The 57,671-nt window shown below is 42.0% G+C and carries 47 protein-coding genes and 1 riboswitch; of the genes, 11 read left to right on the top strand and 36 right to left on the bottom strand.

All coding sequences use genetic code 11. The annotated features are described in order from the left end of the window. Positions 1-123: 123 nt before the first annotated feature. From DXC10_RS13770 to DXC10_RS13715, 11 genes are all read right to left on the bottom strand, one after another. Positions 124-1,296 (bottom strand): glycosyltransferase, encoded by a 1,173-nt coding sequence (locus tag DXC10_RS13770; protein WP_117738097.1) that lies wholly within the window; start codon positions 1,294-1,296, stop codon positions 124-126. A gap of 84 nt (positions 1,297-1,380) precedes the next feature. Next, the gene (bioD, locus tag DXC10_RS13765; protein ID WP_117738096.1) at positions 1,381-2,028 is read right to left on the bottom strand and encodes a dethiobiotin synthase; all 648 of its coding nucleotides are present in this window, start codon (positions 2,026-2,028) and stop codon (positions 1,381-1,383) included. Between the two features lie 24 nt (positions 2,029-2,052). Then, a complete protein-coding gene (locus tag DXC10_RS13760; RefSeq protein WP_117738095.1) occupies positions 2,053-2,817 on the bottom strand; it encodes an HNH endonuclease in 765 nt (254 codons plus the stop codon). A 3-nt stretch (positions 2,818-2,820) separates the two neighbouring features. Further along, a complete protein-coding gene (locus tag DXC10_RS16430) occupies positions 2,821-4,767 on the bottom strand; it encodes a DNA adenine methylase (protein WP_199601600.1) in 1,947 nt (648 codons plus the stop codon). Continuing rightward, positions 4,754-5,578 (bottom strand): TdeIII family type II restriction endonuclease, encoded by an 825-nt coding sequence (locus DXC10_RS13745; protein ID WP_117738094.1) that lies wholly within the window; start codon positions 5,576-5,578, stop codon positions 4,754-4,756. Before DXC10_RS13745 ends, DXC10_RS16430 begins: the two co-directional genes overlap by 14 nt. A gap of 98 nt (positions 5,579-5,676) precedes the next feature. Next, positions 5,677-6,492 carry a malonyl-ACP O-methyltransferase BioC gene (bioC, locus tag DXC10_RS13740; RefSeq protein WP_117738178.1) on the bottom strand — a complete coding sequence of 272 codons (816 nt, stop codon included), beginning with the start codon at positions 6,490-6,492 and terminating at the stop codon, positions 5,677-5,679. A 13-nt stretch (positions 6,493-6,505) separates the two neighbouring features. Next, complete coding sequence (locus DXC10_RS13735; RefSeq protein ID WP_101545685.1) at positions 6,506-7,276, bottom strand: pimeloyl-ACP methyl esterase BioG family protein; 771 nt, start codon at positions 7,274-7,276, stop codon at positions 6,506-6,508. Positions 7,277-7,315: 39 nt separating this feature from the next. Then, the gene (locus DXC10_RS13730) at positions 7,316-8,479 is read right to left on the bottom strand and encodes an 8-amino-7-oxononanoate synthase (protein WP_117738093.1); all 1,164 of its coding nucleotides are present in this window, start codon (positions 8,477-8,479) and stop codon (positions 7,316-7,318) included. A 2-nt stretch (positions 8,480-8,481) separates the two neighbouring features. Further along, entirely contained in the window at positions 8,482-10,935 is a 2,454-nt protein-coding gene (gene bioA, locus DXC10_RS13725; protein ID WP_117738092.1) for an adenosylmethionine--8-amino-7-oxononanoate transaminase, read from the bottom strand. Between the two features lie 126 nt (positions 10,936-11,061). Then, positions 11,062-11,562 carry an anaerobic ribonucleoside-triphosphate reductase activating protein gene (nrdG, locus tag DXC10_RS13720; protein ID WP_101545675.1) on the bottom strand — a complete coding sequence of 167 codons (501 nt, stop codon included), beginning with the start codon at positions 11,560-11,562 and terminating at the stop codon, positions 11,062-11,064. 11 nt (positions 11,563-11,573) lie between these two features. Next, on the bottom strand, positions 11,574-13,781 hold the full coding sequence (locus DXC10_RS13715; protein WP_101545671.1) for an anaerobic ribonucleoside triphosphate reductase: 2,208 nt from the start codon (positions 13,779-13,781) through the stop codon (positions 11,574-11,576). Between the two features lie 278 nt (positions 13,782-14,059). Beyond that, positions 14,060-14,280, top strand: a riboswitch (cobalamin riboswitch). A 54-nt stretch (positions 14,281-14,334) separates the two neighbouring features. Here DXC10_RS13715 and DXC10_RS13710 point away from each other — a divergent pair. After that, positions 14,335-15,303, top strand: coding sequence for a cobalamin biosynthesis protein (locus tag DXC10_RS13710; RefSeq protein WP_117738091.1), 969 nt, complete (start codon positions 14,335-14,337; stop codon positions 15,301-15,303). Between the two features lie 161 nt (positions 15,304-15,464). Here DXC10_RS13710 and DXC10_RS13705 read toward each other — a convergent pair whose 3' ends face one another. From DXC10_RS13705 to DXC10_RS13685, 5 genes are all read right to left on the bottom strand, one after another. Next, the gene (locus DXC10_RS13705) at positions 15,465-16,565 is read right to left on the bottom strand and encodes a TlpA disulfide reductase family protein (protein ID WP_101545665.1); all 1,101 of its coding nucleotides are present in this window, start codon (positions 16,563-16,565) and stop codon (positions 15,465-15,467) included. Between the two features lie 123 nt (positions 16,566-16,688). Further along, positions 16,689-17,228 carry a 30S ribosomal protein S16 gene (locus DXC10_RS13700; protein ID WP_117738090.1) on the bottom strand — a complete coding sequence of 180 codons (540 nt, stop codon included), beginning with the start codon at positions 17,226-17,228 and terminating at the stop codon, positions 16,689-16,691. 157 nt (positions 17,229-17,385) lie between these two features. Beyond that, the gene (locus DXC10_RS13695; RefSeq protein ID WP_117738089.1) at positions 17,386-18,693 is read right to left on the bottom strand and encodes a Na+/H+ antiporter NhaC family protein; all 1,308 of its coding nucleotides are present in this window, start codon (positions 18,691-18,693) and stop codon (positions 17,386-17,388) included. A 117-nt stretch (positions 18,694-18,810) separates the two neighbouring features. Further along, positions 18,811-20,301: a UxaA family hydrolase gene (locus tag DXC10_RS13690; RefSeq protein ID WP_101545653.1), complete on the bottom strand. Its 1,491-nt coding sequence runs from the start codon at positions 20,299-20,301 to the stop codon at positions 18,811-18,813. 26 nt (positions 20,302-20,327) lie between these two features. Then, positions 20,328-21,410, bottom strand: coding sequence for a LacI family DNA-binding transcriptional regulator (locus DXC10_RS13685; RefSeq protein WP_101545650.1), 1,083 nt, complete (start codon positions 21,408-21,410; stop codon positions 20,328-20,330). A gap of 348 nt (positions 21,411-21,758) precedes the next feature. On the opposite strand from DXC10_RS13685, the gene DXC10_RS13680 reads away from it, so the two are divergent. The 6 genes from DXC10_RS13680 to DXC10_RS13655 all read left to right on the top strand — a co-directional run bounded on the left by DXC10_RS13680 (position 21,759) and on the right by DXC10_RS13655 (position 28,344). Continuing rightward, positions 21,759-22,784, top strand: a complete 1,026-nt coding sequence (locus tag DXC10_RS13680) for a sugar kinase (protein ID WP_101545647.1) — start codon at positions 21,759-21,761, stop codon at positions 22,782-22,784. An 86-nt stretch (positions 22,785-22,870) separates the two neighbouring features. Continuing rightward, the gene (locus DXC10_RS13675; RefSeq protein WP_101545643.1) at positions 22,871-23,539 is read left to right on the top strand and encodes a bifunctional 4-hydroxy-2-oxoglutarate aldolase/2-dehydro-3-deoxy-phosphogluconate aldolase; all 669 of its coding nucleotides are present in this window, start codon (positions 22,871-22,873) and stop codon (positions 23,537-23,539) included. 605 nt (positions 23,540-24,144) lie between these two features. Next, positions 24,145-25,326, top strand: coding sequence for a glycosyltransferase family 2 protein (locus DXC10_RS13670; RefSeq protein ID WP_101545639.1), 1,182 nt, complete (start codon positions 24,145-24,147; stop codon positions 25,324-25,326). Positions 25,327-25,483: 157 nt separating this feature from the next. Then, positions 25,484-26,422: a glycosyltransferase family 8 protein gene (locus tag DXC10_RS13665; protein ID WP_101545636.1), complete on the top strand. Its 939-nt coding sequence runs from the start codon at positions 25,484-25,486 to the stop codon at positions 26,420-26,422. Continuing rightward, the gene (locus tag DXC10_RS13660) at positions 26,419-27,459 is read left to right on the top strand and encodes a glycosyltransferase family 2 protein (protein WP_158557866.1); all 1,041 of its coding nucleotides are present in this window, start codon (positions 26,419-26,421) and stop codon (positions 27,457-27,459) included. Before DXC10_RS13665 ends, DXC10_RS13660 begins: the two co-directional genes overlap by 4 nt. 12 nt (positions 27,460-27,471) lie before the next feature. Then, positions 27,472-28,344: an alpha-1,2-fucosyltransferase gene (locus DXC10_RS13655; RefSeq protein ID WP_101545630.1), complete on the top strand. Its 873-nt coding sequence runs from the start codon at positions 27,472-27,474 to the stop codon at positions 28,342-28,344. Positions 28,345-28,348: 4 nt separating this feature from the next. Here the strand turns inward: DXC10_RS13655 and DXC10_RS13650 are convergent, their stop codons facing one another. Further along, the gene (locus DXC10_RS13650; RefSeq protein WP_101545628.1) at positions 28,349-29,881 is read right to left on the bottom strand and encodes a lipopolysaccharide biosynthesis protein; all 1,533 of its coding nucleotides are present in this window, start codon (positions 29,879-29,881) and stop codon (positions 28,349-28,351) included. Positions 29,882-29,951: 70 nt separating this feature from the next. Between DXC10_RS13650 and DXC10_RS13645 the strand changes: the two genes are divergently transcribed. Genes DXC10_RS13645 through DXC10_RS13635 form a run of 3 tightly spaced genes read left to right on the top strand, consistent with a single transcriptional unit; the run spans position 29,952 to position 32,949 of the window. Continuing rightward, complete coding sequence (locus DXC10_RS13645) at positions 29,952-31,040, top strand: glycosyltransferase family 2 protein (RefSeq protein WP_101545625.1); 1,089 nt, start codon at positions 29,952-29,954, stop codon at positions 31,038-31,040. Beyond that, complete coding sequence (locus DXC10_RS13640; protein WP_101545622.1) at positions 31,019-31,891, top strand: glycosyltransferase family 2 protein; 873 nt, start codon at positions 31,019-31,021, stop codon at positions 31,889-31,891. Before DXC10_RS13645 ends, DXC10_RS13640 begins: the two co-directional genes overlap by 22 nt. 5 nt (positions 31,892-31,896) lie before the next feature. Beyond that, positions 31,897-32,949, top strand: a complete 1,053-nt coding sequence (locus tag DXC10_RS13635) for a glycosyltransferase family 2 protein (RefSeq protein ID WP_101545619.1) — start codon at positions 31,897-31,899, stop codon at positions 32,947-32,949. A 96-nt stretch (positions 32,950-33,045) separates the two neighbouring features. Here the strand turns inward: DXC10_RS13635 and DXC10_RS16375 are convergent, their stop codons facing one another. From DXC10_RS16375 to trpB, 19 genes are all read right to left on the bottom strand, one after another. Then, the gene (locus DXC10_RS16375; protein WP_158557872.1) at positions 33,046-33,117 is read right to left on the bottom strand and encodes a smalltalk protein; all 72 of its coding nucleotides are present in this window, start codon (positions 33,115-33,117) and stop codon (positions 33,046-33,048) included. A 146-nt stretch (positions 33,118-33,263) separates the two neighbouring features. Then, a complete protein-coding gene (locus DXC10_RS13630) occupies positions 33,264-34,490 on the bottom strand; it encodes a glycosyltransferase (RefSeq protein ID WP_101545616.1) in 1,227 nt (408 codons plus the stop codon). Positions 34,491-34,499: 9 nt separating this feature from the next. Further along, positions 34,500-35,627: a glycosyltransferase family 1 protein gene (locus tag DXC10_RS13625; protein ID WP_101545613.1), complete on the bottom strand. Its 1,128-nt coding sequence runs from the start codon at positions 35,625-35,627 to the stop codon at positions 34,500-34,502. After that, a complete protein-coding gene (locus tag DXC10_RS13620; RefSeq protein ID WP_101545609.1) occupies positions 35,624-36,817 on the bottom strand; it encodes a glycosyltransferase family 2 protein in 1,194 nt (397 codons plus the stop codon). The genes DXC10_RS13625 and DXC10_RS13620 overlap by 4 nt, the downstream gene beginning before the upstream one ends. Before the next feature lie 4 nt (positions 36,818-36,821). Then, positions 36,822-38,279 carry an O-antigen ligase gene (locus tag DXC10_RS13615; RefSeq protein ID WP_101545606.1) on the bottom strand — a complete coding sequence of 486 codons (1,458 nt, stop codon included), beginning with the start codon at positions 38,277-38,279 and terminating at the stop codon, positions 36,822-36,824. Between the two features lie 27 nt (positions 38,280-38,306). Continuing rightward, positions 38,307-40,472: a hypothetical protein gene (locus DXC10_RS13610; RefSeq protein ID WP_101545603.1), complete on the bottom strand. Its 2,166-nt coding sequence runs from the start codon at positions 40,470-40,472 to the stop codon at positions 38,307-38,309. Positions 40,473-40,484: 12 nt separating this feature from the next. Continuing rightward, on the bottom strand, positions 40,485-41,321 hold the full coding sequence (locus DXC10_RS13605; protein WP_101545599.1) for a TolC family protein: 837 nt from the start codon (positions 41,319-41,321) through the stop codon (positions 40,485-40,487). A 99-nt stretch (positions 41,322-41,420) separates the two neighbouring features. After that, positions 41,421-42,587, bottom strand: coding sequence for a sugar transferase (locus DXC10_RS13600; RefSeq protein WP_101545597.1), 1,167 nt, complete (start codon positions 42,585-42,587; stop codon positions 41,421-41,423). Positions 42,588-42,608: 21 nt separating this feature from the next. Further along, complete coding sequence (locus DXC10_RS13595) at positions 42,609-42,971, bottom strand: PleD family two-component system response regulator (RefSeq protein WP_101545595.1); 363 nt, start codon at positions 42,969-42,971, stop codon at positions 42,609-42,611. A 44-nt stretch (positions 42,972-43,015) separates the two neighbouring features. Continuing rightward, positions 43,016-45,499: an LruC domain-containing protein gene (locus tag DXC10_RS13590; RefSeq protein WP_101545592.1), complete on the bottom strand. Its 2,484-nt coding sequence runs from the start codon at positions 45,497-45,499 to the stop codon at positions 43,016-43,018. 258 nt (positions 45,500-45,757) lie between these two features. Continuing rightward, positions 45,758-47,989, bottom strand: a complete 2,232-nt coding sequence (locus DXC10_RS13585) for a DUF4842 domain-containing protein (RefSeq protein ID WP_101545588.1) — start codon at positions 47,987-47,989, stop codon at positions 45,758-45,760. 252 nt (positions 47,990-48,241) lie between these two features. Next, on the bottom strand, positions 48,242-49,282 hold the full coding sequence (locus DXC10_RS13580) for an asparaginase (RefSeq protein WP_101545584.1): 1,041 nt from the start codon (positions 49,280-49,282) through the stop codon (positions 48,242-48,244). Positions 49,283-49,424: 142 nt separating this feature from the next. Further along, positions 49,425-50,213: a tryptophan synthase subunit alpha gene (trpA, locus tag DXC10_RS13575; protein WP_101545915.1), complete on the bottom strand. Its 789-nt coding sequence runs from the start codon at positions 50,211-50,213 to the stop codon at positions 49,425-49,427. Between the two features lie 52 nt (positions 50,214-50,265). Next, positions 50,266-50,922 carry a phosphoribosylanthranilate isomerase gene (locus DXC10_RS13570; RefSeq protein WP_101545913.1) on the bottom strand — a complete coding sequence of 219 codons (657 nt, stop codon included), beginning with the start codon at positions 50,920-50,922 and terminating at the stop codon, positions 50,266-50,268. Between the two features lie 36 nt (positions 50,923-50,958). Beyond that, on the bottom strand, positions 50,959-51,813 hold the full coding sequence (gene trpC / locus DXC10_RS13565; protein ID WP_101545580.1) for an indole-3-glycerol phosphate synthase TrpC: 855 nt from the start codon (positions 51,811-51,813) through the stop codon (positions 50,959-50,961). Between the two features lie 31 nt (positions 51,814-51,844). Then, positions 51,845-52,840 carry an anthranilate phosphoribosyltransferase gene (trpD, locus tag DXC10_RS13560; RefSeq protein ID WP_101545576.1) on the bottom strand — a complete coding sequence of 332 codons (996 nt, stop codon included), beginning with the start codon at positions 52,838-52,840 and terminating at the stop codon, positions 51,845-51,847. A gap of 132 nt (positions 52,841-52,972) precedes the next feature. Then, positions 52,973-53,593: an aminodeoxychorismate/anthranilate synthase component II gene (locus DXC10_RS13555; protein WP_101545572.1), complete on the bottom strand. Its 621-nt coding sequence runs from the start codon at positions 53,591-53,593 to the stop codon at positions 52,973-52,975. 87 nt (positions 53,594-53,680) lie between these two features. Further along, complete coding sequence (locus DXC10_RS13550; protein ID WP_101545568.1) at positions 53,681-55,081, bottom strand: anthranilate synthase component I family protein; 1,401 nt, start codon at positions 55,079-55,081, stop codon at positions 53,681-53,683. Beyond that, positions 55,078-56,262 (bottom strand): tryptophan synthase subunit beta, encoded by a 1,185-nt coding sequence (gene trpB, locus DXC10_RS13545; RefSeq protein WP_101545911.1) that lies wholly within the window; start codon positions 56,260-56,262, stop codon positions 55,078-55,080. The genes DXC10_RS13550 and trpB overlap by 4 nt, the downstream gene beginning before the upstream one ends. 640 nt (positions 56,263-56,902) lie before the next feature. On the opposite strand from trpB, the gene DXC10_RS13535 reads away from it, so the two are divergent. Beyond that, positions 56,903-57,487, top strand: coding sequence for an HdeD family acid-resistance protein (locus DXC10_RS13535; protein ID WP_117738088.1), 585 nt, complete (start codon positions 56,903-56,905; stop codon positions 57,485-57,487). The last annotated feature ends 184 nt before the right edge of the window (positions 57,488-57,671 follow it).

Raw genomic sequence — 57,671 nt, 5'->3', positions numbered from 1 at the left:
CTACAGTTTCCTCTCGTGGAAACGAGCGTTCCCCTTAATGGGAACTACAGTTTCTCTTTGAGGGAACGAGCGTTTCTCTTTATGGGAACAAGCGTTCCCTATTGATGGAAACGGAATTTACTCTTATTTTCTCAGGAAATCACTCTTCTTTCTGAACAGGCAATACAGTTTCCAGCGAAGGGACTGCATAGGTTGAAGGAGATCGAATACAGGAAGTGTGAAGTAATAGCGGCGTTTATCATCCAGTTCTTTAGCCGTTTTATTGATAATGATGGCTTGGGTAGTGAAACGAAGTAACCACAGAAGAAAGGCAACACCCGCTACAAACCAATGAAAGTGCAGTATTCCGATGACGAGTGCGGCTACCCAGCAACCATAGAATATCAGGCGACTGAAAGTTTCAAAACCTGCCAACCAGCGTTGTGCACCATGATACAACCGTGCGGTGGAGGTATAACTGATCTTTTCCTCCCTCCAGTCTTTGGCACGGAGTACGGGCTGCGTACGCATAATGGCGTTCACATCAGTTTCAACCCGTGTGTTTTCGGGGGTAGCGATGTGGTTGATAAACAAATCATCGTCGCCCCTTTGCAGGTTGAGGTGGGCAGAAAAACCTTTCTGTTGATAAAACAGTTCTTTACGATAGGCAAGGTTACGTCCTATACCCATATAAGGATTACCGGCAAGGGCAAAACCGAGGTAACGCATGGAAGTGAACAGATTATCGAACGCTACCCGTTTGTGTAGCCATCCCTTGCTGCGGTCGTAACCGCTATATCCCAAAACGACCTGTGTACGTGAGGTGAAATTGCGTGCCATCAACCGTAACCATTGATTGCTTTGGGGCATACAATTGGCTTCAGTGAACACCAACCAGTCATATTTACTGGCTTTGACACCCAGTGTGATAGCGAGTTTTTTACGGCTGATATACCGGGAGGAATCAGGAACAAAACTGTGATACAAGTGTGGATATTTCTCTTCCAATATTGTGAGGTAGTCTTCGCTTTCGTCTGTATCGCCATCATTAATGACAATGACCTCGAATTGTGGATAATCCTGCTCCAATACGGCAATCAGGTTACGACGCAGGTTTTCGGACTCCTCACGTGCGCAAATAATGACTGAAACGGGGGGGAGTTCTTGTGAGAAATGCACATTGTTCCGTTTCACGGCACGGTTGTGCAGATAAATACGGTTATAAAGACAAAAATAATAGAGGAGCTGAACAAAAAAAAGGATACCCGTTAGTGCGAGCAATACCTTTTCTGTTGTATCGAATATAAATGCTTCCATGAATCACTTGACGTTTTTGTGGTGCAAATTTAAAGAATTTTTCACCAGTGCAGGCATTATAGGGGGAGAGTTTTTTGTTAAATACTAAATCCCCATTTCTGGTACCACCTCAAATTTTGTTTCAGGGAAATGTCTCGTTAGATAGTTCTTGATATATTGCATCGTATCTTCCTGGATTGTTTTATCTTCCACGGTTGGATAAAGATTATAGAGAACGGTATCCAGCGTGATGCCCCGGTTCTTGATTGCTTCGAAACTCAACAGCGTATGATTGATGCTGCCCAACTTGCCGGAAGTTACGAATATCAACGGGCATTTCTTTTCGGCAATATAATCGATGGTCAGATATTCTTCCGTTAAAGGGACCATCAGCCCTCCTGCGCCTTCAACAAGCACAATGTCATAGCGGCGTGCAAGTTCTTGCGTGGCACGTTCTATCTTGCCGAAATCAATGGGACGCCGGTCGATGCGTGAGGCAAGATGAGGTGAACAGGGATATGAGAAGATTTCCGGCATAGTCAGTCCTTCTTCGTCTTCAGGCAGATAACCTGTTCCTGTGATGCGCCGATGCAAGTCTATGTCTTCGGAATGGCCGGTATTACCTGTTTGGATAAATTTCTGAGTAATGACACGCTTACCGTTTTGTGCCAGTTCACGGGCCAACCAAGCGGTACAATAACTTTTTCCGGCATCAGTATCGATGCCACTGACGAAATAAATGTTTGATCTCATCTGTTATCTTGTCTGATATATGTTTTAATCTTTAATTGGGGAAATAAAAGATTGTTGTATACTTTTTTTTAATCCTTCTATCATATTTGCTGTGATTTTGTTTTTATGAATTACGCGATGGCAATTAGGGCAGACAGGAAGAAGATTGTGTAGAGCCTTGTCAATTGTCGAATTGATACCCTCTCCACTATATTGGAAAATAGGTGTGAGATGATGTATTTCTATACAACTTTTCTCTCCATAATAACCATAAAAACTCTTAAACTCGAACCTGCAACAATCACACATAATAGTACCATTATGTGTAAAATGTTCGATGGCAGCAGCTCTTAGTATTGAAGAACGCTCCCGTACTTTTGTTTTACGCTCTTTGATTCTACCTTCTGATATGTTCTCAAGTAATAATAGGTTTTTGTTGTTTCTGACTGTTTCCAGAGCATTTATGACATCTGTAACTTCAAAATTATTCTCTACTAAATATGTAAGATATGGAAGATTGTCCTTTAGATATAATTTGCCTTTTTCTGTTATTTGAAAATATCCTCGTCCTGCATCTATAGCCAATTGTTCATGGAGAATATTACCCTTATTCTTGGAGTGAGATTTGAAATTTCTAACAATCTGGTCAAAACTAAAATCATTTCTATCTTTTAATTGTTTCTCTTGATCATTTGAAATTTTTAAAAGGCTACGAAGTTTTGTCCTTAATAGTTCAGTACTAACTTTTCCTTCATTATGTATAGACATTACGTATAATGCGGGTAAAACTAATGAATATTCTCTGCTCATAATTTAATAATTAGTGATTAATAAATGAGTCACCTTTTTATCATTCCTATTCATAAAACTGACAAGATATTTTTTGTCGAAAAAACGTATGTTTATGCCTTCGTGATTGTATAGTGAATAGATAAAATCAGTGTTTTTGATAACTAACATCCATTTGGATCGACATTCTTTCAACATATAGTCTGCTAAACGCTGTTGGTCTTTACGTGTAAACTCATTCTGAGCATATGTGCTGAATTCACTGTCGTAAGGAGGGTCTAGAAAAATGAAATCGTTTTCTTGAGGGTTACTCATTCTAAGAAACTGTTCAAAATCATAGTTGGATATTGTGGTATTATTGAAACGTTCAAGTAAGCTGTCCGAACGGTAATATTGAAGTTTCTTACCCATGTTCTTTGTATTGTAACCGATTCCTCCGTAGGGAACATTAAATTCTCCATGATCATTATAACGGAACATGCCGCTATAACAATAGTTTCTGATGAAAAGGAATAAAGCACAATACAATTCATTATTCCCAGTTTCTATTTGCTTGGTGTTATAGAGATGGCGAAAGTACATATATAAAGCACTTTTGATAGACGTCTCTATGTTATTATACAGATCTTTAAGAGGTAACAAATGTTTTTCTTGTTCTAGGATTTTCATTCTAGACATTTTGCGAAACAGATTATTTTGTATTTCCAAGGTTAAAACCTCACAGTGTTGTTTTATAGTATTATCTATGATTGAAGAAATATCATTTGCTTGGGAATGACAAAATTCTATTATTGCGTGTTTTAATTCATCTTTTGTTATAGTATCTTTTTGATAATCAGAGTATATGCTTGTTAGAAAGAGAATGTGCTTTTCAAAAAATGCATGTGCATTGTCCCACGAATGATTTATACTTTCTACATACTTAAAGAACGTTTCGTTCTGTTCTGCAATATATCTATACAACGAAATTAATTCAGAAGAATAATCATTGATGAAAAAATGATTAGCATTTACAGCTGTAAATACAGAGCCTCCTCCTACAAATGGTTCGTAATAATTGTTGAACTTTTTGGGCAAATTAGGTATGATATATTTTAGTTCTTTTTCTTTTCCACCAGCCCACTTTAAAAGCGGTTGAAGTCTAGGCTGACTTTTTTTAGCTGGTTTGTCTAAATCCCATATTGTTTGTTGATGATTTATGACGGTAGTTTTACAAACAATTTCTTTGGAATTTTCTGTAATTGGATATTCTTGTTTATTCATTTCATTTACAATTCTTTTCTTTGCAGCATCGAAATATATAGGATTTATTTCAATACCGATGAATTTTCTTTTTTTATTCATAGCGGCGACTCCTATTGAGCCTACTCCCATAAAAGGATCGAAAATAATATCATCTTCGTTACTGGCTATTTCTATGATTTTTTTAAGAATAGAAACAGGCTTCTGAGCTGGATGTTTAGGGTTGTTTAATCTTTCTGGACGCATGCATATCGGACTCTCTAAAAAGTTATGCATTTCTTTTTGTGATATAAAATTCCATGTATGTTTTTTATTCCAACAAGTGAATATCATTTCACAACTGTTAAGAAAACCTGCTTTGAATATTTTGGGTGCAGGATTAGTCTTGTGCCAAATCATAAAATTTGATGTGTCAAATTTATGATCAAGACAGTTATACCATCGTCCTAACTGATTATAAGAAGTAAATATGAATAGATTTCCATTTGGTTTTAGAATTCTAATAAATTCATTAGCCCATTCTTCTGGAAAAAAATCTACCCAATCCCAATCGGCTACATCATTATTCATGGGCGCTCTTCCTAATAATGGTATATTCCCCGTAGAATGTTTACCGATATTATATGGCGGATCGGTAAGAATAAGATCAATAGATTTATCTGGAATTTGTTTGATGACATTCCTGCTGTCATCACAAATTAAACATTTTCTCCAATTACTGTCTTTCATTTACGATGTTTGGAAGATAAATATTTTTGATATTATTCAATGCATCATTAATAAAATGTGCACTTTTTTTGTATTCATCAATTACAATGTCATAGCCATTTTCTGATTTGCAGACTAAATTCCAAAAATTTCTACTGATACAAAGTTCATCCGGAGCAAAAAACTGGCGTACTCGACTTTGGGTCCAAGGGGCTCCTTCGCCATATCTGTTATATGCTGTTGCAAAGAGAATTTTTACTTTATTTTCATCATTGAGTTCATTGGTCAGGATACAGTATTGCTCTAATAGTGCCTCTTTCTCTGATCGTGCTTTCTTATTATCTAAATCACCACCTATTTTCAGTTCAATAAGGTAATGCATATTAGTTTCTTCATCAAGGAGGTAATAATCACTTTCATGACGTTTTCTGATAATATTACCGGTTTTATTCGTTATTCCAGTATAATCATCAATACTAGGAGCTATTTCACGACGTTTATATTGTTCTAAGAGTTCGGCAATGAAATCTGTTTGTTCTTTATATAACTTTCCTTCTACATGTTGGCTCACTTTGTAGTGTAATGTAGCTATTTTTATTGCCATTTTTTCTAACATGTTTCCCAATGAACTATCCAAAGAGCGGGCTAATGCTGAATAATATTGTATTTCTGGACCTAATGCGGCAATAAATACATTATGTATTTTCATATTGATGGTTCCGTCTTCATCATCCTTTTCAGAGATGTGCCTATCAGAAAATCCCGATGCATAGGACTCTACAAATGCACTTACAATGGCACGAATTACCTTTTCATTGTCTACTTGATTCATTTTTTTAATGACTTTGTTTATCTGTTGCAAAATTAGTGTTTTTTTCCTGAAAGCAATAGGTATTTGTATTTACTGTATCTTCTTGGATGGCATTGGTCTCATCTTTTCTTTGCAATAATATAAATGGGATGATAAGTTAGTACAACATCATGATTAACGTTACTGAATAACCTTACGTAATCATTACAAAAGGTTTGTAGGCGACCTCGGGTCCATATTTTCTTTTCCGTACCTGTTACTCCGGTCTGTTTTAGGTGTTGTAATACCAGGAGTGGGGTGGCAAAAGGTAGAGTGACGATTTCTTCTTCAGCATGAAGGATGTCGTAACGGGAAGATAATAATGTTTTCAACTCTCCGAGCGACAGATAATCAAGGCCATTTCCTGTGAGGTTACGTATCTCTTGCATATTCTCTTTTCCAAAAGTACTGAAAGCAAGTATTCCACTGTCGGTAAGGAAATGATGGCATCGGACGAAGAAGTCTTCCGGATTGGAGAACCATTGCAAGGTCGAACAGGATGTTATTAAGTCCGTTTCTTGTGGAAAGCTCATCAACTCTGCATCGCCGGCACAAAAATGTACGGCAGGTGAGGTACATAGTTCTTTGACACATTCTTCCATCTCGCTGCATAAGTCGTTGAGCAACAATGTGTCCGGCTGTAGGGAATGCAGCAGCAAGCGAGAGTAATAACCTGTGCCGCATCCGAATTCAACGATATGTTGAAAAGGGGATGCGTTACAGGAGATGTTTCGCACTGCGGCGGGTGTACAGGTATGCTCCATCAATAGGTGTAGCATTTTTTCCGCTACCAATTGCTGTACACGCGCCTTGCTGCCATACGTGTTACGTGCTTTGGCAAACCGTTCGGCGATGAGTGCTTTATCGATGGTTTGGATGGTAGTGTTACAAATCATCATTTTCAACGTTTCATTGGATACACATTCTCTTCAGGTGCCACAGGAAGTCATCAATGGGCATTTCCCATGCGTCTTGTAGCAAAAAACGGAACATGGGTTCGTCATAGTGTGCACAATCCGTTATGATAAGGTTGGCTGCTTCCTCATGATTGATTTCCTGATTTTCGGGGGGGATAATCCGGTCGTTTTTACCTATGAGGGCATAGTCGTAGTTGTATTCATACTTGTCTATATATTTTTCAATCATGTCATCTATAACTTTATCGTCAATGCTTTTATCGGAATAGTCTCCACACATTTCAAAATATTGTTCCTTGATGCGCTTCAGCTCATCTTTGATTTCTTCGAAGTTCCGTCGGGGAGTTATTTCCATCAATGCCTTGTAGGCGTTACTGTCTTGACACATGCGGTGCATGAATTTCTGGAGTGAGGCGGGAGTAAGCCCATCGAGGGTAGCTTGATAGGTTGCCAGGGGAATGCCTTCCTGATCGTCTATGGGATGAGTACTTCCATTGAAGGATATGCTAGTTATCTTGTCTCCGGGTATTTGGCTGAGTATGAGCGAACCTGCCCATACTCCCATGGACCATGCCACTACGTTTACTTGCCGGTAGCGGTCGAAGATAGACAGGTCGAAATCGAGTGTGCGGTAGTCGTAGCAAACCATATAGTCCATACCTTTAGGCCGATATTGCTTGAAAGGGGTTTCATCGGCTGCCCATCCGGCAAAGAACAGGAGCAACTTGGGTTGGTTCTCGTTTATAACGTAAATTTGTTTCATTTTCTTTCTGAATTAATTAAGTTATTATTTGATATATGTTTAAAAACTCTCATTTAAGCAGTTTCTCAGTTGCTCCATTTCTTCTTCTTTTATCTCTGCTGTCAGCGAAAAACGGATACGTGATGTACCTTCCGGTACCGTAGGCGGACGGACGGGCAGGGCATAGAACCCGTGGCGTTGCAGGTATTCTGCACGCAGGATGGTGTCTTTGCTCGATCCTACAATCATTGGTACGATGTGGCTTACGCTGGGACATTCGTATCCTTGTGCGATCAAGGCGTCCCGCAAAATTTGGCTGATGTGGGCTAAATGTTCTCTCCGTTTCTGCATGCTTGCCATTTTTCGTATCATAAATAATGTCCAGGCAATGTTCAACGGAGGAAGGGCGGTGGTAAAGATAAGGGTACGCATCCGGTTGATGAGATATTCGCGTATCACTTGACGGCATACGATATACGCTCCTGACGATGCGGCTGCCTTTCCGAAAGTACCGACCAGGAAATCAATATCGCCAATGCATCCGGTTTCTTCGGCACACCCCAATCCGAGCTTGCCCCGTACTCCGAAAGCATGCGCTTCGTCTATATAGAGCAACACGTTGTCATAAGTCTGTTTCAATCGTACCAGAGCGTTTAAATCGGTCTGGTCGCCATCCATGCTGAATATACTTTCGGTGACGATAATAATCCGGATATAGGATGTGTGATGTTCTTTCAGTAACCGGGCAAGTTGCTCCAAGTCGTTATGACGGTAACGGATACATTTTGCCGCAGAAAGCCGTATACCGTCAATCAGGCTGGCATGTACCAGCTTATCTGCAAGTATCAGGGTCTGTGCATTGCTTACTGCCGGCAGAATACCGGTATTGGCATGATAACCGCTATTGAATATCAGGGCTGTTTCCGTTCCAAACAGCCGGGCAAGTTCTGTTTCCAGTTCTTCGTAGATGGAGAAATTACCGGTCAACAACCGGGAAGAAGAGGAAGTCGGCATAAATGTATCAGGAGTCAGTGTGTTCAGGAATTCCTCTCTCAATACACGGTCGGCAGCCAAACCTAAATAGTCGTTGGACGATAAATTAAGCATCCGTTTTCCGTCTACGATTACGTTTCGTCCGTCGTGTATCATTTCTGGCAGACGGCGCAGATTGCTATGCTCTTTTAACTGTTGCAGTTCTTGCTGCATAAAGTCTGTTGTGTGCATGGTTACATCTCCTTTACGATCTTAATCAGTCCTTTCGTCAACTTGCTCAGTTGTTCCGGCTCAATAATGAACGGTGGCATCAGATACACCAATTTCCCGAATGGACGTACCCAGATTCCTTCTTCCACGAACCGGCGTTGCATCCATGCCATATTCACCGGTTCTTTGGTTTCAATAACCCCGATAGCTCCTAATATCCGTACGTCCGCTACTTGTGGCAGGTGACGGGCAGGTTCCAGCTCTTCTTTCAGTTGTGCTTCGATACGTGATACTTTTTCTTTCCAGTTATATTCACCGGATGTCAGTAATTTCACTGAAGCACATGCCACGGCACATGCCAATGGATTTCCCATGAAAGTAGGGCCGTGCATAAATGCTCCCGGAGCATGGTTAGAAATGGCATCGGCCACTTCATTTGTTGCCAGTACCGCAGACAGTGTCATATATCCTCCCGTCAGTGCTTTACCAATACACATGATGTCCGGTTCTGTCCCCGCATGTTCCCAGGCAAACAGTTTCCCTGTACGTCCGAATCCGGTTGCTATTTCGTCAAAGATGAGCAATAAACCATGTTTGCGGCACAACTCTGCCGCTTCACGCAAGTATTGAGGATGATAGAACCACATACCTCCTGCTCCTTGTACAATGGGTTCCAGTATAAGTGCCGCCAACTCTCCGGAGTGTTGTTCTATCGTTTCTTTCAATGGAACGATATCTCGCGGATCCCATTCCCCGTCATATCGCGAACGAGGTTGCGGTACGAAATACCGGACGGGTAATGCCGAACCAAACAGGGAGTGCATACCTGTCACTGGATCACATACGGACATGGCATTCCAAGTATCTCCGTGGTAACCACTGCGTATGGTCACAAAATTGGTCTTCTGCTTCAACTCGCTTTGCGATGGGGTGGCTTGGCTTTTCGCAACCCAATACTGTACCGCCATTTTCAGAGCTACTTCCACCGCTACCGATCCCGAATCCGCATAGAATATTTTTTGCATGGAAGGAGGAACCAAAGGCAACAGTAATTTACCGAGTTCTATCGCCGGATCGTGGGTTAGTCCGCCAAACATTACGTGCGACATTTTTCCGAGTTGTTCCTCTGCCGCTTTGTTTAATGCCGGATTGTTGTATCCATGTACGGCACACCACCATGACGACATACCTTCGATAAGTGTTTGCTTGCCGTTCGGGGCTTGCGGCGTTTCAATGGTAATTGTTGCCCCTTCGGCATGCTTCACCTTATATACGGGCAGTGGATTGGTGGTCGATGTGTAAGGATGCCACAAATGTTCCCGGTCGAATTGCGAACCGTTGAACTGATATCCCGCTTCTTCAACCAGCTTTTTGTCTTCCGAAACCTTTGAGCCGAGAGTGGTCAACAAATCGCCTACGATGGCAGAATTAATTCCGATATAAAGAGATTTCTTTACCGCTTCTTTACTGAGTTGGGAACGTCCTCCCGCAAAACGAAGATAGGCTGTAGGATTGATAAAGCGGAAAAGGGCGATGGTAGTCAGTACTTCTTCTTCTGTTAGCGGTTGCTGATTTTCGAGCGGTGTGCCGGGGATAGGACTGAGTAAATTGATAGGAATGGATTGCACTCCCAATTTTTTCAAGGTGAAGGCAAATTCGATACGTTGTTCCATCGTCTCTCCCATACCGATGATGCCACCGCTACAAATATCCATACCTGCATTGCGGGCAGCCTGGAGCGTGTGTAGTTTTTCTTCCTGTGTGTGGGTACTGCATAAAGTAGGGAAATAAGAAGGTGCTGTCTCCAGGTTACAATGATATCGTGTAATGCCGGCTTCGTGCAGAACCCTTAACTCGTCCTCATCCAACAGGCCCAGTGAAGCACACAGCTGGATAGACGAGTGGCGGCGCATGTGGCGCACCGTATCGCAAAGTTGTTCAATTTGTTGGGATGAAGGTTTGCGTCCGCTGGTTACGAGGGAGAAACGGTTGACATCTTGTTGTTCATTGTATTGTGCCTGTTTCAGGCATTCTTCAGCGGGCAGCAGGTTGTAGATTTCGGCTTTCGTGTGGTAGTGGGCAGATTGTGCGCACCATTTACAATTTTCGGGGCATCGTCCTGATTTTGCATTGATGATGGAACACATGTCGAATTCGCGCGGCGCGCATGCGACGGTAATTTCGTGTGCGGCGGCGTACAGCGCTTCACGATCGGCCATATTGGCCAGCCAGACTGCTTGGTCGGGCGATATGTCTATGCCTGACAATATCTGGGCTTTTAATTCATTTGTAGTCATAATTTGGATATAATAGGGGAGAGTCTGAACCGAATTTTGCTTACGCAGCGAACTGTCTGCTACATTTTTCCGCAGGTAGCCAATCGTGACTTGGCGGCCTATGCTGGCAAATGCGGCATAAGTTTTCCGGCTCCAGCGGCGGAAGCGTATCGTCTTCTTATTGGCTTGTTTTTTATGCATGGTGTTCAGAATCCTTCGTTATAAATTCTTTTCGTGGCACAAATGTAGGAAAAATATTCTGATGGGATGCCGTCTATAGAAGTTAATTCAAAATTCACAAGAAAGACTTGCCGGGAAACTAAGCCGTTAAATTCCCGGATTGTAGTTGTAGTTCACGGTTTTGTTTGCTTTCAGTGACGCTTGTACGTCAATCAACCGTTGGTTACTGCTGCCACGGAAGTAAAGGCTCTCATCGCGTAGCTCTTTTCTGAATTTGCCGTCTACCAGCACATCGATATATTCCAGTAACTTTGCTTGCCGAGGGTTACGTAACAGATTTTCAAAGGTATATCCCGTATAACACCATATGTTTTTCCGGCTTTTGATTTTGATGGCCGATGCCAACTCTGTAAAACCTTCCGGCTGGAACATCGGATCACCGCCGCTGAAGGTCACATCCGCAAAATTGTCGGCAAGTACTTTTTTCAGGATCTCGTCCGTACTCATCCAGTATCCGCGATGGATGTCCCATGATTCGGGGTTGTGGCAGCCGGGACATCCGTTAGGACATCCGGCTGCATAAATAGCGGTACGGAAACCGGGACCGTCTACAGTAGTATCTTCTAATATGTCGAGAATAGAAATCATTTTTTCAACGATTAATGATGAGTGATACGGTCGTTTAACTCCGCAAGCTTGGCTTGGTTCCAACGATCGGTAGTACCTACCAGATAGCCAGTGATACGTTGTAACTTGTCGATATGTCTGCTTCCGCATTTCGGACATTCTTCCAGATTGGCAGTAGAATTTTCGTATCCGCAGTCCAGGCAACGGTTACGGTTGTGATTGACAGAGCCATAACCGATATTATAACGATCCATCATATCTACCACACGCATAATGACTTCCGGGTTGTGCGTGGCATCTCCATCCATCTCTACATAAAATATATGCCCGCCGCGCGTCAGTTCATGGTAGGGAGCTTCCACTTCAGCTTTATGACGGGCACTGCATTTGTAATATACAGGTACATGGTTGGAGTTGGTGTAATAATCACGGTCTGTGATACCCGGAAGGATACCGAACTTTTTACGGTCTATCCGGGTAAATTTGCCCGATAACCCTTCGGCCGGAGTGGCCAATATGCTATAATTATGCTGGTATTGGTCGGAGAACTGATTGCTGCGGTCGCGCATGTAGGTCACGATTTTGACTCCCAGCTCCTGAGCCTCTGTCGATTCGCCATGGTGTTTTCCAAGTAGTGCAACCAGACACTCGGCCAAACCGATAAAACCGATACCCAATGTACCTTGATTGATAACCGGGGCAATGCTATCGTTCGGTTTCAGCTTTTCGCTACCTATCCATAGGGCAGACATCAGCAAGGGGAACTGTTTGGCGAATGCAGTCTTCTGGAATTCCATACGTTCGTGCAACTGGCGTGCCGTAATCTCGAGCATGGAGTCCAACTTGGAGAAGAAGCGGGCGATGCGTTGTTCTTTATTCTCTATATCCATACATTCGATGGCAAGGCGGACGATATTAATTGTGGAGAATGAAATATTTCCACGTCCGATGGAGGTTTTCGGTCCGAAACGGTTTTCAAAAACACGTGTACGGCATCCCATTGTGGCTACTTCGTGTTCGTAGCGTTTGGGATCATCAGCTTTCCACTCCTCACTTTGGTTGAAAGTAGCATCAAGGTTCAGAAAGTTGGGGAAGAAACGGCGGGCGGTTACTTTGCAGGCAAGCTGATAGAGATCGTAATTACGGTCTTCGGGCAGATAACTTACTCCTCGTTTTTTCTTCCAGATTTGGATGGGGAAGATGGCTGTTTCTCCGTTTCCCACTCCTTGATAAGTACTTTTCAGCAATTCGCGGATGATACAGCGTCCTTCGGCAGAGGTGTCTGTACCATAGTTGATGGAGCTGAATACCACTTGGTTACCTCCACGGGAATGTATCGTGTTCATGTTATGGATAAATGCTTCCATAGACTGATGTACACGGGCTACAGTCTTGTTGACGGCATGTTGGACGATACGTTTCTCATCAGACAGTCCGTCCAAGGGTTGTGGCAGATAGTCCGTCAACTCCTTCTGATAAAGGTGGGAGTAATCCTTGCCATACAATTCCTCCAGGTTTTTGATTTCTTCAATATAACTTTTACGGACGTACGGAGCCAGATAGAAGTCAAAAGCGGGAATAGCCTGTCCGCCATGCATTTCGTTCTGAGCCGTTTCCAATGAGATGCAACCTAAGATACTGGCGGTTTCGATGCGTTTGGCAGGACGCGACTCTCCATGTCCGGCAGAGAAACCGTAGTTAAGGATACGATCTAACGGATGCTGTACACAGGTCAAGCTCTTCGTGGGATAATAATCTTTGTCGTGGATGTGCAGGTAGTTTTGGCTGACGGCATCCAGAACATCATCACTCAACAGGTAATCGTCTACAAACGGTTTGGTGGTTTCACTGGCAAATTTCATCATCATCCCCGCAGGAGTATCTGCGTTCATGTTGGCATTTTCACGAGTGATATCATTGGACTTGATATTGATGATTTCCAGAAAGATATCACGTGTCTTAGCCTTGCGGGCGATGCTGCGTTGATTGCGGTAAGCGATGTATTTCTGTGCGACATCCTTGCGGCTGCTTTTCATCAGTTCTACTTCTACCATATCCTGAATAGCTTCTACCGTCATCTGCGGCTCTCCTCTGAAAGAGATGTGATCGGTGATCTGATGAATTAACTGCAAATCTTCTCCTTTGTCCGTATGGAGCATGGCTTTACGAATGGCAGTCACTATTTTTTCTTCATTGAAACCGACAATACGTCCGTCACGCTTGATTACCGTTTGTATCATTACCGTTGCTTTTTTAGATTTTATTGTTTTACTTAATTGAGTGGACAAAGATATAATAGTTCTCTATATGATTTTCTTTTTGGAAAACTTTTGTGTGATTAAAAATGGTTAATATGTTGATAACCAAGTGTATTTGTTTGTTGAATGGAAAACTTTATTTTAAATGAGATGATTATAAGTAAACTTTAATGAAAATCGTATCATTCGATGATGTAAAATTGTTTTGAATTTATAAATGAAAAAAGAAAAGTCTACTTATGTGTTTTCAAATACTTTAGTTATATTTGTAGCGAATTGGTTTGCTTATGGCTTTCGCTATTTGCAATTAAAAGGGAAACGGGTGTAAGTCCCGTACAGTCCCGCTGCTGTAAGGTTTCATATTAAACATTTCAGTAATTACCTCCTGCCACTAATGGTTTTTCGATATTGGAGAATGATTGGGAAGGCTGCTCGAAATGGAAATCAAGTCAGAAGACCTGCCATTCTTTAGTGTTCTTTTGCTACTCGTGGGATAGAGCAGAAGGTGAATTTTTAATTTCAAAAAAGAACGATTATGGAAAAATTGTCTCCCCCGTTCAAAGTTGATATTGCAGGGACATTGTGGGCACCAGCTACATTGAAAGATGCATGGGCGCAGTATCAGAAAGGACAGATTAGTTTAAATACCTTGCAGGCCATCGAAAATGCTGAAATACGCAACCTTGTCGAACGTCTTAAATCCGAAGGAATGAAAGTCGTTACAGATGGAGGCTTTCGTAACCGTGATTTCCTTGAAGGCTGGGAAGGACTTGGCTATAAATCGCATACCGGTGATTTTGCATCCAAAGTTCTGGAATTGACCGGAAGGGTTAGCCTGTCGCATCATCCCATTCTTGATGATTATACTTTTCTGACAGGGATTGTTGTCGGGGATGTATTGGCGAAGCAGCATATACCATCTCCGGGAAAATTACTCACCAAAATTCTTCGTGAAATTGACGCTTTGCAGTTGGAACGGATTTATCCGGATATAAATGTATTGTCGGATGACTTGGCGGTAGCCTACAAGAATTTATTATCAGCACTCTATAATTTAGGATGTCGTTATGTGCAGTTTGATGGTGCGAAATCTCTTTTGATGGATGAGGCTGTCCGGCTGAATAACCGGGTGTTGCGTGAACGGCCGGACGGATTGTTTGTCGCTTTTCATGCAGCGACAGATATGCTGATACGGCTTCATGGAGCCGATGCATATTTTCTGAATTATGATTGCGGCATTTGCGACCGTAGCCGTCTGTTGTGGTTTGTCCGTGAAAAAGAAGCTGTATTTGGCTTTGTAATTTCCTATTATCCGGAAGAAGATGAGCTGGATGAGTTGCAGGCGAAAATAGAGGAAGTATTGAATTATATTCCATTGAAGCGCTTCACGCTTTGTCTGCCCGATGCGGATAGCCTTCTTCATCTTTCTGATACCGATGAAGAAAAACAGTGGCAGACGGTGAAACTGGGGATGGATATGGCAGAACGGATATTTTCTTTCTGAGATGCCACACCTTATGGAGGCAAATGCCACATCTTATGGGAGTAAATGGTGTATTTCATTGGAGCTAATCCTACATATATATACAAAAGCCTCGCATTAATTAATTTAATGCGAGGCTTTGATTATGTAGAGGGGCCGGCCTCTGTTTATCCGGCTTCCACTTATTTTATGACTTCCACTAATTTCTGTTGCAAACCGTCACCGTGCAAGCCGCGTGCAATGATTGTTCCGTCACCGTCAATCAATACGGTGTGGGGAATGCTGCTTACAGCATACAGTTTGGCACCTTCGCAATTCCAGTATTTCAAGTCAGACATTTGCGGCCATGTGATATTTAGCTTTTCGATAGCTTCTTTCCAAGAGTCGGCGCTTTGGTCTAAAGAAACACCTACAATCTCGAAATTCTTATTCTTGTATTGGGCGTATGCTTCTACCAGGTTAGGCATCTCGCGACGGCAAGGACCACACCAGCTCGCCCAGAAGTCAACGAGCACTACCTTACCTTTTCCAACGTAATCGGACAGTTTCACTGTCTTGCCTTCCGGTGTCTGCATTTCAAAATCTGTGAATTTCTGTCCTACAGCAGTAGCCTTCATCTTTTCAACGTTGTCTTTGATTTTGACGATGATTTCATCGTTTTCGTATGCGGCAGGAATTTGCGGCATCAACGGATCAAGATCGGCTACATCCATATAGTAGAAGTTCTGTTTCAGCAAATGTACACCTACCGGATTGGTGATGTTCTTCTGAATGCCTGCTTTGGTAACTTCCATCATCTTGTTTTCCAACGCCTCCATTTCTTTTCCTTTGGCTTCGCGTTGCTCGTCGGTCAAAGTTGTGTCGGACATCGAATTATAGATAGCCATCATCTGGCTGTTCAATCCATTGAGCTGGGTTCTGATTTCCTGATAGGCGTCATTGCTGGGAGTACCTGTTGCGGAATCTTCTTCTCCGGAAGTCAGTTTTACATTGATATTTCCGTTTTCGAGGAAGAAATCAATGGTCATCATACCGTCTTTGTCGGCAGCTTGGTAAGTGATGTAGCGGTTGACTGCGGTATCTTGAGCACCTTTGAAGGTAAAAGTTCCATTAGTGATGACGGCTGAATCCAATTTAACGGGTTGACGCCCTTGTATAGTTTGCAGATAAACAGTGTCGCCATCGGCAGCACCCTCTACAGTTCCGGTTACGGTGTAACCCTTGTTGCTGTTACAAGCTGCGAATACAGCGGCGACAGCGAGCAGATAAGTAATTTTTTTCATTGTTCATTCTTTTAATAAATAATTTTTGTAGGGGACAAAGATAATAATAAAAAATCCCCTCCGGCATAACCGGAGAGGATTTTATGTTTTGTTGTCCCATTTTTATAGGGATGCTGTGCTTTTTTATTCAGCGGGAGCTTCTTCAGCTGGAGCTTCAGTTGCTTCTTCAACCGGTGCTTCAGCAGCAGCCTTAGCAGCTTCTTCAGCAGCTTTCTTTTCGGCCAATGCTTTAGCTTTTACTTCATTTACTTTCTTTTCGGCTTCGAGACGTGCTTTTGCTTCAGCTTTTTTGGCTTCTTCTTCTTTAACCTTCAAAGCAGCCAAACCACTTTGTTTGTTGTTTTTCCAAGCTTCGAATTTAGCTTCTGCTTCTGCTTCGCCGAATGCACCTTTAGCTACACCACCAAGGAGGTGCTTCTTCATGTAAACACCTTCACGGGAAAGGATGTTGCGGACAGTATCGGTAGGTTGTGCACCTTTCAATACCCAGTCAAGTGCGCGGTCGAACTTCAAATCTACTGTGGCGGGATTGGTGTTGGGATTGTAAGTACCAATCTTCTCAATAAATTTACCATCACGTGGCGCTCTTACGTCTGCAATTACGATAGAGTAGAAAGCGTAGCTTTTACGTCCATGTCTTTGCAATCTGATTTTTGTTGCCATTTAATTAAAATGTTTTTAGTTAATGATTTGAATTATGCTACTATCTCGTAATAGCGGGTGCAAAGGTACGGAATATTTATGAATTATGAATTATAAACGATGAATTATTTTTCGGATAACCTATTATCACCCAACGTTTATTATCAATACTTCATTTTCAAGAGTATCTTTTCGGATACCTTATCAATATAGCCAATATGGCGAATGTACCCATACAGAAAGGATAGTACAGGTTGCCGATAATGCTCAGTGGCGATATGCTTGCTAGTCCTGCCGCTATCAGCATCTGTGCTCCGTATGGAATGATGCCCTGTATCAGGCAGGAAAATGTATCCAGTATGCTCGCTGTTTTTCTGCGGTCCAGATGAAAACGTAGGGCGATGTCCTTGGCAATAGGTCCTGTGGTGATGATGGCGATTGTATTGTTGGCGGTGCAGAGATTGGCTATGCTTACCAATACCGCAATACTGAATTCTGCTCCGCGTTTACCTTTGACGTGCCGTGTCAGACGTGATATAATGAAATCTATTCCTCCGTTATAACGGATTGTCTCGAGCATACCGCCCGCCAACAGGGTGATAATGATGAGCTCGCCCATTCCTGTGATGCCCGTTCCCATCGCTCCGAACCAGTTGAAGAGGTCCATCCCCGTACATAATCCGATAATTCCTGTGGAGATGATACCGAGCAGCAAAACCACCATCACATTGACTCCCGCTATCGCGGTACCCAGTACGATGAGGTAGGGAATTACTTTCATCCATTCTATTTCCTGTATTTGCGGTGAAGCCGATAAGGAAAATCCCCGGAAGATGTAGATGCCCAATACGATAAGTGCCGCCGGTACTACGATCATAAAGTTCACCTTGAATTTGTCTCTCATCACGCAATTCTGCGTCTTGGTGGATGCGATCGTCGTGTCTGAAATAAACGAAAGGTTATCTCCGAAAAATGATCCTCCTACGACGATTGCCACTATGTAAGGAAGGTCGATGCCGGTCTTTTCCGCCAGTCCCACGGCTACCGGCGTAAGAGCCACGATTGTTCCTACACTCGTCCCTATGGAAAGCGAGATAAAACAGGCGGCAATAAAAATGCCTGCCAACAACAGGTTGTCCGGCAGGATATGTAGCGTAAGGTTTACAGTGGCATCAATGGCTCCCATCTGTTTAGCACTTTGTGCAAAGGCGCCGGCAAGGACGAAAATCCAGATCATCAGCAATATATTCTTATTTCCGGCACCTACCGAAAACTGGTAAATACGTTGCTCCAGTTTCAATCCTCTGGTGATGGCGATAGCATAGCAGGAAGAAAGCAGGAACGCTACCGTAATAGGTACTTTATAGAAATCGTTGACAAGCAGTGATGTCACCAGGTAAAGACAAAGGAATACTACCAGTGGGCTCAATGACCACCAGCCTCCTTTGTGTCTTGAGGTGGTCTCTGTATTTATATTTGTAGACATATAAAAGATTATTTATAAGTTCGCTGCAAAGTTATAAAAAAACGAAGAGCGACACAAAATGGTTCTGCGTCGCTCTTATTATAATTAGCTATTTGCCTCTGTCTCTTTAACTTCTTTCTACAGCGTAACTCCTGTTTTGAAGATAGCGATTTCTTTATATCCCTTTTTCTCGTTATTCACAAACTCACCGCTTGCCACCCGGATCACATACTCAATGAACCGTTGGCATGTCTTCTCCATCGGTTCGTCCTCAAGGATGACTCCCGCATTGAAATCAATCCATCCCGGTTTATTCTTGGCGAGGGTAGAATTTGTAGAAATTTTCATAGTCGGCACGTACGTTCCAAAAGGCGTTCCGCGTCCGGTAGTAAACAATACCATATGGCATCCACATGAAGCAAGCGCCGTAGCAGCCACCAGGTCATTGCCCGGAGCGGAAAGCAGATTTAGACCTTTTACCTTCAGGCGTTCGCCATAAGGCAATACCCCTTCCACATAACTCTTGCCACATTTCTGCGTACATCCCAACGCTTTATCTTCCAGGGTCGAGATACCTCCTGCCTTGTTACCCGGAGAAGGATTTTCGCCTACCGGTTCACCGTGGGAGAGGAAATATTCCTTGAAGTCGTTAATCAGTTTCACCGTTTCGTTAAACAACTCTTTGTTGCGGCAACGGTTCATCAGGATAGTCTCTGCACCAAACATTTCCGGTACTTCTGTCAGCACGCTCGTTCCTCCCTGAGCAACCAGGAAGTCAGAAAACATCCCCAGCAGCGGATTGGCGGTAATACCCGAGAAACCGTCGGAGCCACCGCATTTCAATCCTACGCGCAACTCACTCAACGGCACCTCCACACGTTTGTCCTGGCTTGCCTTCTCATAAAGTTCACGCAGCAACTTCATTCCTTCTTCATATTCGTCCTCCACCTTTTGTGTTACCATAAATTTCACACGGTCAGAGTCATAATCACCCAGAAACTCGCGGAATACGTCAGGCTGATTGTTTTCACAACCCAAGCTTACCACAAGTACTCCACCGGCATTGGGATGCAATACCATGTCACGCAATATTTTCTTAGTATTTTCATGGTCGTCACCCAGTTGCGAGCAACCATAATTATGCGGATAAGCCATAATAGCATCCACCCCTTTGCCACCTGTCTCACGACGCAATCCTTCGGCAAGTTGGTTGATGATACCGTTTACGCAACCTACGGTAGGAATGATCCAGATTTCATTGCGCACTCCCACATCACCGTTCTTACGGCGATATCCTTTGAATGTCAAATCTTTCTTCGGTATATTCAGCGATACTTCCGTCGGGTTATACGAATATTCTAACAGTCCGGCAAGGTTTGTCTTGATGTTATTTTCATTTATCCAATCCCCCTGTTTCTTTGCCATACGTGCATGTCCGATCGGATATCCGTATTTTACTACATTTTCGCCTTCTGCAAAATCTTTCAGCGCGAATTTATGTCCGGCAGGCACATCCTCGTTCAAAACGATTTCCTTTCCGTCCACTGTGAGTTTTTCGCCTGCCGGCAGTGCCACGATAGCTACTGCAACATTATCCGCAGGATTGATTTTAAGGTATTTCGTCTTCATTATTATGTTATTAATTGATTATTTCTTTAAATTAAAAGCCTTGTTCCGGCGTTACGCTGGTTATAGTAAAATTCGATATTCTCCTTTGTCAACAAATCAATCGGCATGAAGTTTTCTCTGGCCACCTCTTTCTTTAAAATCAGATGGTCACATAGCGCCTTTATTCCATCAAATCCTTGTAACGTAGGTTGCTGGGCAATCAGGAAGAAGATACTTCCCTGTTGTAGGCAAGCCACATTCCGTTGTAACAAATCATACCCCATAAGGTTGAAATCCGTTTTTTGTTGTTTCAGCAAATATTCCCCTATGATATATGCTTTAGAATTGAATGTAATCCCGTTTTTTACGTTCGGATGAGCCTGAAAGAACTCATTCAGCATCTGCGAGTCCTCGCTATCGCGCTTTGCATGTAAATCCAATTCCCAGATATGGCAGTCGGGATGATGCCCTTGCATGTACTCCCTGAAACCGATCTCCCGGCGTTCCTGTTGGTTAGATCCCACGATACCTTCGTTTATCTTGCGGAAAATCACCACTTCCTGTGCATCTTCACCGGCAAGCAACATCAACATTCGTGCGGCGAAATAGCCGCTTTGGTGTGAGTTTTGGCCGAAGAAGGAGAGGGCGGGGGCTTCTTTGATATTCGAGTCTATATATATATAAGGTATGGAATGCGATTCCAGCTCGTTCGTAAAAGGAGTGGTATATTGCGGTGCGGTAGGGGCAAACAGCACTCCGTCGGGCTCTTGTGTCAGGATGGTACGTGCTGCTTCGGCAAACGAACGGTAATCGTACGGGTCGTAATAAGAGAGCTCCACCGTAATGTTGAAATCCGAATAAGTAGTCAGTGCATCCTGTATTCCATTCTCTACATCCGTCCAATATTCACCCTTCTCATGTTGCGGCAACAAGCATGCGAAAGCATATTTCTTGTTGGTAGCCAAAGCGCTGGCATACATGTTAGGCTGGTAATTCAATTGCTTCAGGATTTCCTCCACTCTTTTCTTGCTGGCTTCGGATACTCCGCTTCGTCCGTGGATGACGCGGTCTACAGTTCCTACCGACACATCCGCCATCTTGGCGATGTCTTTAATTCGAATCCTTTCCATCTTCTTATTTAGTATGTTGACGACTTGCGATTTACTATTTGAATGTTTTCGTATTTAGATTTACAGATTGGAGACGGATATGCCGCAGGGTCAATAGCAAATCATCAAATAGTAAATGTTTTTTGTGCTCGCACACAATAATAATCTTAATATTATCGATACAAATATATAACAATTTTTGTAATTACGAAAATTGTTGTATCTTTGTGCCCGCACACGAAAGCTATGAAGAACAAACCTGTTTCAAGTTTACTCTCCATAGTATCAGATGTTTAGCTCCGGTTTAGGGGCGGAAATGACAAATTGAAAGGAATAAATTAATCACATATTAAATAAAAATATAGAATTATGGGAAAGAAAGTCGTTACATTAGGTGAGATTATGTTGAGACTGTCCACTCCGGGAAACACTCGTTTCGTACAGTCCGATTCTTTTGATGTGGTATATGGCGGTGGTGAAGCCAATGTTGCTGTCAGCTGTGCCAACTACGGTCATGAAGCTTACTTTGTAACAAAGTTGCCGAAACATGAAATCGGTCAGTCTGCAGTCAACGCATTGCGTAAATATGGTGTAAAGACAGACTTTATCGCACGTGGTGGCGATCGTGTAGGTATCTATTATCTGGAAACCGGTGCATCTATGCGTCCCAGCAAGGTTATCTATGACCGTGCGCATTCTTCAATCGCTGAAGCTGATCCTTCTGATTTCGATTTCGATGCTATCATGGAAGGTGCCGACTGGTTCCACTGGTCAGGTATCACCCCGGCTATTTCCGACAAAGCGGCAGAATTGACCCGTCTGGCTTGTGAGGCTGCTAAGCGTCATGGTGTTACGGTATCTGTAGACCTTAATTTCCGTAAGAAACTCTGGACAAAAGAAAAAGCCCAGTCCATTATGAAACCGTTGATGCAATTCGTAGACGTTTGCATCGGCAACGAAGAAGACGCCGAACTCTGTCTCGGTTTTAAACCCGATGCTGATGTAGAAGGTGGTAAGACAGATGCTGAAGGCTACAAAGGTATTTTCAAAGCTATGGCTAAAGAATTTGGTTTCAAATATGTAATCTCTACTTTGCGTGAATCATTCTCCGCCACTCACAACGGTTGGAAAGCAATGATCTATAACGGTGAGGAATTCTACGAATCAAAGCGTTACGATATCAACCCGATTATCGACCGTGTAGGTGGCGGTGACTCCTTCTCTGGTGGTATTATCCACGGTCTGTTGACGAAACCTAACCAAGGTGCTGCTCTCGAATTTGCAGTTGCGGCTTCTGCACTGAAGCATACTATCAACGGTGACTTTAACCTTGTTTCCGTAGAAGAAGTGGAAGCTTTGGCAGGTGGTGATGCGAGTGGACGTGTACAACGCTAAGAAAAAATTATAAACTGTCAACCTACCTATGTGTTCAAAGATAAAAGATGTGTCATGGCCATAGGGAATAAATAGTAAAAAAGAAGATGGCAAAATTTGATAAAATCTCCGTTCTGAACAAAATTGGTTCAACCGGTATGGTTCCTGTATTCTACCATAAAGATGCAGAAATAGCAAAGAAAGTGGTAAAAGCTTGTTATGATGGTGGTGTTCGCGCATTCGAATTTACTAACCGTGGTGATTTTGCCCACGAAGTATTTGCAGAAGTTGTGAAGTTCGCCGCAAAAGAATGTCCGGAAATGGCAATGGGTGTAGGTTCTATTGTGGATCCTGCCACGGCAGCCCTGTACCTCCAGTTGGGCGCATGCTTCATCGTAGGTCCGTTGTTCAACCCCGAAATAGCTAAAATCTGCAACCGTCGTTTGGTTGCCTACACTCCGGGATGCGGAAGCGTTTCAGAAGTAGGTTTCGCTCAAGAAGTAGGTTGCGATCTTTGCAAGATCTTCCCGGGCGACGTACTCGGTGCTAAATTAGTGAAAGGACTGTTGGCTCCGATGCCTTGGTCTAAGCTGATGGTAACCGGTGGTGTAGAACCCACACAAGAAAACCTGACCTCTTGGGTCAAAGCCGGCGTATTCTGTGTAGGGATGGGATCAAAACTCTTCCCGAAAGATAAAGTTGCCGCTGAAGATTGGGCTTACGTTACCGAAAAATGTAAAGAAGCTTTGGGCTACATTGCCGAAGCAAGAAAGTAATCATACATAATTTCATTTTGTTTAAAGGTGTTTAAAGGGGACAGCCATCGAAGTGCTACGGTGCTTCGGTGGCTTGTTTTTTGTTTATAAGTGTAAAAGCACTCCTTGAAATCTAAAACAATGTTATAAAACATACGGTTTTATCCTATACCGTTTGCGCGCACGAAAAAAACACTTACCTTTGTAATGCAGTTGGGAAACTGCTTTGATTTAATAGTTTTCAATAAGAAATAGGTAGTTAGTTAAGAGGTAAAAAGATTGAATTTGATTTTCATAAGTTGAATTTTTTTAGATTGGAAATTAGGTATACAAGTAAAGGTAAAAAGTTGAACATTTATAGTTTTCGGATAGGTAATTGAAGTTTATTTTTTAGAGGTAAAAAGAAAGATTGATTTTTGGGTAACAATTTGATGACGATTTAAAAAGAAAAGCCTTTAAGGCTTTTCTTACAGGGGGCGAGGGACTCGAAAGAGTTTGCTCGTTTTTTTGTTTATTCCTTTCTCTTTTTTATATATTTTATTCAAACGTGTTTTCTTTTTCGTATCTTTGCCTGGTATAGCAGCAAGGATGGCTGTTTGTTTAACCTTGTATAAAACTACATCGAATTGGGATATATATTTCACATATTAGACTGGATACTATATGTACTGTTTGCGATAAACGTGTGTTACCTTCTGGTTTATAGTTTGGCTTCCCTTCGCCGAAAGCTTGACAAGCCGGTTCCGGCAAAAGCACATAAGCGTTTTGCCATACTCATTCCCGCCTATAAAGAAGATGCCGTGATACACGAATGCGTGCATTCCTGTATAGACCAGGATTATCCGTCAGACTGTTTCGATACGGTGGTCATATCCGACAGTATGAAACCCGAAACCAATGCATCTCTTTCCGTCCTTCCCATTCGCCTGATAGAGGTTCACTTTGAAAAAAGTACCAAGTCAAAAGCCTTGAATGCTGCGATGGCAGCTCTCGGTGATGATTATGACATAGCCCTGGTACTTGATGCCGACAACGTCATTCCCTACGATTATCTGAACGACGTCAACGACCTCTATGCTCGTCCCGGTGTAGAGATAGTGCAAACCCATCGCATGGCAAAGAACATCAACAGCGACATGGCTCTGCTCGATGCCATCAGCGAAGAAATCAATAACACAATTTTCCGTTTGGGACATGTCAAGCTGGGTATGTCCGCCGCCCTCATTGGTTCGGGCATGGCCTTCTGCTACGATTTGTTCCGTGAGACCATGGCGAACGTCAAAGCCGTAGGCGGTTTTGACCGCGAATTGGAACTGACCCTTCTCTATCAAGGTAAATATTTTCATTACCTGCCCGAGACATACGTATTTGATGAAAAGATACAGAACTCTGATGATTTTTCCCGCCAGCGGCGTCGTTGGTTGTCGGCACAGTGGCACTACTGTATGGCATTTGCCAAATATCTATGGAAAGCCATCTATAAGCGGAATTGGGATTTCTGTGACAAGATGTTCCAGCAATTTTGTATTCCCCGTCTGCTGTTATTAGGTTTCACCTCCATCTTTACCCTTTTCCTTACTTTCTATAACTGGGTTTGGAGCCTGAAGTGGTGGATGATGTTTATTCTACTTGTTACGGCATTGCTTGTAGCCGTTCCCCGCAGATATTGTACCAGCCGCCTGGCAATGGCCATCAGGTCGTTGCCCTATACATTCCTGCTGATGGTAACCAATGTGTTTAAGTTGAAAGGAGCGAATAAAAACTTCATTCATACGTCACACGGCATAGAAACCGGGAATTCGAAATAACAGATATAACAATGATCTACGTTTTATACTTGCTGAGGTTCGTCATTGGTGGGAGTAATTCAATAAGAGAAAAACGGAGACGTTGAATATTGAAAACTTGACCGTAAGTTGGAAATATCTTGGAAATAGTATATATTTACAGGAAAAATAGGGCGAAATGTCAAAAGCAGATACTATTCATATCGTTTTAGCTTCGGATGATGCATATGTTCAGCATTTGGGTGTATTGCTTGTCTCTATATTTGAGAATAATAGGGAAGAAACTATGCTTATCCATCTGATGACAGATAATATTTCGGATAAAAATAAACGGTTATTATCCCAAATTGTAGATCTGCAATATGGACAACGCCTGATTTTTTACGAGATGGATAAGATCCTCTTTAAAGAATTTCCGTTACGAACTAGAGACCATATATCTATTGCGGCATATTACCGTTTAATGTTAGTGGAGTTACTTCCGGAAGAGATATCTCGTATATTGTATTTAGATTGTGATATGATTGTAACCGGCTTGCTCCGTCCTTTATGGGATGTTGACATGAATGGAAAAGCTGTTGCAGCGGTGATGGATAATTTGTTTTTCACTCCTGAGACTTTTAGTCGTCTATCTTTGCCTGTCGGTGATGGATATTTTAATTCAGGAACATTACTTATCAATTTAGATTATTGGCGTAAAGTGGATGTTTTTGGGAAGGCCTTACGGATAACGGAAACAAAGTCGGATATTTTACTATGGCACGATCAAGATATACTAAACTTGCTGTTTCATAAATGTTGGTTACGTCTTCCTTATCGTTGGAATGTGATGAATACGTTGATGCGTCCTTTTCCTTATTATACTCCAGAATTATTAAAAGAGATAGACAAAGAAATAGAGGAACGGGTGATTATACACTATACATGTGCTTGGAAACCATGGATATACCCATGTGACAATCCATTGTGCTTTGAATACTATAAATATTTGCGACTCTCTCCATGGAGAAGTTTCAAACCAAAGGCTTCAATATGGAAACGTGCGAAATGGAGAATACATACTATAAGAATTTCTCTTGGCTTGTTGAAGAATGGTTATCGAAATTTAGAGTTATGAATACCATGCCTGAAATATCAGTTGTCTTTCCCATATATAATCAAGAGAAATACTTGTCTGGTTGCTTGTATTCGTTTCAGAGACAGACTTTTACAGATTTTGAACTTTTGTTGATAGATGACGGAAGTACCGATGGTACTCCGGAGTTATGTGATGTTTGGGGGATACGGGATAAGCGTATTCGCGTATTCCATAAGAAGAATGGAGGCGTCAGTTCTGCACGTAATGAAGGAATAGAGCAGGCACAGGGAAGGTATATCGTATTTTGTGACCCTGATGATTATGTAGAGCCCGATTATCTGTTACATTTATATCAATTATTACCAGATGGAAGGAATGAAGACGGTTTTGTTGTGCAAGGGTATGAAAAAAACGATGGGAACGGACTAAATATAGAAAATAAGCACTTCATGTTCCGGTGTTATTTTAATGAGGAAATAAAAATTCTTCTCAAAAGTAAAGAATTTGGTGGAATGTTTAGTCCATGGGCTAAATTATTTAGTCGTAGTTTTCTGAATGAACATCATTTACGGTTTGAACCTCAACTCAGTTATTTCGAAGATGTATTGTTCATATTGAACTCTATATTACATAGTAATTATATTGTTGTAGGTGATTGTGTAGATTACCATTATATTCTTCGGGCTGGAACGTTATCTCGAAAAGTAAGTTCTTTTTATTCAGAATACAATGCGTTTGTTCTGTGCGATAAAATGATAAACAGTTTGTCGAAGAAATATAGGTTGAATAGCCGTGAAATAGAAGCACCGTTTCAGGCATTATATTTACCTCTTTGTAGAGCGCTGAAAGCAGATTATCATGTATTAAGTAGTGTTTCTGGAACTGAGAGAAGAGAACATCTAAAACTATTGAGGGCAGTTTCTTTAGACTATATGACTTCCTACTATATACCGGCTTATTTGATAGATAAATTAGGACGTTTCTTATTAAAAAGTAATTATGTGTGGATATACGACAGATTATTTACTCTTTTGTTTCGGTTGAAAGTTAAGAAAATGTTTTGTCCTCCGTTTTAAAGAGATAATGTTATGAAGATTGTGATACCTGCGTGGGGATTAGGAAATGTGATGTTTCAATATGCATTTCTCTGCGAGTTGCGTTTCAGGAGCAAAGAAGGATGTTGTTTCTTTGTTCATAAGAGATCAAGGTTTGATCATCAAGGCTACGAATTGGAAAAACTGTTTAAGGTTAAACCTTATGAAGGGTTGAATTTTTTTCAGAAAATTTATGTACATTTCGTAGAATTTCTAGGGGCAGCTGGATTACCGCATTATAAGCTGATAACATATCCGTTTAGAGAAATCCGTCCTAAAGAAAATTTCATCTATTACGAGGATGTTTTTGAACATAAAGGTGAAAATTGTTTGTTTCGTGGTACTTGGCAAAGCCCAAAATACTTTGCTCACGTTGTACCGGAAATACTGAAAACTTTTACTTTCGACGAGAAGATGATGTCATCCTATTCGGTGGCCATGTTGAAGAGGATAAGTGAATATAAAAATAGTGTGAGTATACATGTACGTAGAGGAGACTATGCTTCGGGAAAATACGATGGTTTATTACTGTGTTGTCCAATGGATTATTATCAGCGTGCTGTCTCTTATATGGAGGAGCATATGGAGAAACCTGTATTTTTTGTATTTTCAGATGATATAGAATATGTCCGACAATATCTGAAAGCTGATAATATTGTTTTTGTAGACGGAAACCGAGACAGCAACTCCTGGCAAGACATGTTTCTGATGAGCAGATGCTCTCATAATATAATTGCCAATTCTACATTTAGTTGGTGGGGAGCATTTTTGAATGCCAATCCTGATAAGAAAGTGATAGCTCCTCGTAAATGGTGGTATTACTTTGAACACGATGATGTAGTTCCCGATGAATGGATAAGACTGTAGTAGTCTATTTCCTTTTAATGATCCTATGTGTAAAATCACGTATACCTTGTGTAAAAAGGTAGAGAAGGAGATAAGTCAGTAGAGCATATGTTATACAGATACATACGGCATACAAAATCCATTGTAAGAATGACGTTTCCGGACGGAAATATTTAGGTAGGATAATTATATGACAGGCGAAACCGGGCAATAAGATTAGGAATAAATGAGTAAGATATTTCCACCAATATATCCAGATAGAAGTTTTAAATCCCGCTTTGAATAAAAAATAAGGTTTCCAAAAAGTTATAATGATAATTAAGCTGGTTATACCTCCTAACAATACTCCGGGTAACCCCCATAAATAGCCACCTATAATGGCGACAGTAAGATTTATACAAATCTCTGTTATGGGTGCCCATGTGTCCGAGAATAATCCATATCCATAGAGAAATTGATCAGTTGCTCCCCGGGTGTATCCAATGAAAGTATTGAGGATTATTAAAAAGAGTATATGGGTAGATAATATGTATTCTTTGCCTATCCATAGGGATATAAAAGGTTCTGTGAGATGAAATAGTGCAAAAGAGATGATCCCTGCTATAAAAAAACGGATTCCTAATAATTCCCAAAAGACTTGCTTTATTTTTTGTGTATTACCCTCTGCAATGAGATTTCCTACTCCTGCGCTGGTACTTCCCAATAGATTATTGACAAATTGTGCTACTTTGTCCACAATAATGGTGTAGTTACCGTAAAAGGCGACAATTTTTAACGAAACGAATGCATAGATTAGAAAAGGTACGGTTTGAGATTGTACAAAGCTACCCATCTTGTGGATAAAAATTTGTTTTGTATAGGTTATTACTTCCGGATATTTTCGGAAGATTTTTCTTCCTAACCGTATTTCACTCTTTAGCCATGGATACACTTGTTTGATTTTCCAGTTCAAAATAAGAGAGTAGGTTATACCTAATAAAACTTCCATGGATATCCATAAGTAGAAATTTCTTGTATAGTAAGCGCATGCTATTTGAAGGATGGTTTTTATCAAAACAGCGCTTTGAAAATAAGCGGTTACTACATAATTTTTTTGATCGGCGCTAAGTAAGGTCTGTTTATAGTTGATGAAGTAACTGATGAGTGAAGTAAATAAATAAGAAGAGAATGCAAAGAAAGTAACTCCAAGTGGAAAGATTGAGTTTGGAAAAATGAAGGGTAGACATCCTCCCATAATAATACCGCCACCAAGGATGATAAATCCTATTTGGCGATAAATATATCCGAATACAGATATTATCTCATTGATTTTTTCATGGTTTTGGGTATATAGAGGTTTGTAAAGCACATATCCGATAGCACTTCCTATTCCTAACTCTGCCAGATTGAGGAAGCTTAATAAGTTTTGTAATGTTCCTGTAAGTCCCATGAAGTCATCTCCTAGCATGTCAAGATAGGTCTTTCTGGAGAAGAAAGCGAATACCAGGCTTAAGAAATAGAATATCAGGTTAATCCGGGCATTTAGAAGAGATTTTTTTACACGTGACTCTTGCGGCATAGTTTTTTATTTCTTAATGCTACAAAGGTATACAATTTATCGTATCTTTGTATGATTAAAAGACTTATGTATGGATGATTTTCCTTTAATATCAGTTATTATTCCGATATTTAATAAAGAAGATTTACTCTCAAGATGCGTTGAAAGTGTTTTGAAACAGTCTTTTATGGATTTTGAGCTTATATTGGTGAACGACGGAAGTATGGATGCTTCCGGAAAACTGTGCGATGAATGGTGTAAAAAAGATAAAAGAATAAAAGCCATTCATCAGTATAATTTGGGGGTTAGTGCGGCTCGTAATAAAGGAATAGCATGTTCCCAAGGAAAATACGTTGTATTTGTTGATGCGGATGATTGGGTAATGCCTGATTATTTGTTACATCTTTTAGAGCTTGTTCCCAAAGATGATAGGAGCGGATTGGTTGTACAAGGCTTTCAATCGTATAGTCCGGATGGGAAAAGATGGGGTGAAGATAAGTTTTTCCAATATACGTTTTCTACTGATAGAGCCGATATCGGAAAGATGATTGAGAAGTTTGATTTGGGAGAATGTGGTTTTTCTGTTTCAAAACTCTATAATAGGAGTTTATTGGAAACTTATGATATACATTTCGATGAACGTATATCCTTTTGTGAAGATCTTCTTTTTATGTATGATTATTTGTTGCATGCCGATTTTTTGGTTATAGGTAATGCGCAAGATTATGCATATGTAAAGTATCCATCTTCTCTTTCGGCTGTGCTTCATCCTTTTGAAATGGAATATCTTTGCTTTATGGAATACCAGAAGCGTGTACAAGCTTTAATGTCAGTTTTCAATTTGTCATCATCTGTAATTCCTCATATCATCAATGCTATGATGAAATGTTTTCAAAGAGCATTGAAGACTGATTATCAATTCTATCATAGAAAAAAAGTGTCTGGAAAAATGCGATTGGATAATCTCAAGAAACTGATAGTTACTAATTATGAAATAATGTGCCGGTGTTATTATCCGGTGTGTAAAAGTGACCGTTTGGGAAAGATTCTTCTTCGCTTTCGTTATTTTACTGTTTATGATATATATATGCGTTTCCTTTTTAAGTTAGGTTTTGTTCCTATTTTCAGAGGGCCGGTAAAAAATAAAAGTAGAGAGGTGTGGTTTCAATTATTACGATAAACTATAACGGCTGGCAGGATACCTGTGAATTGATAGATTCCCTAAAGCGATACGAGACTTATCCTTATGAAGTAATTGTGGTGGACAATGCGTCAAAAGGAGATGATGTACAGCGTTTGCGTAATGCATTTCCAGACATACAAGTTGTGGCGAGTGATAGGAATTTAGGGTTTGCCGGTGGAAATAATTTGGGCTATCGGTATGCTAGTGGAAATTATATTCTCTTTCTGAACAATGATATGCTGATAAAATCTTCTTTTTTGGCACCGTTGGTTCATAGCTTGCAAGAGGGAGATTATGCCGGGGTTTCTCCCTGCATCCATTTCTTGTATAAACCGGGGCAGATACAATATTATGGTTATCATGATATGACGCGCATTACACTACGCCACACTACCGAACTGTTTGATCCGGCACGTAGGGAAAATTTTCTCAGACCTGTGCCGACTGAAGTATTGCATGGAGGAGCCATGATGTTTCGCCGGGAAGCTATCGAAAAAGTGGGGTTGATGGCTGAAACATATTTCCTTTTCTATGAAGAATTCGATTGGAGTCGTCGTTTTCGTGAAGCGGGATATAAATTGTTTTATGAACCTTCGTCGAATGTTTACCACAAAGAGAGCATGACCATAAAGTCAAAGACTCCTCTTCGTAACTACTATCTGACACGGAGTCGTATCATATTCGCCAGAAGGAATAATAAAGGTGTTTCCTGTTTTTTGTCTTGCCTATACCTCGTTGTAATATCTGCTCCCTATAAAATGCTGAACTATGTGGGCAAGGGCAATTGGAATATGATTTCTTCCATATGGAAAGGTACGTTTGCTGGATTGTTCGCTAAAATTTATTGAGGGTTATGGGAAAAAAATTACCTCTTATTACTTTGGGAATTCCTATTTATAATGCTGCCGGACTGATAGAACGGACTTTGTTGTCTGTCTTAAATCAGACGTACCCTAATATCGAGTATGTATTTGTAGACGATAAAGGTAACAGTATGGACATTGTAAAACGAGTGGTAGCGGAACATCCGCGGAGGAGTGCCGTACGAATTATTGACCAAGGAAGGAATAGGGGAATTGGAGCGGCTCGTAATACTATTTTGGAATATGCTACAGGTGATTATCTCTTTACTATGGATTGTGACGATCTGATAACTCCGGATTGCATAGAAACTCTGTATGGTTACATGTTCCGGTATCCGGTGGATTTTGTGGCAGGTTCTTTTGTACGCATAGATATGGAGGGTAAACAATATCCAGGATGCCAGTATACCGATACGTTGATAGAAGGAGAACGCCACCCGGTAGCTCGTTATCGCTATGGGCAAGAAAAGGAGATTTTTGTAGCTACTTGGAACAAACTTTATTCATTGGAGTTCCTTAAACGTTATCACATCTGCTGCAAGGAGGGACACCTTAATGAGGACCCTTGGTTTACGTACCAAGTCATCATCAATGCCGCTTCTTGCAGATTGATACCGGAATGTACTTTGTTTTACACGTACAATCCTCAATCAGTATCTGGTATTTCGGCAGCTAAGGGTTATTCGGAAAAAATTGCCCGCCAGTATGTCGATGTACAGAAATTGAAGTCAGCATATATCAGTGGATTGGCTAATGAAAGTTTTTACCGTAACTTGTTGGTGGATATCATGCAGATGAGTGTTTATCATGCTTATAGGATTGGTTGTACACCTCTGTTGTCAAAAATATGCAAGAATGAGTTGTTGCGTGAATTGCTAACCTGTTCATGTCTTTCACCGCGAAAGAAAGCGGGAAAGCGGACTTTGAAATATCTTTTCTTTCGTGTTTTTTTTGCATTACCCATGTTTGGTAAGTTAGGAGTGATACGGGTAATGGTAGCCGTACAACTAAAGCAGATAATTCGTCGTTGGATACATTTCTGAGGGTTTTAACGATAAAAAAGAGAGAGTGTGTTTTTCATCATTAAGAGATACGGTTAAGAATATTCTACCTATAATCAGACTGTTATCGCTTTTATACTATACACTGAGTATGACGGTTGCAATGGTGATGACAAACTTCAAGATTGTACTCCAGACAGATTTTTTCATGCTCAATAAGTTTTAATGTTATAAAACTAAAGTATTTAGGCGATGTTTCTCTTCGTTTTCAATACAAAGAGTCTGAATACATTTTTTATCATATCATGTTTGTTGAAAAAATATTGCGAAAGTTGTACTTTTATGGATATTATGACTCATTCTGTCATTTTTTGTGATAAAGTCTGGGTGTGTTCGTATTCTTTGATCGTTTCGTATATTTTCTTGACGCTATTTTCCCAGCTGTGTGTCTGCGCAAAGGCGATGCGCTTTTCACGCAGGGGGGCATCGGTAGCTTCTGTCACGGCGGTATGTAGCGCGTCCACCCATGCCAGGGGCGTAGAACCGGCCAGGTACGTGTAGTCTGCGAAGACATCGCGCATGGTGTGGGTGGAGGTGGCTACCACAGGTTTGCCCATGGCGAGATACTCGTCTATTTTCAACGGATAGTTACCGTCTGTTATCGGGTTGAGAACTTGCGGATTGATGCAGACATCGAAATATCGTATGTATTGGGGTAACTGTTCCACTTCCTTACGGCCGGTGAAGTATACGTTCTTCAGCCGGTGTAGCGGGTGCTGTTCGAAGTGCCTGTCTTCGGGGCCCACAAAGACGAAGCTGTATTGGGGCAGTTGGCTGGCTGTTTCGTATAACAGGCTGCTGTCCAGACGGCTTTCGATAATGGCTCCGGTATATCCTATCACCGGTGAGGGGATGTTTTTCAGGTCTTCCGGCTGTTCCCAGGGGCGGCGGGGATTGTATAGATCAAGATTCACCCCCGTATTCAGTACGCAGGTACGGGAATTCCACGGGCGGAGTTGTCCGGCAAAGTAGCTGGAGTTGGCAAGCACTATATCCGACTGGCGTACCAGGGCTTCTTCACAGCGCGGGCCGTGTTTGCGCCAATAGGGGAAACCGATGATGTAGTCGCGGCGGTAGTAGATGCTGATGGCGGGGCGGATGTATTCCTTCAGGTAACGGCTGCGGTAGAGGTCGGTGTCTATCAGGTGTATGTACTCTTTAAATCCGAGTCCGGAGGCTTGCTCCACAATCCATTTTCCCAGTTTCCTGTTGTTCTTCCGGTTGAAAAAATCGAATAGCGCGGCGGGTAGTTTGTTGATAGACAATAGTGTGAAAGGGCAGTCCGATACCCACAGGTTTTCATTGATCCGCCTTATCGGGGAGACTTTTCCACGGATGACGTCTATGCGACGGCGATAGGCCGTACTTTCTTTACCTCTCCGTTTCAGGCGGGTTATCAGATTTAGGGGGGGGCTGATGTACAACACCCGGTGCTGTTTGGAGATTTCAAGGGCTGTATTCTTTATCGTACTGCCTATCTCGATGTCCCAGGGTTGCAGGCTGGTGATGATGAAGTCTCTCATGGCTATATCTTAAGAGTTTTGAGGATGTAACTGTTCGTAGATTTTCAGGTATTCATTGGCTGTATGTTCCCATGAAAATTGTTTTACTCGTTCCAGGCCGTAGTTCACTTGTTGCTGATACCATTCTGGATCTTCTTCCAAGCGTATCAGGGCGTCGGTGATTTCGCATGGGATATAAGGGTTGATGAGTATACTGTCCTTGCCTGCTACTTCAGGCAAGGAGGAGCAATTACTGGTAATAACCGGAGTACCGCAGGCCATGGATTCGAGTACGGGTATACCGAAACCTTCGAGCAAAGAAGGACAGAGAAAGGCGAAAGCTCCATTATACAAAGCCGGTAAATCGGAACTTGCAATATATCCTGTATAAATGAGGTTGGAAGCGCATATTTCGATATTTAGTTTACTTAAACGATTTTCCACATGCTCTTGAGTCACCCCGGTGATAATAAGTTTTAATCTTCGTTTTGAACGATTGAGATATTCATTGTAGGCATATAATATACCATCCAGATTTTTTCGCGGATCAGTATTGCCTAGAAAAAGAAGATATGTTGAGTCTGATAAATATTGACGGGTAATGGAATAAGCGTCAGTTATGGGACGATAACAATCACTATAACCATTGTATATCACATGGAGGTTATCTTTTATCTGGGAAAAGCGTTTTAGAATATTATTTTGTTCGGTTTTAGAAACCGTGATAATATGTTGGCAGTGGTTAATGATGTGGGGAACGTTCCAACGGCGGTAGTACCAACCCATTTGTTGATAAAGTGACATTCCCAGAGGTTTTTGGTTTTGCAGGAAAATAATATCGTGCAGGGTCAGTATCAGTGGTACGGAGCAACGTAGTGGAGCTGTATTGGATGTACAGTGTAATACTTCAACCTTGTATTTACGTACGGCGTGAGGTAATGCCCATTGTTCCCATAAGAGGTAGGTGGGGCAATGTATTTCTACTATGTGCATTTGTCTGGCACTCGTAAGGCAACGGTCTTCTCCGGGAGCAGTAAATACAAAATATTCATGTTTACCTTTTTGGCGTTGCAATCGACGTAATACCTCTAGAATGACAAAATCCATTCCATGCTTATCCGGACGGAATATCCGTTGCGCTTCGATGCCTATTTTCATCTTTCTCTTGTTTTTCTTGACGTATGTTTGAAGTGGCTGAACGCGGAGGTGAAAATTAGCAATGGTAATGTCCAGAATGCTTTGCGGAAACGATGGTTGATTTCACCTTCGGGTAATGCCAGCAAGTATGAAAGGAAGAGGATACCTAACAAAACATACCATTTCAGACAAAGTGTCCAATCAAGCATAGTCATGGCAAGTGCGCACAATACAATGTAAGCAATAAGTAGTAAACGTGAGGGCATGAGCCATTGGAACAGTTTTTCGCATAGATCCCACTTACCTTGCAGAAAGGCGAAAGGAAATTGGGTTATGGCAATCAGAAAACTTTTGTATTGTGCTTTCAACCAACGTTGGCGTTCCTTGCTGTAACCGGAGGTATCTTCTGTTTTTTTACAATAGCATACTACCTCTTCCATATATTCAGTGTAAATGTTTTCTCGCAATAGTTCCATTTCCATCGCTTTTGTCAGGTCACTTCCGGTCAAACGGGGAGTTAGGCGATGGAACATTTCAAAATCAAACATCATACCCGATCCTATCAGTGCGGATGAAAATCCTAATGTCGTATGAGCTTTACGGAATAGATGATTATTTATTTCTTCACTGGCGGCACTCAGTACAGCCACGCTGCTGGTGAGGTTCTCCGTCATACGGTGGGCTTGGATGGCATCGCAACCGGAATAGTATGCGTTGTTGAAAAGTTGGAGCGCATTGGGTACTACTTTATTGTCTGAATTGAATATGGTGATTGCATCGTATTCTTGAGGAGAATAACGCTCCATGACCTGCTGGATGGCATAGATTTTGGTGCAATATTCCTTGTCGGGTACAACAATGTTAACGGGCATTTGTAGTAAAGCTACCAGATCGTCTTCTGGGAGTTGTGTTGCGGCTACGGCTATATCGTATTTTTCACGTGGGTATATTTGTGTATCCAAAAAATGATTAATGGATTCGATAACTTCTTTCCCGTTACGCAATACGACAAATAGCACCAAAAAACGGTGGGACTTATTAGCAGGGGGATAGGGATTTTTATATTTCTTTAGAGATGCTAGTGCGTAGATGAAAAGATAAACTACCGGTATTGCCAATAATAGGAATAAGATAGCATCTGCCATTTGCAAGGCATTATTGTTCTCGTTTATCCACCATTCGGGATTAAATATGGAAAAAAAATCGTTCATATTATTATTTATTTTTCGTAATTTGTTGTTCTATATAGGGACCATTCAGTATAAATGCCAGAAATATACCTATTATGCTGACCCCGGGTTGAAATCCCATACCTCGTCCTACGTATCCATTTAAGAATAATCCGAAGACACCGCAAAGTAGGGCGGCAAATGTATTCCGCAACTCCGGATTGTGGATACGGAACATGATGATGTAGCAACAACGGAGCGTTATACACGACAGGATCAGTATATAGAGTCCTAAACCTAAAGAGCCTGTTTGAGTCCATATATCTACATAGAAAGAGTCGGGGGGAATGGTGTAGTCCTGGTATTTGTCACCCTCCCATATCGTAGTGAGAATACTTCCCCCGATACCTGCTCCCATAGGATGCTCTTCAAGATATCGGGCTATTTTCTCTTGATTTTCCAAGCGTACGTTGAACGAGGCGTCTTCTGTGGGTCTGAAAGCTGTACGCATACGACGTATCATCGCATTACTTTCACCTATATCGGTAAAAGAGAAAAAACAAAAAATGGTTATTCCACTAACAGCTGTAACTATAGTGGCTTTTATGTTACGACAAATCAAGCAGTATAACAGAAGTCCTCCTAATGGGATCATCACGCTACCGCGTGTCCCTGACATCAGCATGCCTAAAAATCCCATGATTGCAATGACTAAATAGAAATTGCGTAATTTCCGGGATGATGTTTTGGTAAATAGAATGGAATATACGGTAGTGGTCATTCCCATGATTGCGCCAAAATTTCCGGCGTCACTGAATAGGGAGAAATAACGTATGCCGGTACTTAATAAATGTGTGTGCCAACTACCTTCCAAGAGCCAGGCTGTTTCGGCTGTATCGAACCAACGGTATTTCTGCCACAATAATTTACCGAATGCTATAATGGTAAAAATACCTAGTGTGATGAGAGCGTTACGTAAACGTTTAGGACTGTCCAGCAATAGAGAGGCCAAAATATATAAAATGGGAATACCTAAAAACCAACTACGGGAACTGGTCGTTATTTTTTGTAAATCAGTTCCTTGATTGATAAGTTGTAAAATAATAAACACCATCCAAAATAGGTAGCTTATTGTAAGCGTGTTAGCTATATTTCTAAAATGGATTTTTGAGTTTGTATGTGAGATATAATTAAGAATTAATGTGATCAGAGTATAGAACAGGGTTACATCCAATACAATACTAATTCCTTCGATATCTGTATAACGGTCAAGAGCTCCGAAAAAGTAGGCTGTTGCTGCATATAGGGTAAAACTTATAATGGGATATTTGGTGCTGTACACAAATAAAAGAATAAAAAGGGGAGTGGTACAGACACTTACTAGAGCAACCCAGTTTTGAGAAAGTACAAAAAAAACGATACCGCACAATCCTGCTATGAGTAGTAGGATTGTAACCATCTTAGGCGATAGAATTTCTTTATAGTTCTCTGTAAATGTTAGCATCTCATCTGATAATCTTTATTCAAGTTGTTATTTTACAGCTGCGCTTTTAGAGGTTAAACCTAACTGGGCAATGCGGCTGAAGAATGAATGAACTGGGGTTTTGGGCGGCAAATCACCAGTAAACATTTCTACCACTTCACGATCGGCATTGTTTAGATAAAGGTAGAAAGGTACGGAGGCAAGGGCTTCTTTGAACGGCTTCATCCGAGAGACGTCATCGTAACTCCACAAACGACAGGCGTTGGCAACCATAAGATTGAGATCTGCCTTTTGGAGTACCGGCAACGGAATACTTGAAGTACTGGCGGCTGGATATTCTACCAGAATAATGTCTGGCTCTATTTCTGCTTCGTTGAGTTTCCAGAAGTCGGAGAGTTGGCGAGCATTTACATAAGAAACGTTGTCGGTAGTGAAATCTTCTCCATACTTCACGATACGTACATTCATACCTTCCAATTCCCAGTAAGCAGCGAAATATTTACTAAGGAAAGATTTACCTTCTCCTTTTTCCATACTGAGTAGATTGATGACAGTAGGTCGGCTGGATTGCAGAAAATTGTTAAATCTTCGGCAACTATAGGCGGCGGCCAGGCGATTACACAATTTCAGGAAACCACGAAATTTTAGGTTACTGGTACCATTGAATGCTGCGATGACGGAGAGACCGCTGAGACGCTTACTCCTGATGGGATCTCGTAGCGTGCGGTCTAACAGCTCTATTATCAGGAAATAACCTATAATGAAGAATACGCTTCCGATGAAAGCAACCAATACATATATTGCACGTCTGCGGCCATTGTCGGTGAGTGGATAGGTGGGAGCGGCAATAACTTGTAGGTTACTGGTACTCATTTCTATGTTTTTCAGACGGAGGTTAGCACTTGCCAAACCGTTTAGTTGAGTCCGGTAATTATCCTCGGCAATGCCTATGGCACGCTGCTTACGGTTGACTTGAGTTCCGATGGGGGACATGTGTCCGTATTGTTTGAATATGTCTTCTTGTCTATTTTTGATGACTTTCAACTCGGCTTTGGCTTTGGCTTCATTGATAAGGGCAGCAAGCCATTCGTCTACCATATTTTGAATGGAGATTCCCTCTTTCGAAATTCCATACTCATTGAGGTTATCGGAAATAGAATTTATTTCTTCTTCCGTTTTACGAAGTTCTTGTTTATTCTTTTTTAGTTTTTCATTGTCTTTTTGAACTTTATCGGATATGAAGATTTCTTGCTCCATAATTTCCTGGTTCAGGTTACTTACCTTTTCCAACTTTTGCAATAGTTGGCTGTTGTTACGAATCATTTTTGCACGGATATCCATCTCCTTATCGAGCATGGAACGGAGTTGTACGGCACTCTCATAGTTACGTGTAACCTCTTCCAGACGGTCTTCTACATTATATCGGGTATTTGCCAAAGCTTTAGTCTCTTCTCCATAATTGATGACTTGTTCTTGTACGCAATAGTTCATCAAATCATCTTCCTCTTTTTTGAGTTCTATTTTGGCGAGCCTTACTTGTTCTTTAAAATAGGCAATAACATCTAATGTCGACTTGAAACGTAATACTTCGTAAGCTTTAATGAGTTCATCTATTAAAATTTCAATGGTCTGTTGAGTCATGCCCGGATCGGATGAGGTATATGATATGTTGAGAATATCACTGGAACCGGCACGTTTTACAATAATTTCCTCAAGGGCTTTTGCGCTGTAAAAGGCTACAGGACGATTGAACATCATGTAGACAAAGTTATTTTCTGTCTCTTTGCGATAAGAAGTTAGTTTTTCAACGGTCTTGTCTAAGTTTTTATGATCTACCAAGGCTAAAACTTCCTTAGGGGTCATTTGGAGTAATTTACGATAATTTTTAGCTTGAATGTAGTGATTATCTTTCCATTCTTCACCATAAGTAAGTGCATTGGCTAACAGGCGGATAGACACTTTTTCAAGTGTTCCCCGTGATTTTGCTATACTTATCAGGTTATCAAATGTACTGTTAACGGTAAATCCGTTGACTGCACTTCCGTCAATGGATGTAGAGTTTGTAATTCCAGCATATAAACTACCTTCTACTGTATAACTAAAAGGTAGAAATTGGGTAATATAAATTACAATGCCTGTGATAATTAAGGTTCCCCATAGTAACCAATAACGGATACGATAAAGAAACTGAGCTATGAATTGAGCTATATCCATGTGTGTATTCTGTTACAAATTATCTTTAATAACTTTGACATTAGTCAACATTTCTAATAAAATGATTGAGTTGTGTAGCATAACTCGGGCTTGTTCGTAAGCTGTGACAGCACCAGTACGACGTGCACGTTCCATAGATAATGAAGTAATGTCCATTTTTCCTTGTATAAAATTGTATTCGGAAATCTTCATCTGCGCATTATATAGCGCTGCCGTTTCAGCCTTAGCCTTAATAGTGGCAAGTTGTTCGGTTACCGCATTGTATGCTTCAAGCACCCTGAGACGACGTTCCTCCATTACTTCATCTTGGGTATATTGCAACTGTTCAATATCGTATTTGTATTTTTTAAGTTTAATGCGCCTATTAAATAAATCTCCTAATCCAACACTGAAACTTGCTCCTACATTAAATGTGTGGCGAGAACCTACAGTTGTTGTTTGATACCAGTCAACTAATGTTTCACTGTTTTCATTGAGAGTGTTGAAACGTCCATAAGCATAGTTTGCGTTTAAGCGAAAATAATTCCACCAATCACGTTTTTGCAAACGATATTCGTTTTGAACTTGTGCAACTTGTGATTGTACACGTTTCACTGTTGCGTTTTCCGTTACTGCATCCAGGAAAACGGACAAAGGGGGAAGTTCCAATTTCTCTACTTCGTAGGGCATACTTTGCTCAATCAAGCCACTGGTATTTGCTTCTAACTTTGTATCTTGTAACTTTAACTTTTCCAATGCTTTGATACGTTCTTCACGTGTCATTTCCTGTTGCGCCGAGACGAGGAGAGGAAGACCAAAAAGACTCCAAAGAGTTATGCTGTATACGATTATTTTAGAAAAACTGTTCATTATGTTACTGGTTATAAATTATAAAATGATTGTGATTTACTTATCATTTGTTGTTCAACTTTTATCTATTGTTCATCACTCATCATTAATGCGTTTCTTTTATACGTTTTCTTTCTGCACAAATGCCGTAAATGTTCTCAGTAGTATTTTCATATCCAGCCAGAAAGAGAATTCACGGGCATACTTTATGTCGAGTTGCTTCCGTTCCTCAGCCGACATTTTACCAGTACCTCCGCGCTTCTCTACCTGCCACAGCCCGGTGAGCCCGGCAGGACCCATGAAGCGGTCGATGTATGCGTCGCTGGTCAGCAGTTCCGCTTCGTAAAGGGGGAGGGGGCGGTTGCCCACGATGCTCATGTCACCTTTCAGGATGTTGAAGAGTTGCGGCAGCTCGTCGATGCTGTATTTACGGATGAAACGGCCTACGCGGGTGACGCGTGGGTCGTTCTCTATCTTGACGAATGTATTTTGGGTTTCCTGGGCTTTTTGCTTGAGATAGTCTTCTTCGGAGATTACGAAATCATCCGAGATCAGCAGGTTGCCTTCTTCCTCCAGATTTCCGGTTAGTTCGTCAAAAAGGATTTCAGGGGTGTCGTTGCCTGTTTCTTCTTCCATTTTGTACTGGTTGAGGGCGTTCAATTCCTTCAAACGTTTGTCTGCATTGGTAAACATGGAACGGAATTTCAGGAAGTTGAATATTTGGTAGTTGCTGCCTACCCGCTGGGATTTGTATATAACTTTTCCTTTACTTTCGAGGCGGATGGCAATGGCAGTACCTATCAATAAGGGGGAGAGTACCACAATGGCGCCCATGGCAAAGAAGATGTCGAACAAGCGCTTCCATAAAGGAAGGTGAAATGTGTTTAGCTTTTTACGGTGGGCATCGCTGAATTCCCGCATTTTGTGTGTTTTGCGTATTTGCAGGAATTTATTCATGAATTGGATACTTTCTTCATCGGCCTGAGGAGGCAAAGTATTGTTGACACCTGCTTGCAGATAGAGTTGCCGGTCTTCTGCAAGTAGTTCTTCGGTTATGAGGGTGATATATACTCTCGGAAATCTTTTGTGGAGATATGTTATTTCGAGACAGTCTTTTTGTGAGTCGGTTTGCTCGTAGAGGATAGAAGTGTTATATCGTTCACGAATTCCATCTATGACTTTGGCAGCTTTATGACTGCTGGAAACGGCAATAAACATACCTCCGGTGACTTTACTTAAGTGATCGATGATGATTTTATTATTTCCTATATAGATGTAGTATAACATTTCTTGTCCTTTAAGTTTTGTTTAGAAAAGTTTCATGATACGTACTTTTAATTCCAAGGGGTTGAAGGGTTTGAGAATATAATCTATCGCTCCGGCTTGGAGTAATTCAATCCGTTCTGTGGTGCTTTCTTCACTGGAGAGCATGATGATCGGTATGTTTTTATACAGTTCGTTCTTTTTTAAAAACATAAGGAATTCTTTTCCTGTCATGTATGGCATACGGATATCGGATATAATGAGGTCGGGATAGTTGCCTTCATTTAACCATTGAATGGCTTTTATCACATTTTCATGATATATTACATCGAAATCCTTGATCAAATAGATATTGAGTACTTTTCCAATAGTGGCTTTATCGTCCACTAATAATATCTTTTTTTTCATTATATTGTTTTTGTTTTTTTGATATATTCACTTATTCCTGTATATTACCTATATATATTTTTTTTGTTAGGACGCATATACCAGTCTTGATTGGTATTGCGGTCGCATGCCCAGCCGATAAATAGGGGATATGCGCAATCATCTTTGTTTTCTCGATCGCTGATATTGATATATTCTTTAGGGTAACTGAAGTTGGGTACACAGATGGCCCATGTGTTGTTACCTGCAAGGTCGAGGTTGGCAGTCTGCATGGTTCCACCGGGGGTAGGGCCATATTTGGGATGGCCTGTGGCGGTGAGTTGCCAGAACTCATAGAGGTGAACTTCCATGCGTTGTTCCATATTCTTATAGCGATAACCGATAAAAAAATCGAGGTCGTCTAAGGTGACATACGGGGTAGTGGTTTGCCGGTCCTTGTGTAGCTCTATCTCTATTTCGTAGGTCTTTAGATCGGTGTGGCTAATGCCTTCGGTCAATGTGTTGACAAAGAGACGTGAAGTCAGCGCGCTTTGACCGAGAATGGCTTTGTGGGCATCACCGAAGAGGGGGATGACAATCCCCTCGTTGCTGTCTGTATAACGGTGGCCGTCGCTGATGTTGTTGTAGCCGTTGGCAAAGAATGAACCGCTGAGTGTACTGAAGTATTGCCTGTCGGCATTGCCTTTGCATTTCAGTTCTTTGATGTCGGCTTCGTGAAGACCGATAATGCGCAGGCCGGCTCCCAGTTCCTTGCTGGCGCCTACTGCTGCAAGCGTGACGTATATTTTTACTTTCTTTATCTTATTGTTGACATCCGTTTCATCGTCGCCTTCGCGGTCGTAGAACAGTTGCGCATCTAGTACAACATCGTTAAAGTCATAGTCTCCGACCAATGGGAAGTTGTCTTCGAAAACATAGGTGTGGGTGATGGGGGGAGCGGGGATATCTTCTCCTCCTTCATCCGGAGTATTTCCTTCACCGGTACATCTTCCGGCGGGAATATAGGCGGGAGCTTCGCCTTCTCGGCATAGAACTGCATTGCCATTACCTTTCCGACCATTGCCGCCGGCTTTTCCGTTTAAGTAGCAATTGGTGAAATCCCAGCTGGAGTTTTCGGCTTTGTATTCACAATATATATTGTTAATGAGATAACCTGCCGTACATTCTATTCCATAGGTACCTTCTATTCCATAGGTACCTTTCCAACTGGCTTCCGATATGGTTTTCAGTTTCAGCAAGGCATAGCTTTTGTCTGCAGTAGGGCCTGTAATGTTACAGTTGTAAAATTTGGTGTTGTTCTCTACCTTGATCATGGAGTTTTCACTGAGGTCGATATAACCATACGCATATAGATGTTTACATTTAATCTGCGCACCTGTTCCCATCTTGATACCTGTACTGGATAAATGTGTTTCTACCTTTATTTTACAGCTGTTTTCCAGTTTCGGCCCTGTACTCTCATCTGCACCGATCTTGTCGGCTTCCAGGTCGCCATGATTGACGTACAGGCTTCCGGTAGAAGATCCTATCAATTCTTCTACATCTGTTTCGCCATAATTAAAGAAAGTACCGCCATTATTGTTAATTCCGTCTATATCAATATCTCCGGCATTATAGTGGATGCCTCCGTTGGAAAACTCAATCCAACCGTTACCTGATATCTTACCTCGGAGGTCTTCTTCATCATCATCTTCATCTTCCTGGTAAGCGGTTCCTAAGACAACGAGCGATGAGGTATTGGTGAATTTTAATGACGGTTTCTGTTGACTACCGGCTTTCAATTCTATTTTTCCTTGGGACGCAACTATTATTTCCAGACCTTGATTGATGGTTTGTAGGGAAGGTATTTCCCATTCTGCGCCGGGGGCTACGATCAGTTTTATCGTACCGGCATTGGGGGTAAGGGTACCGGCATGGTTGATGCCGCCTTTATATTGTCCTGTTATTTTGTATAGAGTATGTTGGGTGAGGTTTACATCCATATCTTGTCCGGTATATTCTGTCGCTTTTGATAGCATGTCTGCTATTTCCCGGTCGGTATAAGGGCGTGTCATCGTTTGCAAAGTTACTTCTTTGCTTTGGGGCGATGCGGCACGGGTCGTTATTGGTTTGCTGCCGAAAGAGGTGATTAGTTTGTCATTGGATATATATACCGGTTTCATGGTACGTCGTCCGGCCGGATCTACACGTGTAACGTATAGGGTGGAAATGATCGAGGGACAATCGATTGTTGTGGTGAATGGCAAATCTTGATTGGCTGTACCTTTGGCAAGTAAATGGATTATCGTATCCGTTGCAAATGGGTTATGGTCAAATATTTCAACAGTATAATTCACTCCGTAGTCTTCGTGGACAGAAATGTCAACTGCTACTTGGCGTGTCATTTTCCAATCCATATTGGGATCGATGTCTTTTACCGGGAACTTGTTTTGATAGGTTGCTTTTACCTTTTCCGCATTAAAGACATCGTCTTTACAGCTATGAAAAAACATACCTGTAACAAACATTGCGAACGGTATGCAGTGAATTAATCTTAAGTTTCTTTTCATCGCTATATTTCTTTGATTTGATAACAAGCAAAAATACGTTTATTTAGGTGAATAATATCTGATGAAGTGGGATAAAAGTATATTTGTTAACTTTTTTAAACTATTTAAGGGCGATTGTCGGTTCTACCGCTTGTTACTCGGCCTTTAAAGTGTTTTTTTGCCAACAAGCCCGGTGGTATAGAGTTGATTTATCTATCCATCGGGCTTATGTCATATATTTGGAAGAAATCTTTTATGGGATTACCATAATTATGGCAGTTAATTCATCACTTTATTGCTGTCGTATATCTTATACCAGGTAAGTTCGGCCGAAGTGTCTTGCGCCCATTTTTCAAAGTTTGTATAAGCTTCGGCTATGCTGATTTTTTCTTTCGGCCATTTCCAGTCGACGTTGGCTATGCGAAGGGCATAAGGAACATTTCCTTTCATGAAGCCGGTGGTGAAGTTGGGAATATGTATACTGCTTTTTCCGTCGGAGATATAGAAATCTCCATTAGTTGTCAGGTTGAAGTCACTTCCCACTTCGATGGTTTCGGTCTTTGCGGTTCCTGTTGCTTGCCCTGTGTTTACGAGGGTACCTGTCGGAACTCCTAGAGCTTCATGCACATTCCCGAATATTGTCTTGTTGTTGAAGAGTACTGCCAGTTGCTTGGAGGCTCCGGCTGCTTTCAGCGTTACGTCTATCACTTTTTTACCGTCTTTGTTGTAGGGTACGGTGACGTAGAGCACTACGTCGTTGAAGTCGTAGTCTCCTACGCCTTTTGCCATATCTTCAAATGCATAGGCGTATGTCTGAAGTTTGTCTTCATTATCTTTATCGTCAAGATTCGGTTTGTAACCGGGGTTGCAATGTGAATGTTCTATGATGATATCAGATTTGTCGGACTTGGTCATTTCGGCTCCGTTCTTTATACTGATTAACGGGCGCTCGGGAGAACCGTCGTTTCCCTGTGCAAAATGCTTGCTGCAGGCCACATAAAGCTTTCCGTCATAGGTTATGGAAAATCCTTGCATCGGGTCTTCTTGGACCGCACTTCCCATTTTTAGGAGGGCATAATCATCGCCTGTGGTGACAAATCCTATCGGGTTATGATTAAATCTGGCTTCTCCTATTACGTTGAAGAAAGATTTGTTACCCATTCTGATGTTGGCTTGGTCTGCATAGAATGTGCCGCACTGGACGTAGGAACCCGCATCCATGATGAGCCCGTCGTTGTTGTTGCTGACATCGTAAGTGAATTTTTCATCTACATACAGACGGCATTTGTTAATCCAGTTGGGAGAGGATGCGTTGAAGGTGATATTGGTTGTATGGAAGAGACCGTCGTTATACCACGTGGAGGAGTTACTATCGATATTTGAAAGCCCGTTGATCATAACTTCACCAAGAGTCTCGTTATAGAAAGCGGAGCTGCCTGCCAGATGGAATGACCCTGCTGTGATATGATAATTGTTTTCGATTACAGTCCTTCCATTTTCACAACTGAAAAGATTGGTAAGAGCAACTTCTCCATTATTGAGTAGCTGGGAGTTGTTGTTGAATTCCAGGTGAGTGGCGCTGATCTTTCCGCGATTGTTGATATTTGTGTTTGCGTTAAAGATAATTGCATTTTCGCAAATCAATTCAGCTTCTCTGGTAATTCCGATTTCATATCCCGATTCCATACTGAAAGCTCTTATGGTCTCGGACTCTCCTGATACGTTGTTTATCGCTTTATTTTTATCAGCAATGAGCGTAAGCTTGGAGTGGGGTAAAAGGTATATCTTGGCTAATCCGACAGGGGCATCCCATGGCTTCTGGATATATAGTTTGGATAATGTAACATTTCCTTCTATATATAGATGAACCGGTTTACCGATATTTACTTCTGTTATGTCTGAAGTGACTATGTAGTTGCCGTTTTCGGTTACATCAGTCCATTGGTTGTTCAATGTGGATAACTTGATACTTCCTTCCGGCAGATCTCTCGGGGGATTAGAGAGGTTGATGCCGCTTCCTTGAATGGAGCCTTTGCCGCTTATTGCCCGTGTTGTTCCACCGCCTTCTCCGAACGTCACTTTAACTGTCTTGTTTTTAACCGCTACGGGTATTGCAGAACTGTATCCTTTACTGTTTATTTTCATCACATATAGATACTGTAGAGCAGCCGGTACGTCGAATTTAAAATTCACGATTTGACCATCCGTTACGGTGGTTTGGGCAAGCAGTGTGGCGTCGCCATCGACATAATACGGATTTGCCGTATATACCTTGATTGTATAAGTATTCTTGTTGTCTTCATTGACAGAGACGGATGCATTACACACTGCACTTGTTTCCCATGTCTGGTTTGGATCAATGTTTTTTACCGGGAAGTCTGCTTGGGCTTCCTCTTGAATACGGTCAGGGTTGTAGACGCCGTTATTATCGTTGCAGCCTGATAGAACAAGAATTCCTCCCAATAGTATAGTGGGAAGAATGTGAGATAGGTTTAAATTTTCACCTTCCATAATTAGTGTAGATTAGGCGTCAATGTTATATTATATGATAATATCATATATATTTATTGACCGTTTAATGCAACAAAGGTACGGAATATATTATTATAGGTGTAAAATAATCAACTTTATTTTCTTGATTATTTTATATATGTACCTAAATTGTTAATATTCGTACTGTTTTGCCGTTTTTGTAAACTTGCAAATGTTATCCAATGATATGGAAGAGAGAAACTATGGGGAGAATAAAAAGAGCCTGCGAGATTACTCTTTTGTAATCTCGCCTGCCAGGTCAGAGTTCATGCGGTAGCGGATTTCTTCTTGACTGAGTCCGTGACCGAGAAGGAACATGAGTTTGGTGACGGCACATTCGGGAGTACTGTCATAACCGCTGATGACACCTGCCTGGAGAAGTTGGAGGCCGGTTTCGTATCGTCCCATCTCGACCGCGCCGGATTGGCATTGGGTGATGTTGACTATGATGATGCCACGATCCGTGGCATCTTTGAGCTGGCGGATGAACCAGTCTTTTTGCGGAGCGTTGCCCGAACCGAAGGTTTTGAGCACGACTGCTTTTAGACCGGGGACATGAAGTACGGAGTTGATGATACTCTCTTGGATACCAGGGAAAAGGGTGAGCACCACGACATTGGTATCGAAGAGATAATGAGGCTTCATGGGACGCATGGTGTCGGGGCGGCGGATGAGGGTTTCGTTATAACGGATATGAATACCGACTTTGGCTATCGCAGGATAGTTAAAAGAACGGAAGGCATTGAAATTCTCAGCATTGATTTTGGTGGTACGGTTGCCGCGCATCAACTCGTTTTCGAAAAAGATACACACTTCTGGAACGATGGGAGTGCCGTCGGGATGCTTGGCAGCAGCTATTTCGATGGAAGTGATGAGGTTTTCTTTGCCGTCGGTACGCAACATGCCGATAGGAAGTTGTGAGCCGGTTAGGATAACGGGTTTTGCCAGATTTTCGAGCATGAAGCTGAGGGCAGAGGCTGTGTAGGCCATCGTATCGGTTCCATGCAGGATGACAAAGCCGTCAAAGTAATCGTAATTATAGTTAATTATTTTTACAATCTTTGCCCAGAAAGATGGTTCCATGTCAGAAGAATCGATAGGTGGATCGAACTGATAGGAGGAGATACGGTAGTTGAAACGTTTCAGTTCGGGAACATGTTTGAGCAGTTGGTCGAAGTTGAAGTTTTCAAGCGCTCCGGTTTCTGGGTTTTCTATCATTCCGATAGTACCTCCGGTGTAAATCAAGAGTACAGAAGGGTAATCTGCTTTCATAAATGCCTTGCTTTTGTTGTTTTTCGGGCACAAAGATACATAAAAGTTATGGAAAAGTAGTGGGAGATGATAATTAAAAAGTGGTAGGGCGATAAGATAGAGTGATAACGTAATACAGCCACCTGATCGCCCTTTTACTTTATCACCCCTGTTCCGTTTCGTTAATTTCCATTTTTAACTGCCTGATCGCTTTTTCTGCATCTCCTTTGCTTTCATTAAGCAGGCTCACGAAACGGCTCCCGATGATGGCACCGGAAGAGTTGGCACAGGCGGAGTCAAAAGTTTGTTTATTACTGATACCGAAACCTATCATGCGTGGATTTCGTAAATTCATAGCTTGAATTTTCTTGAAATAAGCTTGTTTCTGTGTGTCGAAATCTTTCTGTACGCCTGTGGTGGCGGCCGAGGAAACCATGTAGATGAAGCCGTCGGTATGAACATCTATTTCGCGGATTCGTGCTTCACAGGTTTCGGGAGTGATGAGCATGATGACGCGGATATCATATTTTTGTGATATGGTTTTGTAATTTTTTTCATAATCTTTGAAAGGAAGGTCAGGGATGATGACACCATCGATGCCGCACACTGTACATTGTTTACAGAAAGCTTCGAAGCCGAATTGCATGATGGGATTGAGGTAACCCATGAGGATAAGGGGTATATGTACGTCGCGACGGATATCTCTCAGTTGTTCAAAGAGAAGGCGTAGGGACATGCCGTTTCGCAGAGCGCAGGTAGCTGCATTCTGAATAACGATGCCGTCGGCCATCGGATCACTGAAAGGGATACCGATTTCTATCATGTTGACACCATTCTTTTCGAGGGTACGAATAACCTCGGCAGTACCTTCAAGGGTGGGACATCCGGCACAGAAATAGATGGACAACAGATTTTGGGGAGTGTCTTGGAAAAGTTGGTTAATACGATTCATTTTAATTTTATTGTTATAAGGTTCATATTTTTTGCTACAGAAAAAGGCTGTATTAATCGGTTTCACTTATGCTGAACGTGCTATCTGTGGTGAAATCTTCTTTCAGCTCTTTTAAGAAACATCGGATACGTTCTACATCTTTTATGCCCGGGGCGATTTCAAAGCGACTGTTGATGTCGATACCAGCAAACCGATGATGATGGAACTCTTTAAGAGCCTTGACACTGTATGAGTTGATGCCACCGCTAAGTAGGAAAGACGTGATGCCATTATAGAATTTCAGTATGTTCCAGTCGAACTGACTGCCGGAACCACCGAACTGCGGACTTTTGGTATCAAACAAATAGTAATCACATAACCCCTGATAGGCAGTTGTCACTGCTAAATCTTTGGGCGAGGATATAGAGAAAGTTTTAATGATATGCAGACCGTTATTATATAATGAACGGCAATACTCAGGAGATTCTTTGCCGTGCAATTGGATGTAATTCAGACTGAAACGATCGGCATACATCAGGATATTCTCTTTCGTCTCATTTACAAAGACACCGACACGCTTGGCGTGAACGGGCAGATACTCAGGTATCTCGTATAGGTAACGGGGAGATTTGGGGTAAAAGATAAACCCAATCATGTTGACACCCAGTTGTTCTACATTGCGAATATTTTCCGCTTCGGTCATTCCGCATACTTTGATAATCTTATTCATGGCGTTATTCTTTTTTTGTTTCAACGACAGAGGTTCTTAGTATCCTTGTGTTGGATAGGTTTGTGATATGAATTCTTTCAACGTGTTTTCGGGATGTTCCGTTCTCATAAATGTTTCTCCCATAAGAAAACCGCGGAAACCGGTCATACGAAGCTTGCGGATCGTTTCCGGATGGGTAATACCACTTTCTGAAACGAGTAGCGGGAGGTTTTCCGGGATTTTGGCAGAGGGCTCATGTGAGTGGACGACGGCTTGACTGAGTTGTCCGGCTAGACGGAAGGAATTCTCCACATCCGTAACGAAGGTACCGAGATTGCGATTGTTTATACCTATCATATCTATTTCCTGACTGATATAGCTGAGTTCGGAGGGGGAGTGGATTTCGAGCAATACTTCCAGGCCAAGAGCGTGTGCCCGGGCAGTGAGTCGAGAGCATTCTTCCCGGCTGAGACAAGCGGCTATCAACAATATGGCATCTGCTTCTACAATCCGTGCTTGGAACAATTGATACTCGTCAATGATGAAATCTTTGCGAAGAATAGGACTGTTGACGAGTGGTCGGGCGATACGGATATCGCGTAAGGAACCTCCGAAATATTTCTCATCCGTCAGAATGGAAATTGCGGAAGCACCGGCAGCTTCGTATGCTGCTGGAATCTGTTCGGCATCGGCAGCTTCGTATATCCATCCTTTGGACGGAGAACGACGTTTGAACTCGGCGATAATGCCGGTAGTAGAAGCGGCAAGTGCTTTTTTCATACTGCGCCGGGGTGAGTTTTCATTCATTAGAACGTCTACTTGTGCGCGTAAATGTTCCGATGAAATAGCCTGTTTTTGCATTTCCACTTCTATACGTTTATGCTTTATTATTTCGGATAATATATCTTTCATTGCCCTGATGTTTTTATAAATGGGAGTGTGATTAACTGTTTATTTCAATAAATTTTTTCAATGTTTTCAATGCCTGTCCACTTTCCAGCGATTTACGGGCAATGGCGATACACTCATCTATTTCCTTATCCGGTTCCATCACCTGGATGGCAAATGCGGCATTCACTATGACGCACTGCGCTTGGGCGGGAGTGGCATGGTTCGTCAGAATATTATCGAAAATACGAGCGGCATCTTCTTTACAAGCACCTCCGAAGAGTTCTTCGGGACGTGCATCGCTGAAACCGAGGGCTTGCGGACGATAGATGCGCTCATAGTGACGTGTCATCACTTTAAACTCGTCCGTCAGGGAGATTTCATCGTAACTGTCCAGGCTATTGACAACGGCAAAGTCGATGCCGAGTTTATAGAACACATTCGTGTAAAGACGCATCTGTGAGAGGTCTGCCACGCCGAGTAATTGATAAGCCGGTTTGCAGGGATTCACCAAAGGACCCAGCAGGTTGAACAGTGTACGTACCCCTAACGCCTTGCGTACAGGTCCTACAAATTTCATTGCCGGATTGAATAGTTGTGCGTGTAGGTATGCGATATTGCATTCTTCCATACTGCGTTTCAGGGTATCGGGGTTGTTGGTGAAACGAACCCCGTGCTGTTCGATGACATTACTGGCTCCGCTGACGGAAGTTGCTCCGTAATTGCCATGCTTGGCTACTTTATATCCGGCTCCTGCTACCACAAAACAGGCACACGTAGAGATATTGAATGTGTTTTTTCCGTCGCCGCCGGTGCCCACGATATCGATGGGACGATAAGGCGCGAAGTTTATCGGTATACGAGTCTCCATAAGCGCTTCGCGGAAACCGATAAGCTCATCTACGGTGATGCCGCGCATCTGAAAGACAGTGAGTAATGCTGCTATCTGTGCTTCGGGATACATTTCCCGGGTGATATTGAGGAGTATCTGTTTGGTTTCCTCCGAAGTGAGCTCTTCATGGTTGAAGAGACGGGTTAATATTGCTTTCATCTGTTTGTTTACGATTTATTTTCTACGGTTGTGCCGCATCCTTTGATTGTGGCACATAGGTACATTTATGATATACGGTTAAAAATATTTCTTAAATCTGTCTCATTGAAGTGCATCATTACAAATTCTGCATCAGCTATGATTCAGCCAGTTTTCCATAATCTTTTTTCCATCAGGGGTCAGCACTGATTCGGGATGGAACTGGATACCATGTATATCATATTTCCGGTGTTTCAATGCCATAATCTGTCCCTCGGGACTGATGGCGGTCACGGCAAGTTCGTCGGGAAGCCCTTCCGTATCGACTACCCAAGAGTGATATCGCCCTACAGGAATTTTTTCGGGAAGGTCACGGAAGATGTAGTCTTCTGCAATCGAATTCTCCTTACTCTCTCTGGAAATATCTTTGAACTTGCCGTTTCCTTCTTTAATTTTTACAGTTGTTTGTACCCCATGGAACACGTCGCTCAGATTGCTCAACTTTCCACCGAACGCTTGCCCGATGGCTTGTTCGCCCAAACAGACACCAAGTATGGGCTTTTTTCCTTTATAAGTATGGATAACATCCAGCAATAACCCTGCTTCTTCGGGAATACCGGGACCGGGGGAAAGAATAATTTTATCGTACTTTTCCAATTCTTCAAGTTTAAACCGGTCATTGCGAAGTACTTCCACATTTACACCAAGCTCTTTCACCAGATGTGCCAGGTTATAGGTGAACGAATCGTAATTATCAATGATTACTATTTTCATTATTATCTGTATTTACTGAGTAATTTGTTAATTAAATGATAATTTGTGTGTATGCCGAATGGTGATTTTGCCGGGGACACTGTACACTTACATCTTTTCTGCCATTTCAATGGCTTTCTTTAGAGCCCCCAGTTTATTGTTTACTTCTTGCAATTCATATTCTTCGTTACTTTTGGCAACAATGCCACCACCTGCCTGAAACCAGAGTACACCATTACGGCTGACAAAGGTACGTATGGTGATCGCCTGATTCAAACTGCCGTTCAGTCCGATAAAACCGATGCATCCGCCATAAGCACCACGGTTGTGCGGTTCCAGCTCGCTGATGAGCTGCATGGCACGTACTTTGGGTGCACCACTCAATGTCCCGGCAGGGAAAGTATCGATGAATGCCTTGATTGTATTCGCATCTTCGTTCAACGTACCACAGACACGGCTCACCAGGTGGATGACATGGCTGTAATATTGCATATCCTTGTAGAAGTCCACTTTTACGTCGTGACAATTACGGCTGAGGTCGTTGCGGGCAAGGTCTACAAGCATCACGTGCTCTGCATTTTCTTTCGGGTCATCGTGCAGATATTGCGCGTTGACAGCGTCTTGCTCCGGGTTTCCGGTACGCCGGGTAGTTCCGGCGATAGGGTCGATATAGGCATGCCTGCCTTCGATGCGGCAATGCGTTTCGGGTGACGAACCGAAGATGCGGAAACCGCCGAAATCGAAGTAGAACAGGTAAGGAGAGGGATTGATACTGCGTAGGGCACGATATAGCTTGAAGTCATCGCCCACGAAATGCTGCTCGAAACGTCTGGAAAGTACAATCTGGAAGACGTCTCCGCGCAGACAATGTGCTATGCCTTGGCGGATGTTCGTTTTATGCTCCTCGTCGGTCAGCGGAGAAGTGGTTTCACCCACTGCACGAAAGTCGTATGCGGTGTAGTTGCGGTTGTAGATGGCCTTCTGTACCTTGTCCAATTCGCTGGTTTCTCCTGGTACAAGCATTTCAAGTAGTAACATCTCGTTTTTGAAATCGTTGAAGACGATGAGATACTTATATAATATGTATAGCATGTCGGGTGCATCATTGGTGGCTTCGCGACTATCTTTCACAGGGATGTTTTCAAAATAACGGATAGCATTAAAGGAGGTATAGCCATAAAGTCCGCAATAATTGCTGTACTCACCCTCTGCCTTGAAGCGGTTCAGAAAGTCACTGAGTGCGTTTTCTACGCGATATTCATCGGTCACGAGGTGTTCTTCGCGTGTTCCGTCGGGCAGGCGGAAGATGGCGATACCGTGGTCTATGCTGACACTTGCTACGGGACAGAGACCGATGAAGGAACGGTTGTTTTCACTGCCGTGATAGTCGGAACTTTCCATGAGTGCGCTTTGCGGAAAGATGTCACGTACTTTCAGATAAGTGCTCACCGGAGTGTGCAGGTCGCCGAGTATGGTACGGCTGACGGTGGTGTAGTTGTAGGTTTTCATAGTTGAGCATAATTTAAGTATGTTTCTATATCCTTATCTCCCCGGCCCGAAACTGTCAGCACCACTACATCCTCCGATTTGAAATTCAGTTTCTCTAGAGTACCGAGGGCATGAGCGCTTTCCAGGGCAGGAATGATACCTTCCAGTTTCGTCAATTCGTAGGCTGCACGGATAGCTTCATCGTCATTTACCGACAATACGATGGCACGCTTTTGGGCGGCGAGATTGGCGTGCATGGGTCCAATACCCGGATAATCCAGTCCGGCGGAAATGGAATAGGGCTCTTCTATCTGACCGTCCTCATTTTGAATAACGTATGTACGGGCGCCGTGAATGATACCCATTTTTCCGAGAGCAATGGTGGCGGCGGTCATACCCGTATCTACACCTTTGCCTCCGGCTTCGGCAAGTACTATCTGTACGCGGCTGTCGTCGATATAATGGTAAATGGTTCCGGCAGCATTACTTCCACCACCTACACAGGCTATGAGGTAATCGGGGTAGTCGCGTCCTTCCTTTTCCTGGAGTTGTTTTTTGATTTCTTCGCTGATAACGGATTGCAGACATGCCACCATGTCGGGATAGGGATGCGGACCTACGGTGGAGCCTATTATATAATAGGTGTTCGACGGATGGCAACACCAGTCGCGGATGGCTTCGTTGGTGGCGTCCTTCAGGGTCATGTTGCCACTGGTGACGGGCACCACTGTCGCGCCGAGCATTTTCATTTTTTCCACATTGACATGTTGGCGTTCCACGTCGGTCTTGCCCATATAGACGATACACTCCATATTCATCAGGGCACATACGGTAGCGGTGGCAACTCCGTGTTGTCCGGCACCGGTTTCGGCGATGATGCGATGTTTGCCCATGCGGCGTGCCAGCAATATCTGGCCGATGGTGTTATTTATTTTATGCGCACCGGTATGGTTCAGGTCTTCACGCTTTAGGTAAATCTTGCAACCATACTTTTCAGAAAGACGGTGGGCCTGATAGAGTGGGGAAGGACGGCCTACGTAGTCGCGTAACAACTGGTCGTATTCGCGCTTGAAGTCTTCACTCTGCAACACTTCGAGGTAAGTTTTCTGTAGCTCTTCCACACATTTGTGGAGTATTTCGGGGACGTATGCACCACCGAATTCTCCGTAATAACCTTCTTTGTCAACTAAAAAACTTTTCATTTTATTTTCGATTTTACTATTTAACTTTGTTTGTAATGTTATTTTTCCTTTCATTAAGTGTATATTTTCGGTAGAAAATATCGCTATGCTTATGGGGTGCACAATTTCAGTGACTGTTTGCGGCCGCCTTTTGATTTAATATTTGGGAAGATAAGCATGGCTAAATGAAAAGAGCCCTGTCGCAAGTTGCGACAGGGCTCTTTTCATTTCTATAATATATTATATATACATACGAGCGCTGCTCCCTTACGACTGTCGGAGTTGTAACGAGTGCCACCACCAATATGTATTTACGAATATAGTTTTCATTATCTTTTTTGTTTTTAACGGCAGCAAATATATGCACTTTGTTTTAAATAGCAAACTAAATCTTACTTTTTTTTAATACAAGAACAATTTTCTTGAAATTTTGTTTTATAATGAGAAAACAAGCTATTATTAATAAACAGATAGAAAGGAATAAATTTATGAATAGAAAATATTTAGTTACCATAGGCGTTGTCATTGCAATAATACTACTACTTTACTGGCTTTTTGTGGCCGAAGACCTGAATGCCTGGCTGAATGTAAATTGATTTTTCGGAATTTTAGTATGGAGTTATTCGGATAAAAATGTATCTTCGCAGAAAATCATAAACTCATGAAAGGACTAAGTTTTTCATTTTTGCGTATTATATGCGCGTTGATAATCGGTTTGGTTTTAGTTATGTTTCCTGATCGTGCCGGTGAGTATTTTATAATAACGATTGGCGTCGTTTTTCTGATGCCATCGCTCATTAGTATCATTGGATATCTTGTGCAGAATGCTGAAGTAAAGAAACGTTTTCCTATTGAAGGAGTGGGAAGCCTGTTGTTTGGACTGTTACTCATTATTATGGCGGGCTTCTTTTCGAAATTCCTGACAATCGTTTTGGGCTTTATCCTTGTGATGGGAGGAGTTCAGCAAATATCTTCTCTTGCTGCCGCTCGTCGTTGGATGTTGGTTCCCAGTGTATTCTACATTGTCCCTGTTTTGATTTTGATAGCTGGACTCATTGCGTTGTTTAACCCCATCGGAGCGCAAAAAACTGTATTTATTATTATCGGAGTCACAAGTTTGGTTTATGCGGTTTCCGAGCTGATAAACTGGTTTAAATTTACGCGCCGCCGTCCTCAGACACCTGTTACATCCGGAAAGATTACTGAGGCCGACAATGTTATTGAAGATGCGGAGATTATTGGTTAAAAAATAATTTATGTTTAGTAGCTTTTTTATGTCATTACTACCATTATAAGTGTGACGAGTCTTTTTATAAAAACTCTACCATTGTTTTTGAAATCACTTTCCGCGCGTATGTATATTATATAATATGTACGCTTTCTTCGCGCGTGCGTATATACATAATGTGCTCTGTCTTTGTCTTTGTTCT

Origin of the sequence: Bacteroides sp. OM08-11 (assembly GCF_003438665.1) — a bacterium.
Classification (GTDB): Bacteria; Bacteroidota; Bacteroidia; order Bacteroidales; family Bacteroidaceae; genus Bacteroides; species Bacteroides cutis.
Note: the sequence above shows the minus strand (reverse complement) of the source record. Positions and strands in the feature narration are given on the sequence as shown.

Coding starts and splice junctions, on each gene's coding strand:
- DXC10_RS13770 (WP_117738097.1), bottom strand. CDS start 1,296: ATGGAAGCATTTATATTCGATACAACAGAAAAGGTATTGCTCGCACTA.
- bioD (WP_117738096.1), bottom strand. CDS start 2,028: ATGAGATCAAACATTTATTTCGTCAGTGGCATCGATACTGATGCCGGA.
- DXC10_RS13760 (WP_117738095.1), bottom strand. CDS start 2,817: ATGAGCAGAGAATATTCATTAGTTTTACCCGCATTATACGTAATGTCT.
- DXC10_RS16430 (WP_199601600.1), bottom strand. CDS start 4,767: ATGAAAGACAGTAATTGGAGAAAATGTTTAATTTGTGATGACAGCAGG.
- DXC10_RS13745 (WP_117738094.1), bottom strand. CDS start 5,578: ATGAATCAAGTAGACAATGAAAAGGTAATTCGTGCCATTGTAAGTGCA.
- bioC (WP_117738178.1), bottom strand. CDS start 6,492: ATGATTTGTAACACTACCATCCAAACCATCGATAAAGCACTCATCGCC.
- DXC10_RS13735 (WP_101545685.1), bottom strand. CDS start 7,276: ATGAAACAAATTTACGTTATAAACGAGAACCAACCCAAGTTGCTCCTG.
- DXC10_RS13730 (WP_117738093.1), bottom strand. CDS start 8,479: ATGCACACAACAGACTTTATGCAGCAAGAACTGCAACAGTTAAAAGAG.
- bioA (WP_117738092.1), bottom strand. CDS start 10,935: ATGCATAAAAAACAAGCCAATAAGAAGACGATACGCTTCCGCCGCTGG.
- nrdG (WP_101545675.1), bottom strand. CDS start 11,562: ATGATTTCTATTCTCGACATATTAGAAGATACTACTGTAGACGGTCCC.
- DXC10_RS13715 (WP_101545671.1), bottom strand. CDS start 13,781: ATGATACAAACGGTAATCAAGCGTGACGGACGTATTGTCGGTTTCAAT.
- DXC10_RS13710 (WP_117738091.1), top strand. CDS start 14,335: ATGGAAAAATTGTCTCCCCCGTTCAAAGTTGATATTGCAGGGACATTG.
- DXC10_RS13705 (WP_101545665.1), bottom strand. CDS start 16,565: ATGAAAAAAATTACTTATCTGCTCGCTGTCGCCGCTGTATTCGCAGCT.
- DXC10_RS13700 (WP_117738090.1), bottom strand. CDS start 17,228: ATGGCAACAAAAATCAGATTGCAAAGACATGGACGTAAAAGCTACGCT.
- DXC10_RS13695 (WP_117738089.1), bottom strand. CDS start 18,693: ATGTCTACAAATATAAATACAGAGACCACCTCAAGACACAAAGGAGGC.
- DXC10_RS13690 (WP_101545653.1), bottom strand. CDS start 20,301: ATGAAGACGAAATACCTTAAAATCAATCCTGCGGATAATGTTGCAGTA.
- DXC10_RS13685 (WP_101545650.1), bottom strand. CDS start 21,410: ATGGAAAGGATTCGAATTAAAGACATCGCCAAGATGGCGGATGTGTCG.
- DXC10_RS13680 (WP_101545647.1), top strand. CDS start 21,759: ATGGGAAAGAAAGTCGTTACATTAGGTGAGATTATGTTGAGACTGTCC.
- DXC10_RS13675 (WP_101545643.1), top strand. CDS start 22,871: ATGGCAAAATTTGATAAAATCTCCGTTCTGAACAAAATTGGTTCAACC.
- DXC10_RS13665 (WP_101545636.1), top strand. CDS start 25,484: ATGTCAAAAGCAGATACTATTCATATCGTTTTAGCTTCGGATGATGCA.
- DXC10_RS13660 (WP_158557866.1), top strand. CDS start 26,419: ATGAATACCATGCCTGAAATATCAGTTGTCTTTCCCATATATAATCAA.
- DXC10_RS13655 (WP_101545630.1), top strand. CDS start 27,472: ATGAAGATTGTGATACCTGCGTGGGGATTAGGAAATGTGATGTTTCAA.
- DXC10_RS13650 (WP_101545628.1), bottom strand. CDS start 29,881: ATGCCGCAAGAGTCACGTGTAAAAAAATCTCTTCTAAATGCCCGGATT.
- DXC10_RS13645 (WP_101545625.1), top strand. CDS start 29,952: ATGGATGATTTTCCTTTAATATCAGTTATTATTCCGATATTTAATAAA.
- DXC10_RS13635 (WP_101545619.1), top strand. CDS start 31,897: ATGGGAAAAAAATTACCTCTTATTACTTTGGGAATTCCTATTTATAAT.
- DXC10_RS13630 (WP_101545616.1), bottom strand. CDS start 34,490: ATGAGAGACTTCATCATCACCAGCCTGCAACCCTGGGACATCGAGATA.
- DXC10_RS13625 (WP_101545613.1), bottom strand. CDS start 35,627: ATGAAAATAGGCATCGAAGCGCAACGGATATTCCGTCCGGATAAGCAT.
- DXC10_RS13620 (WP_101545609.1), bottom strand. CDS start 36,817: ATGAACGATTTTTTTTCCATATTTAATCCCGAATGGTGGATAAACGAG.
- DXC10_RS13615 (WP_101545606.1), bottom strand. CDS start 38,279: ATGCTAACATTTACAGAGAACTATAAAGAAATTCTATCGCCTAAGATG.
- DXC10_RS13610 (WP_101545603.1), bottom strand. CDS start 40,472: ATGGATATAGCTCAATTCATAGCTCAGTTTCTTTATCGTATCCGTTAT.
- DXC10_RS13605 (WP_101545599.1), bottom strand. CDS start 41,321: ATGAACAGTTTTTCTAAAATAATCGTATACAGCATAACTCTTTGGAGT.
- DXC10_RS13600 (WP_101545597.1), bottom strand. CDS start 42,587: ATGTTATACTACATCTATATAGGAAATAATAAAATCATCATCGATCAC.
- DXC10_RS13595 (WP_101545595.1), bottom strand. CDS start 42,971: ATGAAAAAAAAGATATTATTAGTGGACGATAAAGCCACTATTGGAAAA.
- DXC10_RS13590 (WP_101545592.1), bottom strand. CDS start 45,499: ATGAAAAGAAACTTAAGATTAATTCACTGCATACCGTTCGCAATGTTT.
- DXC10_RS13585 (WP_101545588.1), bottom strand. CDS start 47,989: ATGGAAGGTGAAAATTTAAACCTATCTCACATTCTTCCCACTATACTA.
- DXC10_RS13580 (WP_101545584.1), bottom strand. CDS start 49,282: ATGAAAGCAGATTACCCTTCTGTACTCTTGATTTACACCGGAGGTACT.
- trpA (WP_101545915.1), bottom strand. CDS start 50,213: ATGAATCGTATTAACCAACTTTTCCAAGACACTCCCCAAAATCTGTTG.
- DXC10_RS13570 (WP_101545913.1), bottom strand. CDS start 50,922: ATGAATAAGATTATCAAAGTATGCGGAATGACCGAAGCGGAAAATATT.
- trpC (WP_101545580.1), bottom strand. CDS start 51,813: ATGAAAGATATATTATCCGAAATAATAAAGCATAAACGTATAGAAGTG.
- trpD (WP_101545576.1), bottom strand. CDS start 52,840: ATGAAAGCAATATTAACCCGTCTCTTCAACCATGAAGAGCTCACTTCG.
- DXC10_RS13555 (WP_101545572.1), bottom strand. CDS start 53,593: ATGAAAATAGTAATCATTGATAATTACGATTCGTTCACCTATAACCTG.
- DXC10_RS13550 (WP_101545568.1), bottom strand. CDS start 55,081: ATGAAAACCTACAACTACACCACCGTCAGCCGTACCATACTCGGCGAC.
- trpB (WP_101545911.1), bottom strand. CDS start 56,262: ATGAAAAGTTTTTTAGTTGACAAAGAAGGTTATTACGGAGAATTCGGT.
- DXC10_RS13535 (WP_117738088.1), top strand. CDS start 56,903: ATGAAAGGACTAAGTTTTTCATTTTTGCGTATTATATGCGCGTTGATA.